Raw genomic sequence first — 55,462 nt, 5'->3', positions numbered from 1 at the left:
GGGCAGACGTCATCAAGGATTTGGCACGAGCCCACGATCTAACGGCGGGGATCTCGCAGAGGAGTCGTCGAGGTTGGCACCGGGTCGCACGAGCATGCGAAATCCGGTCGCTGACCTGGAGATCGCGGTCGTCGCTGACGTGATGGATAAGGCTCGGCCGAATATCTATCCGGCAGAGTTAAGCCAGAAAGTGGAAGGTGATTATAACGCCGGTCGCACAAAACTGATTTCCTCTCAGTCAATGGAGTAGAACGCCCATGTGCAGCGACGTACAACTCTCGTCCGGTCAAGACGGGAACGCGGAGGGTGCCGCCGCCACCGTATCGGCCAATCAGGCAACACTCGGCCGTCGCGGTGCCATGAAGAGCCTCTTGTTTGCCGGAGGCATCATGTCTGCGCCTGCCCCGCGTGCCGCCCGCGCGGCTGCGTGGCCGCCGCAGGCGATCCGCATCATTGTGCCGTTTCCCGCAGGACGTGTGACCGATGTTGTCGCGCGTGTGATTGCGGACAGCATGCGCGCGGCGCACGGCACCACGGTCATCGTTGATAATCGCCCAGGCGGGAACGCCACCATCGGTATGGAGGCGCTGAAGCGCTCCGCGCCGGACGGGGCCACGCTGCTGGTCGGAGGGCTGGGCAGCCACGGCCTGCCGCCCGCAGTCATTCCGAACTACCCCTATGACGTGAACACGGATTTTGCGGCACTCGCCATTATGGCGGAGTTTGTGAATGTCATGGTCGTTGGCCAGCAGGTGCCCGCGAGGTCCGTACGGGAGTTCATCGAGTATTCGAAGTCCAGGCGTGGCGAACTGAACTACGTCTACACGAGCAACGGAGCTTCCAACCAGATGACGGCGGAGCTGTTCAAGCTTCAGACCGACCTGGACATTGTCGGTGTGCCGCTCGGCCAGGCCGGCAATTCGTTGATCATGCTTCAGCGCGGCGACGTTCAGGTTGCCTTTGAGAATCTGCCCACGGTGAAGGGGGCGATCGTCGGCGGCTCCCTGCGCCCGCTCGCGGTCACCAGCCCATACCGTACGCCACAGCTGCCCGACGTACCCACCATCATGGAGGCAGGCGTGCCAGACTTCTCGGTCACCAGCTGGATCGGCATTTACGGCCCGCCTGGGATGGACGCCGCACTGATGGCGCTGGTGGAGGCGGAGCTGCGACGGATCGCTGGTACGGAAGAAGCGAAGCAGATGCTCCAGACGGCGGGATTCGAACCAGCCTTCAAACCTCGTGCGGAATTCGTGCCCTTCCAGCGTGGCGAGGTGGAGCGTTGGACCCGCGTGGCGCGCGACGCGAAAATTCAGGCCTGATTTGACGGGCTGTCGGAGGGGGAAACATGAGAGATGCCATGCGGACGGTGAAGGTGGAGAAGGCCGATGGCATCGCCTGGACTTTCCTGAATCGGCCCGAGAAGCGCAACGCGATGAGTCCGACGCTGCATTTCGAGATGGATGCTGTGCTTGCGGAGCTGGAGACCGACCCGGAGGTACGCTGCGTCGTGATCACCGGGGCGGGGCAGGCTTTCTCCGCTGGGCAGGATCTCAAGGAGTTCTTCCGGGAGCTGGACGGCAAACCGGCCGAGACCAAGCGTGCGACGGAGGCCGCTAACCGTTGGCGCTGGGACCGGCTCTACAACTATGACAAGCCGACCATTGCCATGGTGAACGGATTCTGTGTGGGCGGCGCCTTCATGCAGCTGATGGCCTGCGACTTCGCGGTCGCCGCGGAGGATGCAACCTTCAGCCTCTCCGAGATCAACTGGGGTATCATTCCCGGTGGCCTGGTCGCTCGCGTGATGACGGAGGCCCTGGGCTATCGTGACGCGCTCGACCTCTGTCTCACAGGGCGCTCCTTTGACGGAAAGGAGGCGGCGCGGCTGCGTCTGGTGAATGAGGCGGTGCCGCCGGACGCCCTGCGGGACCGCACCACAGCGCTGGCGCGCCTACTCATGTCCAAGGACCCGGAGGCGTATCGCGCTACCAAGATCGCGGTGCGGCGCGTGCGGTCCATGAGCTTCGAGCAGGCCTATGACTATCTGGGCGCCAAGATGGAGGAGCTGCGGCAGCGCACCGGCGGGCGTGCGCAACGCGACGGCATCGCTCAGTTCGTGGATGAGAAGGCTTACAAGCCCGTCCAGGGCAGTTTCACGCACGGCCAGTAAGGGCCGGCAAGCCGCAGGAATCGGATCTGAAGAATGGATTTTGAGCTTCCCGAGGATCTCCGGATGATGCGCGAGCAGATCCGGCGCTTCGTCGACAAGGAGATCATCCCGACGGAGCGCGAGGCCTATGATGGCCCGGAGATGCGCCCCGAGGTGCGTGCCCGCCTCGAGGCACGGATGAAGGAGATGGGCTATTGGCTGATCACCACGCCCGTCGAGTATGGCGGGCTAGGGCTCGGCCTGTTGGCTCGCGTTCTCCTGTGGGAGGAGATGGGGCGCACCATCGCTTTGCCGTCCCGCAAAACGCAGATCTTCGGCCCAGAGCCGAGCCCAATCCTCTTCCAGCTCAATGAGGAGCAGAAGAAGGACTACCTGCTTCCGGTTATCGCCGGTGAGAAGGACTGCTGCTTTGCATTGACGGAGCCGGATGCGGGGAGTGATCCGGCAGGCATCCGCGCCACCGCCGTGCGGGAGGGCGACAATTATGTCATCAACGGATACAAGCGCTTCATCACCAACGCGCAGCACTCAGATTTCGTGCAGCTCCTGGTCTCCACGGACCGGAGCAAGGGACCGCGCGGCATTTCGGCCTTTCTTGTGGATATGGACACGCCAGGCGTCAGCATCGTGCGCGCCCAGCCCACGATGATGGATGACGAGCCTTGCGAACTCGCATTCGACAACGTGCGGGTGCATGCGAGCAAGCTGATCGGCCGTGAGGGTGACGGATTCAAATTGGCTCAGGATTGGATCAACACCGGGCGGATCCGCCATGGCGCGAGGGCATTGGGCGTCATCCGCCGCTGTCTGGAGCTTGCGACTGACTACTCGAAGCAGCGTATCACCTTCGGCAAGCCGATCGCCGATCGGCAGGCTGTCCAGTGGATGATGGTGGACTCCCATCTGGACCTCGAGCAGCTCACCTTGCTCGTCTACCGTGCTGCCTGGCGCTACGACCGGGGCGAAGACGTGCGGCATGATGCCTTCGCGGTGAAGATGCTGGGCGACCGCCTCTCTTTCCAGGCGGCTGATCGCTGCCTGCAGATCCATGGCGGTATCGGCTTTACGAAGGAACTGCCGATCGAAAAGTTCTGGCGTGACCAGCGCAGCATGATGGTCACCGAAGGACCGGAAGAGGTGCTTCGCATGAGCTTGGCACGGCACGTTCTGGAGGCCTACGCCGGGTGAGCGAGGTGCTGTCGCAAGTGCTCGACCTGCCGGGGGGCGCCGTTGCCTGGCGAGAGGCTGGGCAAGGTCCCGCCTTGCTGCTGCTCCACGGAATCGGGGGGCATTCCGGCGCCTGGTCTCATCAGCTGGTCAGCCTTGCGCAGCGGTACCGCGTTCTGGCCTGGGACGCGCCGGGCTATGGCGGCTCGGAAGCCCTTGACGAGCCCGAGCCGAAGGTCGCCGACTACGTGAATCGCCTTGAGTCCTGGCTGGACGCGATTGATGTTCGTGAGTGGTTGGGGGTCGGCCATTCGCTGGGGGCCATCTTCCTGGCCGCCTTGGCAGCTCGGCGAGAGCCGCCGCACAGGGCTGTGCTGCTTCACCCCATGGCAGGTCTTGGCGGAATGGATGCTGCTGCACGTGAGTCGTTGCGCGCGGCCCGGATCGCTGAACTGACGGCGCTTGGGCCCAGGGTTTTCGCGGAACGACGCGCTGACGCCGTTCTTGGCCGTGGCACGCCGTCCGCCAGGGTGGAGCGCGCGATTACCGTCATGGCCGAGGCTCCCGTCGCCGGTTACCTCGCCGCCTGGGAGGCGCTCTGCGGAGCGGACATCTTTCCACTTCTCGACAGGCTCGGCTCGCCGACACTCGTCATCAGTGGCGAGGAGGATGCGGGCTCCCCGCCAGCGCTGGGCCAGCGCATGGCGGAGGCATTGCTGCGGGGCGAGAGCGTGGTCATGCCGGGCGTCGGGCATTATGCGCCGATTGAGGCGCCCGAGGCCCTGGACCCCATCCTGCTTGCCTGGCTGGGCGGACCAGCGGAACCGAACCTGAGGAAGAACTGATGGGCTCTCTTCTCCCGGGCATCCGTGTCATTGAGCTTACGACGATGATCACCGGATCACTCGCAGGTATGATGCTCGCCGATCTCGGCGCAGATGTAGTGAAGGTGGAGAACCCCGAGGGTGGCGACCCCTTCCGCAGCTTCCGTGGCGGCCTCTACAGCCCTCACTTCTGCGCCTACAATCGGAATAAGCGTAGCGTGGCGCTCGATCTTCGTGCACCGGATGGAAAGGCCGCCTTACAGGCGCTGATCGCGGCAAGCGACGTGCTGATAGTGAATTTCCGTCCCGGCGTGCTCGAGCGGCTCGGATTTACGGACGCTCGCCTGGCCGAGATTAATCCCCGCCTGATAGCGTGCCACATCAGCGGCTTCGGGGCGGGCGGCCCATACGCCCATCGTCCAGCTTATGACGCCGTGGCCCAGGCACTGAGTGGCATGTCTTCCCTTTTTCTGGATCCCGAAGAACCACGCATCGCAGGACCGACAGTTTCGGACAACGTGACCGGTCACTACGCCTGCTACGGGATTCTCGGCGCATTGCTTGCCCGTGAGCGGACAGGAGAGGGCCGGCGGGTCGATGTGAACATGCTGGAGTCCACCTTGGCATTCATGCCGGATCCCTTCGGCTATTATACGCAACTGGGCATCGTCTCAGACCCACAGCTCCGGGCACGGACTTCTCAATCCTACGCCTTTCGATGTGGGGACGGTCGGCTGGTCGCGATCCATCTGTCGTCGCAGGAGAAGTTCTGGAGGCAGTTCGTCGATCTCGTTGGGTTGCCGGAGCTTCTGGAGGATCCACTCTGCGCCACGCGATCCCTGAGGCTCGAGAACTACGAGCATATCCGGCGTCTCGCTGCGCCGGTCTTCGGCGGGCGGGAGTTAGGAGCTTGGCTGGACGCTTTGGCAGAAACGGACTTGCCTTATGCTCCCGTCTATGGCGTCGAGGAAGTCCTCGATGATCCCCAGGTCCGTCACCTCGGCAGCTTTGTTGATCTCTCGCATCCGGAGATGGGCCCTCTGAAGGCAATCCGACGGCCGGTGTTGTACGACGGCTCGCGAGACGACCAGCCGCAGGCCCCGCCGCCCATGCTGGGGGAACATACCAAGGAAGTTCTCTCGGAACTTGGCATGGCATTGGTGCCAGGGGTAGCCCCCTGAAGAGCAGCGGCGCTCGAGCAGATCAACGAGAGTCTTCCGCGTACATGCACGGGCAGAACGATGGTCTGCCGAAGCAGCTGAATTACGTTTCGGGAGCAGAACGAGACGTCGCCTGGTGCCCCTTCCGGTGGCGATCGCCGGTGTCACTGATGTGGACGCGGTAATCGTAATCCACCTGCATGGTGAGCATTAGGACGATGCCGCCAAGGCGAAGCTCAATGGATTGCTGCCTCGGTTCGGGCAGAATGACGAGGATGCCGAAGCGATCCGGAAGCGGGGTTCATGGACGTGCGCGTCATGACTGAGACATCGCACTTCAACAGCATCCAGCTTGCCAAGACAGGTGGGCAGCACGGCGCAGATGCCGTGCTCAAAGTGAACTCAGCTCGGGGCAAGCTCTGCGGCGTCGTCTTCAGCCACCGGTCGGAGAGAATTTTCTACGCGCGGGCGACACCATCTGGAACCAGCATATCGAACGAGCCACCACCAGGCACCGGCCGGACGGGATCGTTCTGAACGCAGACGCGACGACCTTCAACGGTCTTGACTCCATCATTATGGGCGAAGCGGACGTCCTGGCAGGCCAGTGTGCCGCACGCGAGCCACGGTGATCGCCAGCCACATGGCGATCCACTGCGTCCTGAGCAGCGCCGAGTTGAGGGCCTTGGCCGAGAAGGAAGGCTTAGCGTCCAGCCTGCCTGCCCCGGCCGACGGCGACGCCCTTGTCATATAGGATCTATCCCGCTTCCTGAACGAGACGTAGCCTTGAGGTCGTGGATGTAGCCTCGCAGGCTTGCCCGCGACCGCCGTATCGAAGGAGATGGTGTTGCTCGATCGTCTACTGGACATCGTCAAGGCCCGGTTCGGTTCCTCGCCAGCTCTGCGGACCGCTCCCGAGGGCATTGATGTCCTGGCCGCGATGGCGAACCGCCGGGTCATGCGTCGATACACCGACAAGCCCGTCGATCCGGCGCTGCTGGAGACGCTCTGTGCTGTCGCGCTTGCGGCGCCGTCAAAATCGGATCTGCAGCAGGCGGATATCATCATGATCTCGGACAGGGCCCAGCGTGACAGGCTGCATGACCTCATCCCGGACAATCCGTGGATCCGGGAGGCGCCCGCGTTTCTGGTTTTCTGTGCCAACAACAGACGGCATCGCCTGATGTTCGAATGGCGCCGGCAGCCCTTCTTGAACGACCATCTAGACTCCTTCTTCAACGCTTCGGTCGATACGGGCATCGTTCTGGCGACGTTCATCGCTGCAGCGGATCGGGCCGGTCTGGGGACCTGCCCAGTCAGCGCCATCCGCAACAGAGCAGCGGAGGTCTCCGACCTGTTGTGCCTGCCGGAACATGTCTTCCCGGTGGCAGGGCTAGGGGTGGGCTGGCCGTCCTTCGCGGGGGTTCTCAGCCCGCGCCTGGGGCTCGACATCACCATACACCGCGACCGGTACGATGAGAGCGGCCTGCAGGAGAAGATCGCCGACTATGACAGGCGGCGCGCAGCCGTACAGCCATACGCGGCGCAGCGATACATGAACCGCTTCGGGCAGGCGGCCGACTACGGATGGTCTGAAGACAAGGTACGACAATACTCCGTGCGCGAGCGCGCTGATTTCGGCGCTTTCATCCGCAAGAAGCGATTTAACCTGGACTAAGGCTTCTGAAGCCAGGCGGGAACGTGCTTAGCGCCGACCGACTTTCCGTCGGGGAAGGCTGGCGACGTGTTGACGGTCGAGTTCACTGTCGCCGGCATCGCCTGTATCGGCCTGAACGGTGGAAGCGCGTTCCGACGTAGCGAAGCCTTATCGTTCCAGATCGCCACAGATGATCAAGCGGAGGCGGATCGTCTTTGGAGCGCGATCGTCGGCAACGGTGGACAGGAAAGCGCCTGCGGCTTGTGCAAGGACCGTTGGGGAATCTCGTGGCAGATCACGCCGCGCGTTCTCACTTCCGCACTGGCAGCCGGTGGAGAAGGTGCGCGGCGCGCTTTTACGGCCATGATGACCATGCGCAAGATCGACGTCGCGGCGATAGAGGCCGCCCGGCGCGGATGACGATTCGTCAACTGGCCTTGTAATCGGACCTCGCTCAGGCTCGTGAGGTGCGATCGGCCGCGGGCGCTTCTCCGCCAGGGCCCACGGGGTGGCGCTCACGGCGAAGGCGGGAGAGTGCTGAGCTTGTTGGTCCGAGTGGGATCGGCCACACCAATCGATGACGTCCGCTCCCCCACCAACCAGCCGCATGTGATGACAGACATGGTTCTCTCCGGCCACGCGAACTGGCGGTGTTGGAGATTTCTGCGTGTGGCGCCCAGGACCACTTCCACGGAAGGCTGAATCCAACGCCGCTGCTGAGGCCCGCCCATTTGAGCGGGTGGTCGATTTCCGAGCCACTCCAGAAGGCAAAGGGAACACCGTAGGCGAGGGCGACCACCGCGGCGTGCATGGCGTTGGCCATCACGAACTCTGCCGAGGCGATCGCGTCGATGAAGCGCTCGCAAGCGTCCACGGTGTTCGGAATGGCGGGGCGTATCACGCAACGGTCCGGCGTCTGGTCCAAGGCCTCCGGAGTGGGGTCCTCGTAGTGGAAATGCGGGACCCAGAGGACCTTGCCCGCTGTCCGGGCGTCATGCCGCGGGCTGTAGAAGCCCGGCAGCAACAGGGCGGTATCGCCCAGCGGAGTGGCGGCGCGAGGCAGGCCCAGCGCATCTCGCGTCATCGTCCCGCGTATGCCGAGGAACAGCGCGCCTCGCTACAACTCCGGCGCCAGCGGCTCAGCGTCCTTCTTGCCGCAACCCCAGAAGATGGGGCGGCCCTACCAGTCATTCGGCTTGTGGCCATGGCGCTTCGCCTGCCTGAGGCGGTTGGGTGTGATGACGCTGCCCACGAGATGCAGCGAGCCCATGTCGAAGAGGCAGCGTTCCCCGAACAGGCGCTCTATGTACAGGACGGCCAGGGCATCGCCGAAATTCCCGATCTGCTCTTCCTGGCGCCAGAAGAAGAGGTTCGCGGCCATCGGTTCTCGGTCTCTCGGCTGGATTGCGGCGGGTGGACGTGAGGGCAGTCGGGACAGGTCGTCACACTGGGTCGGAAGCGTTGACGATGATGGCTTCCTCCAGCACGCTGCACAAGCACGGGGCCATGCTGGATCTGGATCTGCGGGCCGTCATGCGGGTCTCCGGGGAGCGGAGATGGCCTGCGTCGCGGCGGCAGGACGCAGGCAGGCAAACCCAGCCCTCGCAGGAATCGTCGCCCCATGACCACCCACCGCGCCGCCTATCTCTCCGCTCCGGTCAACGCGCTGCTGGAAGGGCTCTACGAAGGCACGGCGACGGTCGCGGACATCCTGGCGGAAGGCGATCTCGGCCTCGGCACCTTCGAGGACCTGGATGGCGAGATGGTGGTGCTCGACGGTCGCGCCTGGCAGGTGGATAACACCGGCACCGCGCGGGAGGTGGATGGCACCGCCCGCACCCCCTTCGCCTGTGTCGCTCCCTTCCGTGCCGAGACGGTGGACGAGGTCCCACCCGGAACGGAGATCGAGGAGGCGATCAACGGCCTCGTTCCCTCTCTCAACATGCTCTATGCCATCCGCATCGAGGGCTGCTTCGAAGGGCTGCGCGTGCGCAGCGTGCCCCGCCAGGAAGCCTACACGCCGCTGGTCGAGGTCGCGAAGCGGCAGGCCACCTTCGAGTTTCCCCAGACCGAGGGCACGCTCTGCGGATTCTGGACTCCTGCCTTCCTCGGCAACCTCGCCGTCCCCGGCTGCCACCTGCACTTCCTGGACGTTGCCCGGCAGCGTGGCGGCCACCTGCTCTCGGGCCGGATCGCCTCGGGCCGCATCGCCCTGATGCATCTGCCCCGCCTCAACATGGCCCTGCCGATGACTCTCGACTTCCTGACGGCCGGCCTCGGCCGGGACGCGGAGGCGGAGCTGAAGGTCATCGAGAAGGATCGGTAGGGTCGAGACACCTAGCCGCGCTCCGGCGTTACCGCAGGACGGCCTTCGTCAGAGGCCGCGGCGCAGGAGGAGGCATGGTGATCGGAGCGTATGTCGGAACCGCGGGGTGGAGCATCCCCCGGCAGTACGCCGGGGCTTTCGGCGGCGAGGGAACCCACCTTCAGCGCTATGCGTCCCGCCTGCCGGCCGCCGAGATCAACTCCTCCTTCTACCGCCCGCATCGGCCTGCCACCTATGAGCGCTGGGCGATGAGCGTGCCGGACGGCTTTCGCTTCTCGGTGAAGGTTCCGCGCATGATCACCCATGAGGGCCGGCTGAAGGACATGGGCGAGGCGCTCCTGCGCTTCCTCGACGAGGTGCGAGCATTGGGAGACCGGCTCGGCCCACTGCTTGTGCAGCTGCCGCCGAGCCTGCGACATGAGGAGGCGGTGGTGGACCGTTTCCTGGCGGATTTCCGCGAGGCCTTCGAGGGCGGGCTGGTCTGTGAGCCACGCCATGCGACCTGGTTTACCGACGAGGTGGACGCCCAGCTCATCCGCCATCAGGTGGCCAGGGTCGCGGCCGACCCTGCCCTGCTGCCGCGGGCTGCCGTGCCGGGGGGATGGCAAGGGCTCGCGTATCATCGCTTGCATGGCTGGCCGAAGATCTACCATTCCCCCTACTCTCTGGCGCAGGTCGGGGCCGTGGCCGGATCTCTCCGCGAGGCGCTGCAGGATGGCCGGGAAGCGTGGTGCATCTTCGACAACACGGCGCTCGGCGAGGCCACGCATGACGCGCTGGAACTGAAGACGCTGCTCGGCACCCCTGGATAGCGCCACCCCCTCTCCGAATGGCGTCCGGCCATGATGGCGCGAGCACCGCCTGTGCCGCGGGGCGCTGGTGTGGGGACCGCATTCGGCTCATACGGACAGCCGATGGAGAGAAGGTTCGCCTGATGGACAAGGATGAGCTGACGGCCTGGGCCCTGGCGAATGGTTGGCAGCTGATGGCCGGCGCCCCGTGCCTGACCAAGCCGTCATCGCCGAAGGAAGCCATCGTCCGGATGGTCTTCAAGGCAACGGTGGTGAACCTCGAGGTGAAGAAGCCCGCTGGCAAGTGGGAGAAGGTCTCCGGCGAGGGCTATGCCAGGATTCAGCCCGACCCTGATACGGGCATCCCCCATGGTCTCGGCTTCGAGAAGATCCCGAGCTTCTCGATGCTGATGCAGGAGAACAAGGACCGGCAGGTCTTTGCCCGCATGACGGGGGCGACCAAGCGCCCATAGGGGGCGATGGCTGGAAGCAGGAGCGCTTCCCGGTGCTTGCGCCGTCTCCTCGGGACGGCGCCTGAATTGTCCTGGCGGATGTGTTCCTGACTCGACATGCCGCTCAGGCCGATGTCCGTGACGCAGGCCCCCGCCCGCCCTGGCTCCTGGCTTGTTTCTCGCGGATTCTCAGCCCAGCTCCGCGCCGAGACGGCGTCCATAGTCAACGGTGACCTTTCCAACCGGGAGCCGTTCGCGTCCATAAGCCCGCAGCGCCTCGCCCAGGGGAAGGCGCCCGAGATGCGTGCGGAGCGCCATCGCGTCCCCTGCCGCCTTGGCCACGCCCATGGCGGTGTGGGGCCGCGCCACGAAGGCGGCGTCGCCCAGCAGCGCCAGGCGGCCGGACACCATGCGTGGAGCCTCATAGTCGAAGATCGCCTGTACGAACGGCCTCGGCTCCGCCTGCACGGCAGCGGCGAAGGGCGGCGGGAGGAGCGCCGCTGCATCGGCCCGGAGCCCGGCGGCGCGAGCTTCCGGAACTTGGCCGGGCGCGAGCGAGAACGGGTGTGCGTGGCCGGAGCTGTCGGTCAGAACCTCCCCCAGCTCCGCCGGAAGTACGCGACGGTACCACACCCAGTTGTAGCGTCGGTCCCCACGCGTCATCTCGCCGGCCGGCCCGGTGACGAGGTATCCGAGAATCTGCGAGCGCGGCATCATGTGGAAGGCGAAGCGGTCGAGCAGCATCTCCGCTGCTCCATCCGGCAAGGCTCTCTCGGGCACCATGCCGCGCCAGGCGACATAGCCGGCGTAGCGATTGGGCGAGGGCAGGCCCGTGACCGCCTCGCGCAGCACGGACCCGATGCCGTCGGCGCCGAGGACCAGATCGGCGGCCTCGCTGCTGCCATCGGCGAAGTGCAGCACCGCCTCGGTGCTGGTTTGCGTGGCACCCTGAACGGCGCGGCCGAGGCGGTAGTCGGAATCCGCCAGCCGGCCCCGGACAGCGCCGTACAGGCGGTCCCAGGACACCTGCATCTGCGGCGTGGCCTCGCGATGGGCAATGCCGCCGGCTGCGTCGAGGAAGATCCGGTCGCGAGCCACGACGCCCACCCCTGCCAGCTCCTCGGCGTTGATCTGCCGCAGCACCTCGGGCACCTCACGCTGCGGTACCAGCCCGGCGCCCCGGCCCTCCAGCCCGCCCGCCGAACGCTCGAACACGCGCACCTCGTGCCCGTCCAGCCGCAGCAGGATGGCGGCGAAGAGGCCGCCGAGCGAGCCTCCCGCCACGGCGATCCGCAGCTTCCTCATGCCATCTCTCCCTTGCCCCGGCGTGCGAGAAACTCGAGCAGCAGGGAGAGCGCGGCCAGGCCGGTGCCGAAGCCGCAGACCGCGCCCCAGCCGCCGAGGTCCCAGGCTGTCATGGCCCCGGCCGAGCCGGCCGAGCCGCCCAGGAACATGCCCGTCATGAAGACCGTGTTGATTCGGCTGCGCGCCTCGGGCTGCAGGGCGTAGATGACGTGCTGGTTGGAGACGAGCGCGCTCTGCACCCCGAAGTCGAGGATGATCACCCCCAGCGCCAGGCCGCCGAGGGCCGGCCAGACACCGAGCACGGCCCAGGCCACGAGGGTGAGCAGGGCACCGAGCCCGATCACCAGCTGCGGCCCGCGGTGGTCGGCCAGCCGGCCGGCCAGCGGTGCGGCGGCGATCCCAACGGCGCCGACCACGCCGAACAGCCCCGCCACATCGGCGCCGAGCGCGAAGGGTGGCTGCTCCAGCCGCAGCGCGAGCACGGTCCAGAAAGCGGAGAAGGAACCGAAGAGCGCGGCCTGCATCAGCGTCGCCCGGCGCAGGGCGGGTTGCCCATGCCAGAGCTGCAGCAAGGAGCGCAGCGCCTGCCCGTAGCCGATCGAGGCGGCCGCTGGCCGGCTTGGCAGGATGGCCGCCATGAGCCCCGCGGCGCCGAGGGCCAAGGGCACCGCCAGCCAGAACATCGCGCGCCACCCGCCATGGGCGGAGACAACGCCGCCGAGCGTCCGGCTGAGCAGGATGCCCGCCAGCACGCCGCCGGTGACGAGACCCACCGTGGCGCCACGCCGCGCCGGCGGTGCGAGATGGGCTGCAAGGGGCACGATCTGCTGCGCCACGGTGGCGGACATGCCGACAATGAGGGAAGCGACGACGAGGACCGGCGCACTGGGCGCCAGCGCCGCCAGGGCGAGCGCCGCGGCGAGCACGACGAACTGCCCCACGATCATCCGCTTCTGGTCGAGCATGTCGCCGAGCGGTAGGAGCAGGAACAGGCTTGCGGCGTAGCCGAGCTGCGTGGCCGTCGGGATCAGCGCGGTGGCACCCGAGCCGGCGAAGTCCTGCCCGATGATCCCGAGCATCGGCTGGTTGTAGTAGATGTTGGCCACTGCGATTCCCGCCGCGGCGGCCATGGCGAAGGTGAGGCCGGAGCCGGCCCGGCGGGAAGGGAGCTGGCCGGCGCCTTCCCCCCTTGCGCCAGCGTGCGGCATGGCCGTGGCGCCGCGCGCGGCGGACCCGGCGGGGTGGATGGAGAAGCGAGGCGGGTTCTGGATGGGAGCGTCCGGCACGGAGCTGATCCTCTCTGCGGTGCCCGCAATCTCGGATTGTAACGCCCGGCGCAGTAGATATCCGTTGTGTTCGGTCGGTATAACGTGGGGCGATATGATCAACCTCGCCAACCTCGCTGTGCTGGTAGAGGCGGTGCAGGCCGGAAGCCTGGCCGCCGCGGCGCGCCGCCTGCGCATCACGCCGATGCTCGCCTCCCGCCGGCTGGCCGAGCTGGAAGAGGAAGTCGGGGCGCGGCTGATGCATCGGACGACCCGCTCTCTCTCGCTGACCGCGGAGGGCGAGGCGTTCCTGCCCCACGCCCGCCTGCTGCTGGAGGAGGAGGCCATGGCCCGTGCCTCCGTCCGGCCGGATTCGGCCGGGCTGACAGGAACCTTGCGGGTGACGGCCTCGGTTCCTTTCGGCCGCAAGGTCGTGGCGCCGCTCGTGCCTGTCCTTTTGCGGGAGCATCCCGGGCTGCGGATCGACCTGCTGTTGAGCGACAGCATCATCGACATCGTCGCGCAGGGGCTCGACCTCGCCATCCGGATTGCGCCGCTGCGCGAGAACGCGCTCGTCGCACGCCGGCTGGCGGATAATCCACGCGGGCTCTACGCGGCGCCCGCCTATGTCGCGGAGCACGGCCTGCCGGAGGCGCCGGCCGACCTCGCGCGGCACCGCTGCCTGACGCTGACCGGGGCGAGCCACTGGAGTTTCCTGTCGGGCGGGAAGACGCTCCGGCAGCGGGTCTCCGGCCCTTTCACCTCCAGCTCGGTTGAGGCCTTGCACCAAGCCTGCCTCGGTGGTCTGGGCATTGCCATGCTGTCCGCCTGGGACGTTCGGGAGGAGGTGACGATCGGGCACCTCTTGCCCATCCCGATGGGTGCCTGGGAGCCGGAGGCGCTGGCGATATGGGCGGTCTACCCGACGGCCCGGCTGGTACCGCCGAAGGTGCGGCTGTTCATCGCGGCGCTCGAGGCCCGTCTACGGGGCGCTTGAGGCCGCGGCGGGACTTCCCCGGCAGCCCATAGCGGCAGAAGGATCCGGCCCCGCTCCGCCCCGGCTGGCACAGCCTTCGGCGGCTGACCCTTCCCGGGCTCGGATCTATCCTCGCGCCAACCGGCGTTCGAGGAATTCCAGCCGGTCCTGGCCCCAGAAGATCTCCGCCCCGACCACGTAGCTCGGCGCGCCGAACACGCCGCGCGCGAGCGCGGCCTGGGTGTCCTGGCCCCGCTGCTCCGCCCACCGGTCTTCCGAGCCCAGCGCCATGACGGCCGCAGCGTCGAGCCCCACCTCGCGGATCAAGGCCTCGATGACGGTCCGCTCACCGCTGTCCTGGTCCTCTTCCCAAAGGGCCTTGAGCAGGCGGTGCGCCAGGGCGAGGGCGGGCCCGTCTCCGAGCGTCTCACGCACGGCGATGACGCAGCTGGCGGCGAAACCTTCATTGGCGGGGTGGGCACGTGGCTTGAGGTGGATGGGGATGCCGAGGTGATCGCGCCACCGCTCCAGCTCCTGCATGCGGTAGGCTTGGCGCTGCGGCGAGCGCTTGGGCAGCGGCAGCCCGCCCGAAGCGGGGAAGATGGTGCCGAAATCCACGGGGTAGATGCGCAGCGTCGCCCCATGGCGCTCCACCATGGCTTCCAGCCGCGCGGCGCCCAGATGCGTCCAGGGCGAGTTCAGTGACGCGAAATAATCGACGTGCAAGCCCATCGCCGTTGCTTCCTGCTGCTGCATGCGCGTTGCGGGGCGCGGTCGAACCCCGGCCCGGTCGCCGGCCTGGAAGCCTACCTTGTTGCCGGCACCGCGCCCATACGCCGCTGCTCCGCAGCCCTGCCGGGAAAGCAGGGCTTGCAAAGGGTCAGGCCGGTAGGGCCGAACCGCGCGCCGCCATCTGCCCCCGCGTCAGGCGGGACATCAGCGGGCGCACGTCGCCTGCCATCTTCCAGGCGCCGCGGAACACCGCGATCGCGCCGGAACCCATCTCCTCCACCCGCATGGCGGCCCGCATGCTCTCCGGCGTCTCGGGCGTGGCCAGGTCCACCAGCAGATCGAGAGGGGCTTTGGCCGCCGGCTGCTTCGGCTGGCCCTGGGCGGCAGCCAGCCGGTTGAGGATCATCGGCCCGACGGTCCGGGCCGCCGCGCGCTCGGCGAGCGGCACCGGCCAGTTCGGGTGATGGCCCACGAAGAGGGCGACAGCCTCTTCCCAGGCCTGGACCTTCGATACCCCGCGCTCCACCAGGCTCCGGTAGCGCTGCTCCGCCGAGCGTGCGGCCAGCACGTCCAGGTCAGGGGCGGGGGCGTGGGTGTCATGGAGGTGGCTCATGGGGGGAGCTTAGACTGGGCAGGAACAAAAATAGGAATATGATTCGTTAAGACCTGGCGCCGGCCGCGTTCCATTCCGGCGGGCGTGGCAGGGCAGCCACGCGGCCACTCCGGCGATCGGAAAGGGCCGGGCGCCCCCCGCCGGCTTCCTGGGCGGGAACGGCGTGGAGGTGATCCCGGTTCTGGCGCCAGTACCGCGGAGCAGGCACATGCGGCGCAATACGGCTGCTTCCCGCTTGGGTTCCCCTGCCGACGAACGGAGCAGGCGATCGCAGTCCTGATTCGCGTCGGGCACGGATATGCACTACACATCCGCTCAGCCGCCATGTGCTCCTCCAAGCACGGGTGGTCAGGGCCGGCTCGTAGGCACCCGCCCGTGCCTCGCCGGCCCGTCTTTTCCTGAACGAGGCAGTGAACAGCCAGTTCACCTTCGCGTTCCGGGATGGGACAGCATGATCCCCGGGGCGTTCCGCGGCGTGATCCGTGCTACTGCGGCCCCATGGAGACCAAGCCCCCCATTCCACTCGCCATTCTCGTCGGCATCCAGACGCCCGAGGTCGATGACGTCGCGCACGAGGCCAGCCTTGAGGAACTGGGGCGTCTAGTGAAGACGCTGGGCTATCAGGTGGTGGGCACGGTGTCGCAGCGGCGCGAGGGCACCGGCGCAGGGTCGCTCCTCGGAAGCGGCAAGCTGGCGGAACTGGCGGCGCTCACGGGCGGCACCGGCGTGGTCGGCTCGATGGCGCCGACCCCGAGGTCCAAGGCACGGCAGCGCTTCGAGGATGCCGCCGAGCCGGCGCCCAAGGCAGAGGCAGGGGACGACGCGGCCCGCAGGCCGGAGTTCGTGATTGTCGACCACGAGCTGTCGCCCAGCCAGATCCGCAACCTGGAACGGGCTACTGGCGCGCAGGTGCTCGACCGTACCGGCGTTATCGTGGAGATCTTCCATCGGCACGCGAACACCCGGGAGGCGAAGCTCCAGGTGGAAATGGCGCGGCTGAAATATGTCGCGCCCCGCCTGCGGGAATCCTCGGGCGGCGGCGAGCGGCGGCAGGGGCCGGGTGCCGGCGAGAGCAATCTCGACCTAGACCGCCGCAAGATCCGCGATCGCCTCGCCGAGCTGAAGGAGCAGCTGGAGGCGGTGCAGCGCGACAGCGACAACCGCCGCTCCGCCCGGCGGGACCAGCTGCGGGTGGCCCTGGTCGGCTACACCAATGCGGGCAAGTCCTCCCTCATGCGGGCCCTCACTGGCAGCCAGGTGCTGGTAGAGGACAAGCTCTTCGCCACCCTCGACACCACCGTCCGCATCCTGCAGCCGGAAACCCGGCCGCGCGTGCTCGTCTCCGACACGGTCGGGTTCATCAAGCAGCTGCCGCATGACCTCGTCGCCTCCTTCCGCTCCACCCTGACGGAGGCGCTGGAGGCTTCGCTGCTGCTCTTCGTGGTCGATGCGTCGGACCCGACCTATGCGGCGCAGCTGGAGGTGACGCGGAGCGTGCTGCGCGAGATCGGAGCGGATGTGGTGCCGTCCCTCCTGGTGCTGAACAAGATGGACCGGGTGGATGCTGCCGGGCGCGCGGCCCTGCTCGAGAAGCATCCCGACGCCATCATGCTCTCGGCTCACGCACCGGAAGATGTGAGCGCGCTGCGGAACACCATCATCGCCTTCTTCGAGGCGGCGATGGTGGAGGATGTGCTGGTGCTACCCTATGCGAAGCAGGGGCTGATCGGCGAGGTTTACGAAAGCGCGCGGGTTCTGTCGGAAGAGTATGACGAGAATGGCCGGGTGCTGAAGGTCCGTGGCCTCCCCGGTGCCCTCGCGCGGCTGCAGCGGAGCCTTGCCGCGCCCGCCGAGGGCTCCGGACGTCACTCCCCGCCGTAGCCGCCGCGCCGGAGATAGGCATCGGGCACGCAGCGGCGGAGACGGGCCAGCGCCGCTTCCGCCTCCCGTCGGGTCGTGAAGCCGCCCACCACCGTGACGTAGAGGTCGGGCGCGAAGCCCTCGAACTTGGCGGAGTAGTCGCCCATGGGCTCCACCCCGCAGCGGCGGGCGGCCTCGGCGGCGCGGTCCGCCTCGGGGAAGGGCCGCGGCAGGCTTTCGGGCGCGGCGGAGCTGCCGAGCACGATCCACCACCGCCCTTTCAGGGTCTGCGCAGCCCCTGCCGGCATGGACAAGGCCAGGAGCAGCGCGAAGGCCGCGGGAAGGATGCGCATGCGGGTCACGGGAGGGCCGCGTGGCGTCGGAGCAGGGCTTCGAGCCCCGCCCGGTCGGGATGGGCTGCGACCAGAGCCTCCGGCAACCAGAAGGCGCTGATACGGTCGGCGAAGAGGAGGAGCATGCCGCCCTGCCGCATCGCGCCGGTCAGGCGGGACCAGGGGACGAAGAGGGTGCGGCTGACATTGCGCCAGAGCAGGCCAGCATCGCCGAGCAGCAGCTCGTGCGCGCCGAACAGCTCGCCGCCCACCGCGTGCAGCGCGCGAATCCCGCGGCGCTGCCGCGCAACGAGAATCATCGCGAGCGACAGCAAGGTTGCCAGGACCACGCCGAGGGCCGCCAGGAGGATGCCGGGGCCGTCGAGCGTCAGCATCCATCCCTGCCGCGCGCTCCTGACCCAGAGTTCGGCCGTGACGTCCCAGCGGGCGGCGAGGAGCCCGATGGCACCGCCCACCAGCCCGCCCCCGACGAGGCCCGCCAGGCGCCTGCGCCAGCTTGGGCGGGGCGCTAGGCCCCGGAGCAGGACCGCCTGGAGGCGCGCATAATCCTCCGGGCCCAGTGCCGGCACCTGCAGGACATACCGGACCGGGCCGGCGATCGCGTCCATCTTTCCCCTCCGCGCCCATCGCGTTCCGTTGCCGGCCCGCTCGCACGTTCCGTTCTTGTCCGGCCCTTCTTGTCCGGATGGAGGTGTTGGTCGATGCCGGGCGGGGCACCATTCGTTGCCCGGTAATGACATGGCGGTGAGCGCCGCGCGGACCGGCCGGTCCGGCTGCCTCTCGCCCGTGGAGGCCGTTGCCGCCAGACCCGTCTGAGCATGCGCGGGAGGGGCGGGCGTGATCGCCCTGTCCGTGAACTGGCATCCCGAGGATCAGGCTTGGCTTCTTGCCTCGCAGGACCGACGCGGTTCGATGCTTGGCATCGTCGGTTGGACCTTTCTGGTGGGGGTACGCTCCTCGCCCTCGCGGCCCCGCTTGCGGGCCGGCTTGCCGCCTGGGCCGTGGTGAACCCCCATGACCCTGCGCCACTGCTGCGGCCGCCCGGCTGGGACGACGCGGCAGCGGTCGGTCCGGTCCTCGGCGTCGCCCTTCTCAGCATGCTGCTCTCCCGCCGGACGCAGCGATTTGGTTTGCGGACCATGCTGGAGGCGCGTGCGGCTGAGGGGCGTGAGCCGCTTCTTGGGCCTGTGACGGTAACCCTCGATGCCGACCGCGCCACCTTCCGGGCGGCAGCCTGGGATGCGTCCTACGATGCCGCGCTGTTCACGGGGCTGGAGGAGGCGAGGGACTATCTCGTCCTCCGCTTCGGCCCGGCGCGGCCGGCCCTCCTCCCGCGCCGCGACCTGACCGTGGTCGAGCCGGCGGCCGTGCGGGACTGGGCGGCGGGGATGCTGGCCAGGAACCGGGGGGCGGCGTGAGCCGGTCGCGGAGCGGCCCTTCCTTCCAGCTCTGGTCGAGGATGCCCCCGTTCCGCGCAAGGCGCCGGATGACCGGATGGCGCATCACCCCTCCGCCCGGCGCTCGTTCAGGCGCCAAAGCCCCAGGGCGAAGGCGAGCATCAGCACGCCGCCGCCGAGCAGGCTGAGGGGCGCGGCACCGAAGCTTTCGAACCACTGGGTGTAGAAGTGGATGCCGCCGAAGATGCAGGCGAGGTTGAGGGTCCAGAGCCGGTTCGTCCGCCCGGCCCAGATCGCCGCCAGGAGCAACACGGCGGCCCAGGCGATGCTGAAGGTATCCGCCGGGATGGGGCGCCCGAGAGAGCGCCGGATCCAGTCCGCGTCGTCGCCCCAGAGCGACCCGACCCAGAAGCCGAGTTGGACCAGGAGCAGCGCCGTGCGCGCCGCGATGTTCGCCAGCCGCTCCCCCGCCGCACGCAGTTGCGGGGCGCCGGCATGGGCCGCGGCCGCCAGCGCCGAGAAGGCGAGGATCGTCGCCAGCGGCTGCTGCACGCTGAGCGCGTAGAAGGCGTGGTCGTAGGAGGTTCCGCTGCCGAGCGCGGCGGAGAGCAGCAGCACGGCGAGCGCGACCAGCAGGCCGCTGCGGGCCAGGATGGCGGAACCGGCGAAGAGCGTCGCGACCAGGAGATAGGCCGCCGGCAGGCCGAGCAGCGGCCGCCCCTTACCCGCGCCGCCCGGCGGCGCCCCGTTCAGGGTGGTCTGCCCGCTGCTGAGCAGGAGGAGGCTGGCCCCGAGAAGCAGCGCGCCGACGAGGATCAGGATCGTGGCCAGCACGTCCCATCGCCTCCGCTCCCGGAGCACCAGCCAGGCTCCGGCCGACATCAGGACGAGCCCCAGCGGGATGGCGGTCAGCACGCTCGGCAGCAGCGCCACGATCCCGGCGCTCACGCCGACCACGCCGAAGCCGATGAGCGCATTGACCAACAGGGAGCCCGTGCCGCGCCGCCCGAGCAGGGCGAGGCGGTCATGCTCCTCCCGCGTGATCCGGCCTTCCTGCAGCAGCCGCGACAGGTCGAGCGTGACCTTCACCATCATCCCCCGGTCGCATCTCCGGAGATCGTGTCCGATCGGGGGAGGCGGGGGAACCCTCCTGCTGGCGCCCTCGAATGGCCCGCTAAGCCTGCGGGCGGGATGGGAGAGGCGCATGCCGCGCCTGAAGCGGAGCTCGGCCCGGCGGGCCTTTCGGTTCAGCTCTTCCCCAGCCCCAGGAAGTGCCGCACCACGGGCGCCTCCGGCCCGGCATGGAAGCGCAGCGCCACCGTCTGCAGGTCGGCATCAGCGCGCGACACCCTCCGATGCTGCCGGAGATGCTCGGCCCAGGATTCCACCATGAACCACTCCACCAGCTTCTCCGGATCCGCCGCGTCCTCCGTGATCCCCCAGCCATAGGCGCCGTCGCGCCGGCGCTCGGCCGAGAAGCGATGCATCGCCCGGATGAACGGAGCGCGGTCGTCCTTCCGCACGCGGTATTCGATGAGGATGAGGACGGGCCCGCGGTCATGCGCCACCGGCTCGGCCACCAGCGGTTCCGGCCAGTGATGGGAGGCAACCAGATCGGCCTCGCCTACCGGCAGCTTCACCCGGTGCAGAGCCAGGGCCACGACGGCCAGGCCGGCCGCGCCGACCAGCAGGGTCAGCGGCACGCCCAACCCCTCCGCCAGGGCGCCCCAGCCGAGGCTGCCCAGCGCCATCGCGCCGTTGAAGACGGTGAGGTAGACCGCCAATGCCCGCCCGCGAACCCAGTTCGGAAGGATCGCCTGGGCCGTGCCGTTCAGGGTGGTGAGGGCGATGATCCAGGCGGCGCCCAGAAGCATGAGGACGGCCAGGGCTGCCCAGCGCGGTGGCGCCAGGGCGAGCATGGCCATCGCCCCGGCCGTCACGAGGGCGGCGGTGAGCATCAGCCCATCGGCGCTCAGCCCCGCACGCAGCCGCGGCAGGAGGAGCGCCCCGGCGATGGCGCCGATGCCGACGGCGCCCAGCAGGATGCCGTAGAAACCGGCATCCCCGCCCAGGAGGTTGCGCGCGACGAGTGGCAGCAGCGCCCAGACGGCGCTGGCGAAGGCGAAGAAGATGGCCGCCCGCAGCAGCACGACATGGAGTTCCCGGCTGGCGCGCGCATAGCGCAGCCCCGCCCGGAAGGCGCCGCCGAACTCCTCCGGCAGCGGCTCATCCACCTTCGCCGGCCGTTTCCACCAGAGCAGGGCGGCGATGACGAAGACATAGCTCGCCACATCCGCGCCATAGGTCAGGGCGGCGCCGAAGCTCGCCAGCAGAAGCCCGCCCGCCGCCGGCCCGATGGAGCGGGCGATGTTGATGCCGAGCGAGTTGAGCGCGACGGCCGCCTTCATCTCCCGCTGTGGCACCAGCTCGGGCACGATGGCCTGCCAGGTGGGGCCCATCAGCGCCGCGCCGATGCCGCCGAGGAAGGTCAGGGCGACCAGGGCCGTGACCGTCATCAGCCCGGCATAGGAGAGCGCCATCAGGGACAGGCTGACGGCCGCGAGCAGGACCTGGATGGCGATGAGGAAACGCCGCCGGTCCAGGATATCCGACAGCACGCCCGCCGGGATGGCCAGCAGGAAGACCGGCAGGGTGCCGGCCGCCTGGATCAGGGAGACGGCCGCCGGCCCGGCCGCGAGATCGGTCACCAGCCAGGAGCTGGCCACGTCGCGCATGAAGGTGCCGGTATTGCCCAGGACGGTCGCCGCCCAGACCACGGCGAAGGTGGTCTGGCGCAGCGGGGCGAAGGCGCCGGGTGGGGAGCCGCTCATGCCCGCTTCCCGTCCCACAAGGCGACGAGGAGGAAGGCCCCTGCCAAGCCCAGATGCTCGTAGAAGGCGTTGGCCGCCATGAAGCGGCCCTGCCCCACGGGCATCTCCCAGTAGCGCAGGGCGATGAAGGTGGCGGCCAGGGTGAAGGCCGCGAGGGCCAGTGCCCCGAGCCAGCGCAACCGCCCCGTGAGGATGAGGAGGCTGGCCAGCAGTTCCAATACAATGGTCAGCGCCGCCGTGACGGCCGGCAGCGGCAGGCCGAAATGGACGGCCTCCGCGACGGCGCCGGGAAAGTCGAGCAGCTTGTTCAGCCCGCCCTGGATGTAGGCGGCGCAAAGGCCGAGCAGGGCGATCCAGGTCAGGATGCGGGTGCCGGTGGGGTTCATCTCAGAAGGCCCAGCAGGAGCAGCCGAGCGCACCCCAGAAGCCCTGGTCCTGACCCGCCGGGGTAGCGGCCGCCCAGGCGCGGGCGTGGTCGTGGCCATGCACCCCGCAGGCGGCATCGCAGCAGCGCGCGCCGGCCAGGGCGAAGGCGCCCCTGGCGCCGGGCGCCTCTGCGCGCCGGTCCTGATAGCCGCCGAAGCGGCGGACGGGCGACCAATCCGGCATGGCGGGGGGCAGCGGGGGCGCCATGGAGGCGTAATCGCCCGTGCCGTGCACCACCCTGCCACCCACGAGCGTGAGCACGGAGGTGATGTCCTGGATCTCGTCACCCGGAACGGCGAAATAGTCGCGGTCCAGCACGGCGAGATCCGCCAGCTGCCCCTCCATGATGGCGCCCTTCTTGCCCTCCTCGTTAGAGAACCAGGTAACCTTCTCCGTCAGCATCCGCAGCGCCGTCTCACGGTCCAGCGTGTTGCGCTCGGGCGTGATGCGCAGCCCGCCGACGGTGCGGCCCGTGGTCATCCAGTACAAGGCGACCCACGGGTTGTACGACGCGACGCGCGTCGCATCCGTGCCCGCCGAGACCTTCACGCCCATTTCCAGCATCTTCGCGACCGGCGGCGTGGCCTCGGCGGCGCAGGCGCCATAGCGTTCCACGAAGTATTCGCCCTGATAGGCCATGCGGTGCTGCACGGCCACGCCGCCGCCCAGCCGGGCGATCCGCTCGAGAGACTTCTCGCTCACCGTCTCCGCATGGTCGAAGATCCAGTGAAGATCCCCGATCGGCATCTCGGCATTCACCTTCTCGAACACATCGAGAGCGCGGGAGATGGTCTGGTCGTAAGTGGCGTGCAGCCGCCAGGGCCAGCGGTTCTGCACCAGGATGCGCACCACCGCCTCCAGCTCCGGCTCCATCTCGGGCGGCATCTCCGGCCGCTCCACGCGGAAGTCCTCGAAATCGGCCGCAGAGAAGACCAGCATCTCGCCCGCGCCGTTCAGCCGGAAGTAGTCGTCGCCCTGCTGGTATTTCGCGCTCTGCGTCCAGCGGAGGAAGTCGTCCCTCTCCTGCTTGGGCCTCTGGGTGAAGAGGTTGTAGGCGATGCGGACCGTCAGCTCGCCATCCTCGGCCAGCTTCTGGATCACCTTGTAGTCGTCCGGGTAGTTCTGGTAGCCGCCGCCCGCATCGATGGCGCTGGTGACCCCCAGCCGGTTCAGGTCGCGCAGGAAGTGGCGCGTGGAATTCAGCTGGTAGTCGAAGGGCAGGGTCGGGCCCTTGGCCAGGGTGGCGTAGAGAACGGTGGCGTTGGGCCGGGCCAGGAGCAGGCCCGTCGGCGTGCCATCCGGCGCGCGCTGGATCTCGCCGCCGGGCGGGTTGGGCGTGTCCTTCGTGTAGCCCACCACCCGCAGCGCGGCGGCGTTCAGCAAGGCGCGGTCATAGAGGTGCAGGATGAAGACCGGCGTGTCCGGGGCCACCGCGTTGATCTCGTCCAGCGTCGGCAGGCGCTTCTCGACGAACTGATGCTCGGTGAAGCCGCCCACGATCCGCACCCATTGCGGCGGCGGCGTGATGGCCACCTGGCGCTTCAGCATGTCCATCGCATCGGCCAGGCTCCGCACGCCGTCCCAGCGCAGCTCCATGTTGAAGTTCAACCCGCCGCGGATGACGTGCAGGTGGTTGTCGAAGAGGCCGGGGATGAGGCGCCGGCCGCGCAGGTCGATCACCCGCGTCTCCGGCCCCGCCGTCGGCAGGATGGCGGAGGCATCGCCCACAGCCGAGAAGCGCCCGCCGGTGATCGCCACCGCCTCGGGGGCCGGGTTGCTCCGGTCGAGCGACGTGATCCGTCCGTTTTGGATGATCATGTCCGGCGCGGTGTTGGCGGCCATGGCGGAGCTCCGGCTCGAAAGGGTGAAGGCGAGGGCCGCCAGGCCCCCGGTGACGGTGCGACGCATGGGCTCGCGCATCGGGCGGCATCTCCTTCGCCACGGCCGGGCAGCCGGCCGCACGGATGTTGCGTGCATTCCTCACGCGGCAACGAGGGACTGGGCGGATGGTGTTTCAGAACGAGCCCACCGAGCAGGATGCCGGGGGCTGCCGGCGCCAGGATTGGTGGCGCCGGCCAGCGTGTGGTCAGGAAGCCTTGGACGCTGCCGGCGAGGAGACCGGCGCACGCAGGCACCACGCGAGGAATCAGCTGCGGATGAAGGCGAGCAGATCCGCGTTGATGCGGTCGGCATGGGTCGAGAGCATTCCGTGCGGGTAGCCCTGGTAGACCTTCAACGTGCCGTGCCTCAGCAGCCTGATGGCCTTCAGCGCCGCATCCGCGATCGGCACGATCTGATCGTCGTCACCATGCATCACGAGCGTCGGCACGGTGATCGCCTTCAAATCCTCCGTCTGGTCCGTTTCGGAGAAGGCTTTGATGCCGTCATAATGCGCCTTCGCACTGCCCATCATGCCCTGACGCCACCAGTTCTGGATCACGCCGGGATAGACCTGCGCGTCCGGGCGGTTGAAGCCGTAGAACGGGCCGGAGGCGACGTCGAGGAAGAGCTGCGCGCGGTTGTCGGCGACGCCCTTGCGGAACCCGTCGAACACCTCGATCGGGAGGCCCTCGGGGTTGGCGTCGGTCTTGAGCATCAGCGGCGGCACGGCGCTGACAAGCACCGCCTTCGCAACGCGCCCCGCGGGCTGTCCATGCTTCGCGACATAGCGGGCGACCTCACCGCCGCCGGTGGAGTGTCCGATATGGACGGCGTTCCGCAGGTCGAGATGTTCGGCCAACGCGAAGGCATCGGCCGCATAGTGGTCCATGTCATGGCCGTCGCTCACCTGGGCCGAGCGCCCGTGGCCGCGGCGGTCATGGGCGACGACGCGAAAGCCCCTTTGGACGAAGAAGAGCATCTGCGTGTCCCAGTCATCGCTGGAAAGAGGCCAGCCGTGATGGAACATGATCGGCTGGGCATCCTTGGGACCCCAGTCCTTGTAGAAAATCTCGATACCGTCGCTGGTGGTCACATAGGCCATGTTGCTCGGTCCCTCTGCCTTGGGCCTGGTGGTTGTTCCTGCCGCATGCGGCAGGCTGGACGTGCCGATCAGCGGCGCCGATGGCCTGCCTTCGGGCACCGTCCGAATCCGATGCTAACCGGGAGGCGCCTGTTCGTCCGAGGCCATCTTGCTAACCTTCAGTGCCCCTCCGAGGCACCGAACATCGACTTCGCATAGATGATGCCGAGGCCGTAGGCGCCGCCGTACTTCTTCGCGATACCCGTGGTCATTTCATAGGTCTCGGTACGCGCCCAGTCGCGCTGCAGTTCCAGCAGGTATTGCAGGGAGGTGACCGGCCGGGCACCCGCCTGGACCATGCGCTCCATCGCGCGCTCATGGGCTTCCTGAGACACGTCGCCGCAGGCGTCCGCGATGACATAGACCTCGAAGCCCTGGTCGATCGCCGACAGGGCGGGACCGACGATGCAAACCGAGGTCCAGAGTCCGGCCAGCACGATGCGGGGCTTGCTGATGCGGTTCACCTCCGCGATCACCGCCTTGTCCTCCCAGGTGTTCATGGAGGTGCGGTCAAGCAGCGTTCCGCCCGGGAAAGCGCGCGTGATCTCCTCGAACATCGGACCGGAGAAGGACTTCTCCGCCACTGTGGTCAGGATTGTGCTGACCCCGAAGCCAGCGGCAGCCTCGGACACCAGCGCGGCATTGTTGCGCAGCGTGACCGCATCGATCGACTTTGTCGCGAAGGCCATCTGCGACTGGAAATCTATCATGATCAGCATGTGGTTGGTGGGATCGAGCAGGCTCTGTCCCGCGACGGCTGCGGCGGTCGGCATGGCGCATATCTCCATTCGGCTGGCCGCAAGCCTAGGGAATGGAAGGAGATCGGGACCATCAGACCTTCGGGTCGGTTCCCCAAGACCAAGGGAGGGTGGAACCGCGCCGGGCGCGTGTCATAAGCCGAGGATCGCCTCCAGGCATGCATGCAGCTCCTCGGGCTGCACGGGCTTGGCGAGATATGCCCGTACTCCTGCATCGAGCGCGCTTCGTGATGAGGTCGGGTCGGGATAGGCCGTGATCAGGATGGTCGGCAGGTTCCGTCCCGCGGCGCGTAGGCAGAGATGAAGCTGCAGGCCGCTCATGCCGGGGAGGCGAACATCGGCGATCAGGCAGCCGACCTGGTCCAGATCGCCGAATTCGAGAAAGCTGGCCGCGTCCGGAAAGCCCACCGCCACGAAGTCCATCGCGCCGAGGAGGCTGCTGAGCGCGGCGCGGGCGGACGGATCGTCCTCGACGATAGCCAACATCGCTGCGCCGCCTGCCAGTTCCACCCGGGCAAAGGCTCAACGAGAGCCTTTGGTGGCGTCAATTATGCGATGGCATCCGCTGATCGACCCGTCTGGCCTTCCGTCGCGAGTCTATCGGCGGCGCGCACCAGCTCGGCGAGCGAATACACCTCCAGCTTCTGCATGATCTGCGCCCGGTGTGCCTTCACCGTGACCTCACTGAGCTGCAGCTTCGCCGCGATCTGCTTGTTGAGCATGCCGCTGGCGACGAGGGGCATGAGCTCTCGCTCGCGTGGGGTCATGGCCGCGTAGCGCGCGCGTAGCTCGGCCACTTCCGCCGCTTGCCTGCGGTGATGCCGGTCCAGCTCGACGCCCTTCTGCACGGCATCGAGCAGATCCTGGTCGCGATAGGGTTTGAGCAGGAACTCGATGGCCCCGGCCTTCATCGCCGCGACCGACATGGGCACGTCGCCATGGCCCGTGACGAAGACAGTCGGAATCCGCAACCCGCGCCGTATGAGGTCACGCTGGAACTCGAGGCCGCTGTTGCCGCGCAGGCGCACATCGAGCACGAGGCATCCCGGAAGGTCCGGTCGGTCGGCGCTCAGGAAGGCCTGGGGCGAGTCGAAGGCCTGGGTTGCATAGCCTTCGGAAGCCAGGAGATTCTCAAGGGAAGCGCGGATCGATGCATCGTCATCGACGATGAAGACGATGGATTGCTCTGCCATGACCAGCCTCTCAGTCGCGGCTATTCATCTCCGCCGCGGGCAGTGACACGTGAAATATAGCGCCTCGCGGGACATTTGCCGAAGTCCAGAGCCGTCCTCCATGCGCCTCGACCACCGCGCGGCAGAACATCAGCCCCATGCCCATCCCGCCGGGCTTGCTGGAGAAGAACGGTTCGAAGACCCGCTCTTCCATTCCGGGTTCGAGCCCTGTGCCCGTATCCCGCACCGTGATCTCTACTTCTCCATCAGCCAGTCTCCGGGTCTCTATGGAGAGCTCACGCTGACGGTCGCTAATGGTTTTCATCGCATCTATGGCGTTTTCAACAAGGTTCCGAATGACTTGCCTGAGCTGGACCGAGTTGCCGATGACGGCGGGCGTTTGGGGATCCAACAGGACGCTTATGGAGACGCCGGCAAGATTCGCCTCTTCTGCCGCAGATCGCGTGACGTCGGTGATGACCTTCGGGAGGTCCACCAGCGCCCGTTCTTGTGCACCCTTCATGAACATGGTGCGGATGCCCAGGACGATCTTATTGGCCCGATGCCCTTCGGACACGATGGCCCGCAAGCTTGCATCCACCTTATCGATCCGTGGCTCCGCTCGGGTCAGCCAGCGCAATCCGGCGTCCGCATTGGTGATGATGCTTGCCAGGGGCTGGTTGATCTCATGGGCAATCGAAGCGGACAGGGCTTCCATAGCCGTCAGCCGGTTCTGGCGGGCGCGCTGCTCAGCGGCAACCGAGCGGGCCAGCCGGGCATAGACCGCCGTTGTATCCGCGAGCAGGACCAGCAGAACGGTGCCCGCTGCTGCAAGGCCATATACCCGCCCACCCCACCAGCCGACACTGAGCCGCACGCCGCTGCTGATATAGGAGAGCAAGGTCAGCTCGATCACGAGCGAGAAGACAACGAGACAAACCCAAATATCAAGCGCTGCTCGGCGCCGCCGGATGAGGATGGCCATGCTCGTCACGTAGATGGCCATGGCGGCTGCCGGCACGATCGACCAAAGGGCTGTTACATTTCGCGCATCCCGCATGAAAGTGGGCAACGACATTTGCTGTCGCGCAATCAGCCACATCACCGCGGCGGCGGCCGCAAAGATGCAGATGACGGTCCATGTCGCCGTCACTCCGGGTGATCTTCCTGCGGAGGCACCAAACGGAGCAAGCGCATAGCTGAAAATGAAAAGCGCAAAGGTAATGCGACGCAAGGCGGCGATCGTTGCCGTCGCCTGTACATCGGCCTCAATTCCCAGGGAAGAAAAAAGGCCGGGGAAGGTCAGTATCCACCCCGGAATCATAAGCGCCGCCGTCAGATAGCCGGAAGCCAAAACGAGCAAAGCGGGGCCTCTTTGCACGCTGTACAGCGAAAAAAGAAGGGCCGCTGTGATGACCTCCAGGACGAACACCGCAGCGGCGTAGGCCGGCAGGATGACCTCACTGCCGGTGATCGTAACACGCGCGAAGGGAATCGTCGCGACCAGAGCGGCTATCAGGGCTGCTGCCACCGCAGCCGCGACGTAGGGGCGTGGTGGAGTTAGGCCGGCGATCGGCTCGCTTCGACGGAGCAAAGTTGACCTTCCCCGGCATGCTTTCGGGTATCCAAAGAATGCCTACCTTTTTTGCCTCCGGGGAAGCGAGTCCTGGGCCTAGGGCGGCCCTGTATGACGAAGGACGTCATCCCCGACGGCCGACTCGGCGTAGGTGCTTCCGGAAGAACGGTTACCAACCCAGCTCGCGTAGGGGGTGCGGCACGGTCGCGCAACGAGACGGAGCCGACCTCCCGGTACAGCGCGACGGCTAAGCAGATGACGCCGTTCGCGGCCTGCTCACCCGGCCCGTTGGAAGCGGCGAACATTTTGGTGCCGCATCGAGGCGGTCGGCATCGTTCCCAAAGGGGCCGCCCTCGGCCGCCTCGTCGACGCTTTATGGAGCAGTGCGACGAGCGGGCGACCCGGCGGGCCCGCTGCATGAACCTGGAAGCCATCCGCAGCGTTGGCGATGTCGCCGTCCGGGTCCCGGCCGTGCCGGCCTGACCAGGCGGACCGGCGCGGCGGGATGATCGCTCCTATGCCGCGCGCTCAGGATCGGACTCTTTCGAGGGCTCGGAGGAGGGCAGCAAGCTCCGGATGCTGTCAGCCACCTTGTGAACAGTATCGGACCAGCGCGACGACTCCTTCTCCTCCTTGCGGTCGCCCTGCGGGTGGTGCTTTCCGTCCACCTCGATCGGACGCGCGAAAAAGCCTGCCTTCGACATGCGGAACTCCACGCTCGTTTTCGCCATAACGCGGAATGGAGGGTCGGAGTTGAACCGGACGATATGGCCGTGAGGAGTCGCGACGAAGTGATCTGATGGATGTCGTCTTGACGACGCGCGGCATCGACAAAATGTGCTTGCAGTGCGGTGGTTCTTGGAGACAGCCGGAGTTCGCTTTTGACCAGCTGCGACATTCGACCTGAACGGCGCCGAGCCCTGAGCCGAGTGGACCGTGCGCGGCGGAGCGCCCTATGCCGGCCGATGCTGCCGCTGCCCGGCGCTCCGAAAGATGGCGCAATGCACGCAGCGCCTCCCGGCGTGAGCATCCTGGCTGCCTTGGTGGACCGGATCGAGGACCAGGTGGAGAGGCAGCGCAGCGTACTTGCCGAATTACAGGGTCTCGGCCCGTCAGATACGCGCTCCGCCGCGCTGGAGGAGGCGGAGCAATGGCTTGAAAGCCTGGAGGAGGTGCTGGGAGCCGCGCAGAGGAACCTCGGCCGCCGGTAAGCGCTGCCGCGGTCGAAGAGCCGAGGATCGCCAGGCATCATCGGGGCAGGGGTGCCCGGCCGATCGGCGGGGCGCGGGAACGCGCTTCCGCTCATCCCGAAATCAGGCGCTCAGGCGGCGCTTGCCTCATCGCGATGCCGGAGCCGCCGGATGATGCCGATGATCGGCGCCATGGTCAGTGCGAGCAGGATGCCGCCGCCGACCAGCAAGGTGATCGTCCGGTTCCAGAGCTTTTCCAGCGCCATGTCGGTCGTTGCCGGCTCCGGATGCGCCGGGTCGGCCACCACCGTCACCGAGTAGCTGCCGGAATGCACGTCGGTGAAGATGTAGTTCACGTCGCGCGACACCGGCCCTGACTTCGTCTGGAGCGAGAGGGTGGCGTCACAGATGGTCAGCACGAGCTTCGAGCTGCAGGACCCCTCCGTGACCCGGCCGCCCGCCACGGGCTCTGCCGTGCCGCGGATTCGCCAGTCACTGACGAGGCCGGGCACCGTGTAGATGCCGATGGCGATAAGCATCGCCCCGAACATGACCGTGCCCAACAGGCCCCATAGCCTATGCCGCCAGTGGTCGCCCTGCGGCGGCAGGGTGAGCGGGCGGGGAGATTCGGCCTGGGGTTGCATGGCCGAATTTCTAGCGGGGCGGGTGCGGGGGAGAAGTCACGCGCCGGTTACATTTTCGGCATCGGATGCGGATGCCGCCCGGGCTTCCGCCGCCAGGATACGGCGCGCGGCGTCGGCCTGTCGGTAGCGCCCGATGAGGTCGGCGAAGCCCTGCACCTTGAGGTGGCGCGGCGGGGACGCCGCGAAGGAGAGGATCCGGCGCTTCGGATCCAGCTTCACGCGACGCCCCCGCGGCAGGCGCGCCGGGAAGGGCGCTTCCGGCGGGAGGAGGATGCGGGTGACCAGCCGGCCGCCATCCAGCGTGATGTCGAGATCCGCCACATGTTCCCAGAGGATCGGCCGGTCGAGCCCGCTGATGTGGATGGATTCCTGGCGGAGGATGGCAAAGGGCTTGTCGCCGCGCCGCAGGAGCGGCACGCCGAAGCCGATGAAGAGGAGGCCAAGGCCGCCACCGGCGCCGGCCGCGATCATTTTACCTGAGGCGTCGGTGCCGGGCACGTCCACAGCCAGCACGGTCAGGGCGCCGGCCACCAGCAATCCGCCGAAGACGAACAGGAAGATGGCGCCCCCGCGGGTGTTCTCATGCAGCGCCACCGGCTCCTCTGCCACCTCGGAGGCGGCGGCCTCCAACGCCTGATGCGCCTCCCGCGCGTTGTCGCGCGCGGCGCGCAGGAAGTCGGCGCTGGCGGCCCGGCAGAGCGAGTCCGGCTCGGCGAAATACTTGGCGAGGCGCGAGATCGCCTCCGGGGGTGGCGCGGCTGCGGCTTCGGCCAGCAGCTCGGGCCCCGGCTCCCGGCCGAGGGCGGCAAGGCGCTGGCGCGTGGGCGGGTGGGTATCGGTCGGGTGGGGCTGCGTCTCCTCCAGATGTCCTGTCGGATCCACCAGGCCACGTTCTTCGGCGTGGTGCAGGGCGGCGGCGACCAGGTCGGCCGGCGCGGCGTCGGGGGCGCGAAAGGCGCGCTCCAGGGTTTCGTCCACGCGTGGGTAGGCAGCGGCCGTGCGGAGCAGGGCGCGCGCGGCCGCATCGGCCGAGGTGACCTTCGCGCCGGCGGCGTCGGCGGCGAATTCGCGCAGGCGGCTCCAGTGCCGCACGGCATGGTGGAACTGGTCCATGACGAAGACGCCCAGCTTCAGTGCCGGGCGGGTCAGCGGCGAGATGGAGCCGTCGCCGCCCATGCCGGCGAGGGCGACGGCATCCAGCGAGCGGCCCACGCCGGCATAGATGGGCAGGAAGCGGAGGCTGTATTCGGTGTCGCCGCCCGAGAAATGCGCCAGCTCATGACCGATGATGGTGGCCACCTCGTCCTCCCGCAGCAGGGGCAGGAAGGGAAGGGGGAGATAGAGTGTGCGCCCCGCCAGCGTGCCGCCGCCGGGCTCCAGGACCTTCGCGCCGGAGCTGACGAAGAAGCCGCCGGTGAGGCCGACCACGACATTGTCCGGCAGCAGGGCGCCGAGCCGCGTGGCCAGTTCATCGAGCATGCGCCACAGGCCCGGCGCCTCCTCCCGCGTCACGGGGCGGCCCATGATGGAGAGCGGGTCCGGCGTGAAGAGGCCCACCGTGCGCCGCAGCTGCACCACGGCTTTCCCCGCGGTCCAGAGGCTGGCGCCGATCGCGATGGCGGCGATGCCCAGCAGCTTGGCCCCGCCGCTCGAGAGATTGCCGGCCTCGAGGATGGCCGAGGCCTCGAAGGCCACGGCCGCGACGACACCGATCGCGACCAGCACCACCTGCGTTCCCATCATCGGCGGCAGCACGCGCCGGACGAGGGAGAAGCCGCGGACCAGCGCGTCCCGCGATCTGCGCCCCGCCCGTACCAGCAGCGTCGCGGCCAGGAGGGCGAGGACCGACAGGCCGGCGGCGACCCCGGCGCATGCGGCCACGACGGGCGGCAGGTACCGGCGGGCGCGGGACAGGGCGAGCGCGCTCTCCGCGTCATCGAGGGCGTCACGCGCCTCGGAAAGGGCGAGAGGGCCGACATAGGTGTGGCCGTTGCGGCGGAACCGGGCGCCGAAATCCGGGCGGCCATCGGGCTGGGCTGGGCGAGCCTCCAGAAGCGCGACCGCCTTGGCCGCCTGCCCCCGCTGCAACTCCATCGCCTCCTCGTCGGACGCGCCGCGTTGCTGTTCCCACAGGCCGAGGCCCAGGAGGGCAAGGGGCAGCAGCACGGTGGTCGCCAGGAGGCCCAGTGTGGCGCGGCCGCGCCGGGGTGTCTCGGGAATGGACGGATCCTCCGCTTCTCGCGCCCTGCGTAGAGCGGCAGGGTAGGATAGACCCCCGCATGGGCGAAAACCGGGCTGGCCGCTTGACCAACTGGACGTGATCGGGACGATCTCCGGGCATGCACCCGATGTCGCTCCCTTCGGCCGCCCTCGCCGCCTGGATCTCCGCCTGGCCGGCTTTGGCGGCCGAGGCGCCGCCCGATGTGCAGGCCTTCACCGCCCGGCGCGACCGCTGCGACCATTTCCGGGGCGAGGATTCCGACGACCCCGCCCGCGCGGGGGCGATCGCACGGGCCCTGGAGGCGAATTGCCGCGGCACGGATGCCGAGCTGGAGCGGCTCAAGCGGCGCCACGCGGGCAACCCTGCGATCCGCAGGCGGCTCGATGCCTATGAGGCGAAGGTGGAGTGACCGCCGGCACAGGGCCGACGGGCTGATCGACAGGATGGCAGCGTACGACGCTGGCACGGGCCGCTCGCGAGATTCGTGGGAATCGCCGCTGCGGGACAGCGCGAATTGTTCCCGCGGTCGGATTTCCGGTACCGTTTCAGAGAATTGAGAGGATTTGAATGCATGGCCGGTCTCGCCCCCCCGACGCAGATCATCTCCGCCGTCACGGCCACCCGTCCGATGGTCGAGGCGCTGTTCGATGAGCTGCGAGGGGCGACGCTGGACCATCCCGGAGTGACGCGGGCGCCCTATGGCGAGGGCGAGGCCTTCGCCCATGCCATGCTGGCGAGGAAAGCCCGCGCGCTCGGCTACGAGGTGAGCCATGACCTGGCCCTCAACACCTATGTCACGCTTCCCGGACGGGATCGCTCCGCGCCCGTGCTGATGACGGGCTCTCATCTGGATTCCGTCCCGCATGGCGGGAACTACGATGGCGCGGCGGGCGTCGTCGCGGGGCTGGCCGCCTTGCAGGCCCTGCGGGCGCTGTGCCCGCAGCCGGAGCGGGACGTCACCGTCATGGCGATCCGTGCGGAGGAAAGCGTCTGGTTCCAGGTTTCCTATGTCGGCAGCCGTGGCGCATTCGGCATTCTGCCGCCGGCTGCGCTGGACAGCGCCACGCGGATCGACAGCGGGCGCAGCCTCGCCTCCCATATGGCGGACCAGGGCGCGGACGTGGCTGCCCTGCGCGAGGGACGGCGGCACCTGGACCCCGCCCGTATCGCGAGCTTCGTCGAACTGCATATCGAGCAGGCGCCAAGCCTGTTGGAGGCTGGGCGGCCGATCGCGGTGGGCACGGGCATTCCCGGGAACTTCCGCTACCCCGACATCACCATTTCAGGGGAGCAGGCCCATGTCGGCCTGCCCCGGCGCTTCCGGCGCGATGCCGCGCTGGCCGGCGCCGATTTCGCCACCGGCATGGATCGCATCTGGGAGGAGCACGAGGCCGCGGGCATCCCTATGGCGACGACGATCGGCCGCTTCCACACGGATGCGGCGTTGCATGGCATGACCAGCGTGCCCGGCCGGTTCCTGATGAGCTTGGATGTCCGCGCCTATGACGAGGCGGTGCTGGCGGCATTGGAACGGCGCGTTCTGACCATGGTCGCCGAAATTGAGTCCCGGCGAGGGGTCCGTTTCGACCTTGGCGCGCGCGCCTCCGCCCCCGTCGGGCCCGTGGCGCCCCTCGTTCGCGAATGCCTCGAGCGCCAGGCCATCGCCCATGGCCTGGACTGGCAGCCTCTCGGTAGCCCCGCCTCGCATGACGCCGCGACCTTCGCCGCGATGGGGGTGCCGATGGGCATGGTCTTTGTGCGCAACGCCAATGGAAGCCACAATCCGGACGAGGCCATGGACATCGACGACCTGATGGCGGGCATCACCATTCTCGCCGGATGGATGCTGGAGTCTGCCACCGCATCGACGGCGGGGTGACCGCCCGGGATGGCTTTGGTTCGGCCCGCCCCCGGGTGGCCTTCGCGGCGGAAGGGGGCGCGCCTTGCCTCCGCTCGTCGCCGTCACCGAGCGCCAGAGGGATGGATCGTCCGGGTGTTGGCCCGGGCCCGGGGACGGCTCGACAGGTCAGCCGTGCCCGGCCGACGCCGGGGTGAGGCACGGCGAAAAGCTCCGCTGCCGGCGATCTTGGCCGGGCAGGAGGAACCCTGCCCGTTGAGAGACGTTCTCACAGCTGGAGGCCGGAACAGCCGAGGATACCATGCCGCCTCGCCGACCCATGCTGCCGGTCGCGGGCCGCCAGGCAGACCCGTTCGACCTCTGGCTCAGCCGCAGCCTCCATGAACGCTGGGACTCCGCCCTGGACGAGGAGCTCCCGCGGGACCTCCTCCGGCTCGCCTGCGACAGCCGTGCCCAGTGGGACGAGCTGAAGGAGCGCTGGAAGAAGGGGCACGGCCCCGGGCCATGGTCCGTCGGCTGAAGCCGTTCGGATCCCCTCACACGACTGGCAACATTCGTGGAATGACGGCGGCGGCCGCCTGGTCCTAAGCTCGGTGTCAAAGGCCAGGGAGGCAAGCATGACGTCGCATGTCCAGGACTACCCGACGACCGAGAGCGACTACCTGCCGCATGTCATCAACCGCTGCGTCGAGAAGGCGAATCGCGATGGCGTGCCCTACCGCTTCCAGCTGAACGGCGCCGAAGTGATCGTCCGCCCCGGAAAGACCGCGGAAGAGGTGAACGAGGAGGTGCAGCGCCAGTGGCAGGCGAGCCGGGCGCTGTCGGCCGCGGCCCCGGGCTAGGCACGCTCGCCGGTGCCGTAGCAGGCCTCATCACGTCCTCCCTGGGCATGGGGATTACCGGCACCCGGGGTTGATCCCCGGCCGCTTGGCCGAGGCAGCCAGGCGCCGGGCCGTGGCTTCACCTGCCACGGCCATGGTGCCGGCGGCCGGCCTCGGCGACCCGCTCCGCCCCCTTCCTCGATGATGATGAGTTCACCGGAAGTGCGGCTGCCTGGCTTGGCCAGCGGCCGCCTCTGCCTGCCTCCCTCCCCGCGAAGTGGCCAGGGCGTGACGACGCCGGGCGGCCCTGTTCCCCACGGATGAAGGTTTTGGGGCAGGGCGGGCCGGAGATCCCTTGCACGGGGATACGGACCTCGTTTAGGATCGTGCACGATGCAGGATACACGGGTGGTCACCCGGGTCGGCTTGGCTGAACAGGTCCGTGCCCGGCTCCAGGAACGAATCATGGATCAGGACCTGGCGCCCGGCGCCCGGCTGAACATCGACGCCCTGGCGCGGGAGATGGCGGTGAGCACCACCCCGCTGCGGGAGGCGCTGGCCGGGCTCTGCGCGCGCGGCCTCGTCCGCAACGAGGCCTATCTCGGTTTCACCGTGGCCCCCATGCCCGACCAGGCCTTCCTGCGGGACCTGTACGAGACACGGCTGCGGCTGGAGCCCTGGCTGGCCGCGCAGGCGGCGCCGCGCATCACGCCGCAGGCCATCACGCGCCTGCGGGACTGCCTGGCCGATATGGGAGCCCATGTGCGCCGTGGTCCCTGGCAGACGCACCGCACCCATGCCGCGGCGGACGAGGCCTTCCACGGCATTATCGCGGAGGCATCGGGCAACGAGCCGGCCCGGCAGGCCCTCACCGCCCTCAACGCCCAGGTCCACGCCTCGCGCCTCTACATGAAGGCCCAGCAAGGCGCGGAGGAGACGGCGCGGGAGCACGAGGCCATCGTCGCCGCCCTGTGGGGGCATGACGCCGCGGCCGCCGAGGCCGCCATGGCCCATCACCTCACGGCATCGCGGGAGCGCTTGGCCCCATGACGGACTGGACCGGCGGCGCGGCCCGGATCGCGCGCATCACCTTGCACCCCGTGCTGCACGTCATGGGGGAGGCGGGCGCCTATGGCATGGCGCGCGGCCTGGTGGCGGCCCGCGGCGCCACCATCGTCGAGGTGGAGACGAATACCGGGATCAGCGGCTTCGGCGAGGCCTGGGGCCCGCCAGGCTTCACAGCCGCCTATCTCGATTTCGTCCTGGCGGACTGGCGCGGCGCGCGCCTCGTGGACCATGGCGCGCTGTTCCACCGCCTGCTGGCGCGCAACTATCACTTCGGCGTCCAGAACGGGCTGATGGCGCTGCTCTCCGGCATCGACATGGCCGTGCATGACGCGCTCGGGAAGGAGCACGGATTGCCCGTGCATGCGCTCATCGGCGGGCGGGCACGGGACAGCGTGCCGGTCTACGGGTCCGGCGGCTACTTCACCGCCGATCCCGCGCTCGGCCTGCAGGCGCAGCTGCCGCGCTTCCGCGACTTCCCGGCCTGCAAGATCAAGATCGGGCGCGGCGTGGCCGACGATGTCGCACGCGTGCGGCTTGCCCGCGAGACGCTGGGGCCGGAGATGCGGATCGCCGTGGATGCCAACGGCAATTACGGGCTCGACCAGGTGCTCGCGAGCATGCGCGCCATCGCGCCCTTCGGCATCGAATGGTACGAGGAGCCGCTCTCCCCGGCGGATGAGGAGGGCTACCGGGCGCTGATGGCGCGTCGCGAGATTCCGGTCGCGACCGGCGAGGCGCTCTACACCGCCTTCGCCTTCGACCACTTGCTGGCGCCCCGGGTGATCGACATGGCGCAGCCTGACCTCGCGCTGTGCGGCGGCCTCTCGCAGGGGCGGCTCATCGGCCAGCTCTGCACGCTTCGCCATGCGCGGCTCTCGCCGCATGTCTGGGGCACGGGCCTCGGGCTCGCCGCGGCCGTCCATCTCGTCGCGGCCCAGCCGCCCTATCCGGCGGTGACGGAAAGCGAGGTGGACCCGCCCTGGGTGGAATACGACGTCGCCGACAACCCGTTGCGCGACGAGCTGCTGCGGGAGCCGCTCCGCCCCGTCGGCGGCATGATCGCGGTGCCGGACGCGCCCGGGCTGGGCGTGGAGCCCGACCGGGCCGCGCTCGAGCGGTTCCGGCCAAGGTGAGCGGGCCGGGATGAGCGCCGCCACCGCCGCACCCCTGCTGAGGGCAGAGGGCCTCTCCGTCGCCTTCCAGGGCGCGCGGGGCTGGATGACGGCGGTGGAGGACATCTCCTTCGCGCTCTCCCCGGGCGAAACCCTCGCGCTGGTGGGCGAAAGCGGCAGCGGCAAGTCGGTCACGGCCATGGCCGTGGCACGGCTCCATGCCGGCGCGGCGGGCACGCGTGCGACGGGCCATCTGCGGTGGCGCGGCGCCGGGGGCGACGAGGCCGACCTCCTCGCCCTTCGGGGAGAGGCGCTGCGCCGCGTGCGCGGGCGGGAGATCGCGGTGGTCTTCCAGGATCCGGGCAGCGCGCTGGATCCGCTGTTCACCATCGGCGACCAGATCGCGGAGACCTTGCGCCACCTGCGTGGCCTCGGCCGGCGCGAGGCGGCGGAACAGGCGGTGGCGCTCCTCGACCTCGTCGGCATCCCTGATCCGCCGCGGCGCGCGGGGGAGTATCCGCACCAGCTCTCCGGCGGGATGCGCCAGCGGGCCGTGATCGCCCTGGCGCTGGCGGGCGAGCCGCGCCTGCTGATCGCCGACGAGCCCACCACGGCGCTGGATGTGACGATCCAGGCGCAGATCGTGGACCTGCTGCGCGACCTCCAGTCGCGGGAGGGGATGGCGATGATCTTCGTCAGCCACGATCTCGGCCTGGTCGCCGGCCTCGCGCACCGGATCTGCGTGCTCTATGCCGGGCAGGTGGTGGAGGAGGGTCCGGCGGCCGAGGTGCTTGCCGCGCCGCGCCACCCCTATACGCGCGCCCTGCTGGACTGCATTCCCTCGCTGGAGGGAGAGCCGCCGCGCGGCATTCCCGGGTTGATGCCCAATCCGCTCGCCCCGCCGCCCTATTGTCGCTTCGCCGAACGCTGCGCCATGGCCGTGCCCGCCTGCCGCGAGGGGCCGGTGCCGCTACTGGACGCGGCACCGGGCCGGCGCAGCCGCTGCATCCGCTGGGAGGAGGTGGCGTGAGCCCGCCCCTCGCCGAGGGCCGGGGCCTGGTGATGGAGTTCGGCGGGCCAGGCCTGCTGACCCCCGGCCGCCGCCCCGTGCGCGCCGTGGCGGGGGTGGACATCGCCATCCGGCGTGGCGAGGCGCTGGGGCTGGTCGGGGAGAGCGGCAGCGGGAAATCCACCATCGGCCGCATGCTGCTGCGCCTCGTCCGGCCGACGGCCGGGCAGGTGGTCTTCGACGGGCAGGACATCACGGGGGCCGACCGCGCCGCCCTGCGCCCGCTCCGGCGGCGGATGCAGATGGTGTTCCAGGACCCCTTCGGCAGCCTCAACCCGCGCATGGGGATCGGCCCGGCCGTGGCCGAGGGGATCGCCCTTCACCGCCTGGCCTCCGGATCCGCCGCGCGGGACCGCGCGGCATCCCTGCTGGAACGGGTCGGCCTCTCTCCCGGCCTCTACGACCGGCGCCCCGCCGCCCTTTCGGGCGGGCAGCGCCAGCGCGTCGCCATCGCGCGGGCCCTGGCGGTGGACCCGGATTTCGTCGTGGCGGACGAACCGGTCTCGGCGCTCGACGTGTCCGTGGGCGCCGAGATCCTCAACCTGCTGCGGGAACTGCGGCGGGAAAGGCAACTCGCCCTTCTCTTCGTGTCCCACGACCTCGGCGCGGTGCGCACGCTCTGCGACCGCGTGGCCGTGCTCTATCTCGGGCGGGTGATGGAGGAGGGGCCGGCCGCCGCCGTGCTGCGGGCGCCGAGCCATCCCTACACCCGGGCTCTGCTCTCCGCCTCCCCAGGGCGCCCGGGCGAGGCGCGTGGCCCACGCATCCTGCTGCGTGGCGAGATACCCAGCCCGGCGGCCCCGCCCTCCGGCTGTGTCTTCCGCACGCGCTGCCCCTATGCCCTGCCCGCCTGCGCGGAAACCGTGCCGGCGCTGCGCCCGCTCGACGCGACGCGACGCGCCGCCTGCATCCGGGACGACATCCTGGGGATGGAGGCGGCGGCGTGAGTGCGGGACGAATCCTCGTGGTGGGCGGGAGCGGCTTCGTGGGCAGCCGTCTGCTGCGCCTGGCCCGCTCCCGCGGCCTCGCCGTCGCCTCCTTCGGGCCGGGCGAAGCCGAAGGCGAGGATGGGGTGAGGCGCTTCGCGGGCCTGGCGGAGGCGCCGGGAGCGCTGCTCGCTGCCATGGAAGCCTTCGCGCCCGATGCCGTGGTCTGGGCTGCCGGCCACAACCCCTCGGGCGAAGGGCTTGCGCGCACGGCCCTCGCGGATCCGGCGCGGGCCGTGGGCGTGAATGCCGGCGGCTTCGCGGCCGTGCTGGGTGCCTGTGCCGAACTGGGCGTGCGGCGCGTGGTGCAATGCGGCTCCACCGTCGTCTACGGGCCGCCCGGGCTGTACGGGCCGGCCAGGGTGGATGAGGCGGCCGCGCCCGCGCCCCGCACCGCCTACGGGCTTTCGAAGCACATGGCCGAGCTGGCGGCGGATTGGGGGGCGGACGCGCTCGGCCTCTCCGTCACCACGCTGCGCCTGCCGCTCGTGCTGGGGCCGGGGCGCTGGTATGTCGGGGCGGCCTCGCTCTATGCGCGCCTGCTCCGCGCGGCCGCCCTGGGCGCCGACCTCGATACGGTGGTGCCGGCCGCGCCCTTCGATGCGCTGCATGGCGATGATGCCGCCGAGGCGTTGCTGCTTCTCGCCGGGATGCCGGATGCGCCGCGCCGCCTGAACATGGCCGGGCTGACCCTGACCTATACCGACCTGGCCGAAGCCCTGGCCACGCTGCGCCCGGGCCTGCGGCTCCTGGCCCGGCCGGAACCCCTGCCGCCCGACCTGCCCCTGGTCGATGACGCGCGGCTGCGCGCGCTGGGATGGGCGCCCCGGCGCGGGCTCGAGGCGATCCTGTCGGAAACGCTGCGCGAGATGATGGAGGAAACCGCATGACCCATGAGGAGCGGCTGGCCGCGCTGGGCCTTGCCCTGCCGCCCTTGCCGAAGCCCGCCTTCGACTATGTGCCGGCGGTGGTGGAGCGAGGGCTCGTCTGGGTCAGCGGGCAGCTGCCGCGCGATGCGGAGGGGAACCTGCCCGTGCTGGGCCGGCTGGGGGATGATGTTGACGTGGAGGCCGGGCGGCGCGCCGCGGCGCTCTGCGCCCTGCAGGGCCTTGCGGCCCTCCGCTCCGTCGCGGGTTCGCTCGATGCTGTGGCCAGGGTCGTGAAGGTCACGGGCTTCGTCGCCTCCGCCCCCGGCTTCGCCGAGCAGCCGCGCGTGATCGATGCCGCCTCCAACCTCATGGGGCAGGTCTTCGGCGAGGCGGGGCGCCACGCTCGCAGCGCCGTCGGGGTCGCCATGCTGCCGCGCAACGTGCCGGTCGAGATCGAATTCGTCTTCGCCCTCCGGGATGAGGGCTGAGGCAGGGGGAGAACGCCTACCGCCGTCCACGGACCAAACGTTCAGAGAGAGAGAGGGATCACCCGCGATGCCAGAACCGCGTATCGACCGCCGCTCCGCCCTGCTGGCCGGGGCTGGCCTGATGGGGGCGGGGCTGCTGCGCCCCGGCTCCGGCCTGCCCGGCTTTGGCCTGACCGGCTCCGGGGGTGCCGCCAGGGCCCAGGGAGCCCCACCCGCGGAGGCCGGCATCTACGGACCGGATGATCCGCAGGCGCGGCGGGGCGGTGTGCTCACCGTCGCCATCGCGAACGAGCCGCCGAATCTCGATCCCTTTCACCAGGCCGGCGATGCGCGCACCGCCATCACGGTGCTGATGTATCAGGGCCTGATGTACGAGGACGCCTCCGGCGTGGCGAAGCCGCTGCTGGCGGAATCGATGGCCGTCTCGGAGGATGGTCTCGCCTATACCTTCGCGCTTCGCCGCGGGGTGCGCTTCCATAACGGCCAGCCGATGACCGCGGCCGATGTGAAATACAGCTACGACTACGTGCGCGACCCGGCGAATGGCAGCCCAGGGGCCGCGGATTTCGGCGCCATCCGGGCCATCGAGACGCCGGACGACCACACCGTGGTCATCCGCCTGTCGGAGCCCAACGCCTCGCTTCCGATGACCCTGACCAACCGCTTCGGCTGCGTCATCCCGCGCGACACCTTCGCCAACTCCCAGGCGCGCTCGCGCCTCTCGCAGCAATCGGTCGGCACCGGGCCTTTCATGCTGCAGGAGTTCCGGCCGCAGAGCCATATCCGCATGGCGCGCTTCCCGAACTACTGGAGGCAGGGGCAGCCCTATCTTGATGGCGTGCTGTTCAGCGTGCAGCCGAACGCCGCGAGCGTTCTGGTGGCGCTGCGCAGCCGGCGGGTGGACCTCGCCCTGCTCGCCCGCCCGCAGGATGCGGAGCAGCTGCAGGGGCAGCCCGGCCTGTCCATCACCTCGGCCCTCTCCCTCCGCCAGTGCTCGCTGGACCTCGACTGCAACCATGCGCAGCTCAAGGATGTGCGGGTGCGCCAGGCGATCGCGCTGTCCATCGACAAAAAGGCGGTGATGCAGGCCGCGATTAGCGGCAAGGGCCAGGTGCTCGGCACCATCCCCGCCGCCATGCAGGAGAGCTGGGGCGCGCCGTTGGACAGCCTTCCGTATCAGAAGACCGACCCCGCCCGCGCCAAGGCGCTTCTGGCCGAGGCCGGGCTGGGAGACGGCTTCGCGCTGGACCTCGTCAGCATCATCGGCTTCGAATGGATGGATCCGGCGGCGGTCACCATCGCGCAGCAGCTCTCGGCTGTCGGCATCCGGCTGAACATCCAGCGGGTGGAGCTGGGCGTCTGGCTCAATGCCTTCCGCACCCGCAACATGCGCTTCACCTTCAACGACTGGGGCACCCAGCCGGATCCGCACAGCCTGTACTATCGTCACTTCCACAGTGCCCCACGCGGCGCCGATTTCCGGAACTGGAATAATGCCGAGGCGGATCGCCTGATGGATGCGGGCATGGCGAGCGCCGACCCGGCCGCCCGGAAGCAGGCCTATCTCGGCCTCCAGCGCGTGATGGACGAGACGGTGCCGACGATCATGCTCTACTCGCCGGATCTGGTGACGGTCTCGCAGCAGCGGGTCCGGAACTACGTCCAGCACCCGACGGGATGGTGGTTCGGCCTGGCGAAGGCCTGGATCGCGACCTGACGGGGCCATGATCGAAGCTCTCCTCCGCCGGATCGGCGCCGCGCTCATCACGGCCGTGCTCGCGACGGGCGTGGTGTTCCTGCTCATCCGCGCCGTGCCCGGCGACGCGATCGGCGAGATGCTCGGGCAGAGCGCGGGAGACCCGGCGGCGGAGGCGGCGCTGCGCGCCTTCTTCGGGCTCGACCAGCCGATCTGGTCGCAATACCTGCGTTGGGCGGGGGATGTGCTGCGGGGGGACCTCGGCACCTCCATGCGCCAGGGATTGCCGGTCTGGGGCATCGTCATGGATGCCTTCCTCGTCACCCTCCAGATCGGCCTCGTGACCCTCCTCCTCGCCGCCCTCGTCGGCGTCCCGCTGGGGCTGGCGGCGGGTGCGCGCCCCGGCGGGATGATGGACATGGTGGTGGAGAGCTTCACCCTGCTGAGCCTTTCATCGCCCGTCTTCTGGACGGGAATGGTGCTCCTCATCATGGCCGATGCCTGGATCGGCTGGGCGCCGCCCCTTGTCTACACGCCCCCGGAGATGTCGCTCGCGGATAATCTGGAGAGCATCCTGCTGCCGGTGCTCGCGCTGGGCTTCCTGCAGGCCGGCGCCTATGCGCAGTTCACCCGGCAGCAGACGGCAGCGCTGCTCCGGCAGGACTTCGTCCGCGCGGCCACGGCGCGCGGCCTGCCGGCGCGCGTGATCTTCGGCCGCCACGTGCTTCGAAACATCGCCATTCCGCTTCTTACCTATGCCGGGCTGATCCTCGTGCAGATCCTCGGCGGGGTGGTGGTGGTCGAGACGCTCTTCGCCATTCCTGGCCTGGGCCGTACCCTGCTCGCAGCCATCCAGGGGCGCGATTATCCGGTGCTGCAGGGCGCCCTGTTGTTCACCGTCGTCGTGGCGCTGCTGGTCAACCTGCTGGTCGACCTCGCCTATGCGTTGATCGACCCGCGGGTGCGGGGGGCATGATGCGGCGAGGGCGCATCGAATGGCTGCTCGGCGGCGGGCTGGTCCTCATCTTCCTGGCGATCAGCATCGCGCCGGGCCTCTTCGCCGGCTCGCCCGATGCGGTGGCGGTCACGCGCCGCCTGGAGGCGCCTTCGGCCGAGTTCTGGTTCGGCACGGACGAAACCGGCCGGGATGTCTACGCACGCGTGGTGCACGGGGCGGGCAGCACGCTGGGTATCGTCGCAAGCGCGATCATCCTGGCCAGCCTGCTAGGTGGCAGCCTGGGCGCGCTGGCAGGCTTCGCCGGGCGGTTGCCGGACCTTATCCTGTCGCGCGCCGCCGATGCGCTTCTCGCCTTCCCGCCCATCATCCTGGGTGTGGTGCTGGCCAGCACGCTCGGCACCGGGGCAGGGAATCTCGTCCTGGCGTTGGCGATCATCTACGCGCCGGTCTTCTTCCGCGTGGCGCGCGCGGCTGCCCTGGTGGAGGGGGGGCGCGCTTATGTCGAGGCGGCGCGCACGCTGGGCCATGGCGAATGGGCGGTGCTGACGCGGCATGTCGCCCGCAACGTGGCACCCGCCGTGGTGCTCCAATGCGTCATTCTCTTCCCCCTCGCGCTCCAGATCCAGGCGGCGCTCGGCTTTCTCGGCCTGGGCGTGCCCCCGCCGAGCCCGGATTGGGGAGCCAGCCTGCAGGAAAGCCGCAACTACCTCACTGTGGCGCCCTGGCTGGCCATCTATCCCGGCTTGGCCCTGCTGCTGGCCGCGCTCGCCACCTCGCTGCTCGGCCGGGCGCTGCAGGCAGGCGGGCGTTGACCTCTCCATTCAGGATTGCGCTGGGAACGTTACGAGCACCGGCCCCGGCATCCGATGCGCCGGCGGTGCATCTGGTGCGCTGTAAACCCAGTCTTCTCGATGCCAGTTTGGCGGTCGCGTGAGCTCCAGTGCGTTCGAAAGGTCGCTTTCATGCCTGATGCCCCCATCCTGAAGCGCGTGACTGGCCGAACGAAAGTCATGTTCATCTTGGGCGACCCTGTGGCGCACATCGTCGGGACGGCCGTACTGAACGAGGACTTTTTCCGGAACGGCGTGGACGCCAATGTCTCGCCGCTTCACGTCGCACCCCAAGACCTTGCCCTGGTGCTTCAGGCCATCAGGAGCATGCAGAATGTCGCGGGCTTCGGTGTGACGATTCCCCATAAAGTTCCCGTGTTGCAGTACCTCGACGGAACCACGCCGCGAGCTGGCAGCATTGGCGCGGTGAACTTCGTGCGCCGCGAAGCGAACGGAAGCCTGATCGGTGACAATGTCGACGGCGTTGGATTCGTGACGGGCCTGCGGCGGAACGGCATCGAGGTGGCAGGCCGGCGCGTGCTCCAGATCGGAGCCGGCGGAGCGGGGCGGGCCATCGCCTTTGCGCTGGCCGAGGCCGGCATCTCCCATCTCGCCATCTGCAACCGGACACAGGCGAAGAGCCTGGAGCTGGCTCGGGCGGTGGCCGCACGGCATCCCCGCTGCTTTGCCGCGCCTGCAGGACCGGAGGCCGCGGGTTACGACTTGGTGGTGAACACGACCTCGGTCGGCATGCATGAGGGGGATGAGCTGCCCGCGGACCTGTCCGGTCTCAGGCCAGGGGCCGTCGTTGCGGATGTGATCATGGCCCCGAAAACGACGGCGCTCCTGATGGCCGCGGCTGCGAAGGGCTGCCAGATCATCCGTGGCAAGGAGATGCTGCTGGATCAGCCGCGCCTCGTTCGGGAGTTTCTGTCGCTCTGAGGAGCGCAGGCCAGTCGCCTTGCGCCTCTTAGGCCGGAGGCCCTGCCGAGGATGGCTGGGGAGGAATGCGGCAGCGGCCGGTCTCCTCACCGAGACCGGCCGCGATCTGTTACTTGCTGGCGGAGAGACCGGCCGCTTGGAGGGTGGTCGCCCACTGCGCCGTTTCCTCGCGCAGCATCCGTCCAAACTCCTCCGGCGTGGAGGAGACGGCGACGGAGCCGAAGGAGGCCATGCGCTGCCGCACCGTCGCGTCCGCCGCCATCCGGGCGCAGAGCGCGGAGAGACGGCTGACGATATCCGGCGAGGTCGTGGCGGGAGCGAAGAGCCCGTTCCAGGATTCCGTGGCGAAGCCGGGCACGCCGGCCTCGGCGACGGTCGGTACCTCCGGCAGCTCCGCGCTGCGCCCCGGGGTGGTAACGCCGATGGGTATGATGGAGCCCGCCTTCACCTGAGGCAGCGCGTCCGACATGTTCGCGAAGACGAGATCCACCTCACCGGACAGCAGCGCTGCCACCGCGGGCGCACCGCCGCGATAGGGTACATGCGTCAGCTTTGCGCCGCTGCGGCTCTCGAAGAGCAGCGCTGAGACATGCATGAGACCACCGATCCCGCTGGACCCGTAGGTCAGGCTCTCCGGCTTTTCCTTGGCTCGGGCCACCACCGCCTGCACGCTGGTCAGGCCCAGATTCTTGCGGCCGACGAGGATGAGCGGATTCGTATTCAGCAGGCTGACCGGCGCCAGGTCCTTCAGCGGGTCGTAGGGCATCCGCTCGATCGCGGGTGAAATGGTGATCGAGCCGATGCTGCCGACAAGGAAGGTGTAGCCGTCCGGCGCCGATTTAGCGACGACGTCGCTGCCGATGATGCCGCCGGCCCCACCACGGTTCTCGACCACGATGGAACGGCCCAGCGCCTCCCCGAGATACTGCGCCGCAATCCGGCCGACCGAATCCGTGTTACCGCCGGGCGCGAAGGGCACGACGAAGCGGATCGGGCGGTCCGGCCAACTGGCGACGTTGCCCTGCGCGCGGACGATGGCCGGCAGCGCGAGGCCACCGGCAGCGAATATGATGGTACGTCTCTTCATCACGACTACTCCGCTTTCTGAATGCCGTGTGACGGGCCCGTCTTCGCGGGCCTTGCGGCTCCCGTAAGTGGTGCCGGGCTGTGCCCCACAGGCGCCTGGTTAGTCGTCCAGCCGGCGCGCCACCTCGTCCGGCTGCTTGCCGAAATGCGCCTCATCGAAGGACACATCGGCGAAGCTGATGCGCCGGAAGCGCTCGCGCTCCTCGAAGGGAACGGTTGCGTCGATACCGAGCTTGGCCCGGATCCCGCCCTTGCTGGCCCGAACATACTCGTGCCCGCGCGCGCCAGGGATCACCAGCAGGTCCTTCGACGCCTCGAAGCGCGTGGCCACCGCGTACTCCACGTCCAGCGGGTCGCGGATGTCGATGTCGTCGTCAACGACGATCACCTGGTCCAGGTCCTTCAGCGCTCCGAAGGCCGCGAGGATTGCGTTGCGCTGCAGCCCCTCGTGCTGCGGGGAGGATTTGCGCACCTGCACCACGGCGTGGAAGCGATGCATGCCACCTGCGGTCATCTCGGCATCGGTCACCACGGGCACGGCGGGTTGCACCGCCTTCAGCAGGCTCGCCTCCAGCACGTATTTCCGCAGCATCACGGTTTCGCGGCCATAGCCGTTGATGGCGTGGTAGATGGGCTTGCGGCGGTGGGTCACGCAGTCGATCACCATCACCGGTGCCTGGTCTGCCGGTGCGGGAAAGCCGACGAACTCGCCGAACGGGCCTTCCAGGACGGTCTCGTTCGTCAGAATGCGGCCCTCCAGCGCGATCTCGGACTCAGCGGGAACCAGAAGGTCCACCGAGACAGCCTGCGTCACGGGCAAGGCGCGTCCGGCCAGCCCGCCGGCGACCGCCAGCTCGTCCGCATCCTCCGGCATCTGCGAGCCCATGGTGGCGGCGGTGTAGTGAAGGGAGATGTCTGCGCCGAGAACGACGACGACCTCCAGGTCGCGCCCGTCCTCCTTCGCCCGCTCGAAGGCGAAGCGCAGGTGGCGGCCATAATCCAGCTTGATCGCGACCCGGTCCGGCCCCGCGATCATCAGGCGGTGGTAGGAGGCGTTGTAGACCCCCGTGCGCGGGTCCCGCACGATCACGATGCCGGCGGTGAAATAGCGACCGGCGTCGCCCGGCGCATGCGTCAGGGCAGGGAACATCATGCCGAGATCAATGCCCTCGCGGTGCACGACCTCCTGCACCGGTGCATGCCCGATGTTCTGTGGTGGAAGAGGATTGCCGAGCGCGCGGCCGACGAAACCACGGATCGAGCGGAAGTCAGCGCCGAAAGCCGCCTCGACGTTCTCCTTGCTCGAGAGAAGATTGCCGAGGACCGGCATGTCGTGACCGGTGGGCTGCGTGAAGAGGATGGCGGGGCCGCCATCGCGCCGCTTCATGATGCCCGCGATCTCCAGCATCGGGTCGGCTGGGGCATCATAGGTGTGGAGCCGGCCGGCCGCCGCCATGCGGCGCAGCGCAGAGCGGAAGCGGGTGTCGAGCACATCCGCGTTAGAAAGGGTCGGGTTCATGATGCGTCTCTCTCCTGCTCGTCTCGCGCTCAGCCTCGCCGGGCCTTGGGCGTTCCCTCCCACCGCCGGATGGCGCCCGCCTCGATCCCGAACAGGTCGAGCATCCGGCCGAGGGAATGGTCCACCATCTCGTCCAGCGAGGCTGGGCGGGCGTAGAAGGCCGGCACGGGTGGATAGAGGATGGCTCCCGCCTCGGTGGCGGCCGCCATGTTGCGAATATGGCCCAGATGCAGCGGCGTCTCGCGAAGCATGAGAACGAGCCGGCGGCGTTCCTTCAGCACCACGTCGGCGGAGCGGGAGAGGAGGTTGCTCGTTACGCCGGTGGCAATCTCGGCGAGCGTCTTCACCGAGCACGGCGCAACCACCATGCCAAGCGTGTGGAAGGAGCCGCTGGAACAGGCGGCGCCCAGATCGGCGTGGCTGTGGACTGTGTCCGCCATCGCCTCGACCTCGCTGACCTTGAAGGAGGTCTCGTGCGCGATCGTCACGCGCGCGGTGGGCGAGATGATGAGGTGCGACTGGATATCCGTTCCGCGCAGAAGCTGAAGCAGGCGGATGCCGTAGATGGCCCCTGAGGCGCCACTGATGCCGATGATGAGGCGCAGCGGGCGCCTCGGCGACGCCGATTCCAGCGATGACGCCTCGTTCATCCCGCCTCCCATCGCACGGCGCAGGCCGCAGTGCTAACAGATAACTAACTTAGCTATTTAAATGCCGCAAGGCAGGCGCCTCGACGACCGGGCCCCGTACCCCGGTAAGAGGTGCGCTCAGGGGTGCCGCAGGGCGCCCTCAGGGCGCTCCGGGGGTGAAGCAACGGCATTCCCGAATGGTCTTGAAGACGGGCGGACCGTCTTTCATATCGCCCTTCCGGCTCAAACTGACCTGGAGGATGCGCGTGAGTGAGGCGGTGGAGCGCCACGAGTTTGGCGCGGAGGTGGGGCGGCTGCTGGATTTGGTGGTCCACGCCCTGTACTCGGACCGGGAGATCTTCCTGCGCGAGCTGGTCGCGAACGCGGCCGACGCGGTGGACCGCCGCCGTTTCGAGGCATTGACCGGTGGCGCGCCCGGCGTCCCCGAGGGGGCGGCGGTCCGGATCGTTCCGGACAAGGAAGCCCGTACCCTTACCATCTCGGACCCCGGAATCGGGATGAGCAAGGCCGAGCTGACCGAGAATCTCGGAACCATCGCCCGTTCCGGCACCCGGGCCTTCACCCAATCCCTCGCGGAGACCGGGCCGGGCGACCGGCCGAGCCTCATCGGCCAGTTCGGCGTGGGCTTCTACGCCGCCTTCATGGTGGCCGAGCGGGTCGAGGTCACCTCCCGCCGCGCGGGTGCCGAGGAGGGCTGGACCTGGGCCTCCGAAGGCCGGGGCGACTACACCCTGGCCCCCGCCACCCGCGCCGAGGCCGGCACGGACATCGTCCTGCACATGAAGCCCGATGCCGAGGAGTTCCTGGAGCCGCTGCGCCTCCGGACGATCATCCGCAAATGGGCGGACCACATCACCGTTCCCATCACCGTCACGCAGGATGGCAAGGACGAGCCCGCCAATGAGGGCACCGCCCTGTGGCGCAAGCCGAAGGCCGAGGTGAGCGAGGAGAGCTACACCGAGTTCTACCGGCATCTCGGGCATGTCTTCGACAAGCCCTGGGCCACGCTGCACTGGCGGGCCGAGGGGACCGTGGACTTCTCCGCCCTTCTCTTCATCCCCGGGATGAAGCCGTTTCAGGTGGTCGAGGGCGAGCGAGAGAGCCGGGTGCGGCTCCATGTCCGCCGGATGTTCATCACCGACCAGGCGGAGCTCCTCCCGCCCTGGCTACGCTTCGTCCAGGGCGTGGTGGACACGGAAGACCTGCCCCTGAATGTCTCGCGCGAGATGCTGCAGGCCACGCCGGTGCTCGCCCGGATCCGGCGGGCGGTGACGAACCGGGTCCTCTCGGAACTGAAGGGGCGGGCCAAGAACGACGCGGGCTATGTCGGCTTCTGGGAGAATTTCGGCCCGATCCTCAAGGAGGGGCTCTGGGAGGATGCGGAGCACCGCAAGGACCTGGCCGGCCTGCTGCGTTTCCGCTCCTCCGCCGTGGAGGGCTGGACCTCGCTGGCCGACTATGTCGCCCGCATGAAGGAGGGGCAGGAGGCCATCTACGTGCTGGCCGGTGACTCGCCCGAGGCGCTGGCCAGGTCGCCGCAGCTGGAAGGCTTCCGCGCGCGTGGGGTCGAGGTGCTGCTCCTCTCCGACCAGATCGACGCCTTCTGGCCTGAGCGGCTGGACCGCTTCGAGGAGAAGCCGATCCGGAGCATCACCCAGGGTTCGGCCGACCTGTCGAAGCTCGCCCCCGTGGAGGAAGCGGCCGGCGGGGAGCCGGCGGATGTCTCCAGGCTGATCCCGCTCCTGAAGGACGCGCTGGGAGAGGAGGTGTCGGAGGTGCGCGCGACCGACCGCCTGGTCGAGAGCGCGGTCGTCCTCGCGGCCCCCGAGCATGGGCCGGACCTGCACATGCAGCGCCTGCTGCAGCGGGCCGGGCGGGGCTTCGGGGCGGAGCAGCCGGTGCTGGAGATCAATCCCCGCCATCCGCTCATCCGGAACCTGGCGGCCCGGGCGGAAGGCGATGCGGAGATGAAGGAGGCGGCCGGGCTGCTGCTCGACCTGGCGCGCGTTCAGGACGGAGCCAGCCCGCGCGATCCGGCGGCCTTCGCCCGGAGGATCACCGAGGCGCTGGCGGCCAGCATGCGCTGAGGGGCCGCGTCGGCCGCGGGCAGGGGGCGCCTTGGGGTCTCCCCGCCTTGCCCCGCGGCTCCCGCCCTTCCTGCTCCTGGGGGCTGCACCGCGCCCGACGATGCGGTCGCCGCCGCCCGATATGGGCGGTCGGGGCTGTGGGTTTCCCGGGCAGGGGCACTGAAACTGCCGCGGAGAGTGGCCGTTGCGCTCCCGACCGTGCTGGTGACCGTCACGCAAGCCCAGCAGCCAAGAGCATGAGGAGTGCGCCGATGCCCGATAAAGCGAAGTCGAAGCCGTCCGAGGGGAAGGCGTCAGGAGAGGTCGAGGGGACCAAGATCGCCAAGCCGGCCAAGGGCAACAAGCCGAATGCGCTGCAGCAGCCCCTGCAGCCCTCGGCGGAGCTGGGTGCCGTGGTGGGCGAGGAGAAGCTCGCCCGCGGCGAGGCGGTCAGCAAGGTCTGGGCCTATATCAAGGCCAACAAGCTGCAGAACCCGAAGGACGGGCGGGAAATCCTGGCCGACGACAAGCTGCGGAAGGTGTTCGGCAAGGACAAGGTGACGATGTTCGAGATGAACAAGCATCTGGCCCAGCACCTGAAATAGAACGGCTCGGGCACGCGGTCCGAGCCTGCGATCGGGAGCGCGACGGCCAGGTTCGGCCCGCGCGCCCACGCGACCAAGCCGGCTTCCAGGCTCTTCCGGCCCGCCTGCCTCTCATGCCGGGCCGAGGACAGGCCCCGTACCGCCTGCGGAGCGGCGCCCCGCCGGGCGGAGACCATGGGCCGCCATGGCTGTCTGCCCGGAGGAGGCATTTCCCGCGCGGGAGTGCGTCAGCCGCCCCTCCGTCCCGCCAGCACCCGGTCTACCATCTGCGGCGCGAGGCCGAGATAGTTTGCAGGGTCGCAACGGCGCTCCACCCCTTCTCGCCCACCCAACGCGTCCACGACCTCTGGCACCTCCATCAGGGCCTCGGCGAGCGTTCGGCCAGAGGTGATCGCGGCACGGCAGGCGTCGTAAACCACGTCATGCGCGTGCTGGCGGCCGAGCCGGGGGGCGGCCGCCATCATCACCGCCTCCGCCACGATCAGCCCGCCGGTCATGTCGAGATTCGCGCGCATCCGCGCCGCATCGACCGTCAGACCCGACAGCATGAACTTGGCCTGGTGGAGGCAGCCCGCCGTCAGGATGAAGCTCTCCGGCACCGCCAGCCATTCCAGGTGCCATGGCCCGGTCGCGCGCTCGAAGTCATGCACCATCCCGTCCAGCATCAGCGCGACCTGCTGGCGCACCGCCTTGGCCGTCGCCAGCATGATCTCCGACGAGATGGGGTTGCGCTTCTGTGGCATGGTGGAGGACGCGCCGCGGCCCTTGACGAAGGGTTCCATCACCTCGCCGCCGAACTCGCTCGACATCATCAGCATCACATCGGTCGCGATCTTGGCCATGCTGCCGGTGACAAGGCCGAGCAGGCTGACGGCCTCGGCGATGCCGTCGCGCGCCACATGCCAGGTCACGGGGGGCTGGTTCAGGCCCAGCTCGGCACAGAAGGCCTCCTGCACCTGGAACCCGTCCTCCCCCAGCGAGGCCAGGGTGCCGGCCGCGCCGGCGAACTGGCCGAGCAACACGCGGGGGCGGAGCTGCGCCAGCCGCTCCGCATGCCGGTCGAGGCCTGACAGCCACACGGCGCATTTGTAGCCGAAGGTCACCGGCAACGCCTGCTGCAGATGGGTGCGCCCGGCCATCGGTGTGTCGCGGTAGCGGGCCGCCAGTTCCGCGAGGATGCCGCGGAGCGCCTCGACATCGGCCGCCACGAGGTCGAGCGCGGCGCGGATCTGGAGCACGTTCCCCGTGTCCATGATGTCCTGCGTCGTCGCGCCCCAATGGACGTAGCGCCCGGCCTCTCCCGCGGCCTCGCTCAGCTGGTGCACCAGGGGCAGGATGGGGTAGCCGACATTCTCCGTTTCCTGGCGAAGCCGTTCCCAATCGAGCTGAAGACTCTGGGCGGCGCCGGCGATCGCCTCCGCGGCGGCGGCCGGAATGACGCCGCAGCGGGCCTCCGCGCGCGCCAGGGCGACCTCGGCTTCGAGGTAGCGGCCGACCAGCGCCTCATCGGAAAAGACGGCGCGCATCGCGGGCGTGCCGAACATGTCGCGGAACAAGGCGGAATCGAGAGCGGTACTCGGCATGCAAGTCTCCTCAGGAGCCCGGCGGGACGGGCGTCCGGGCCTTCAAACTTCATCGGCAGGGAACTGGGGAGCCTATTCCGGGCTCACCCCGGCCTCGGCCATCACGCCGCGCCACCGCTCCACCTCGGAGACGAGGAAGGCGCGGGCACCGGCCAGATCGGTCGCCGGCATGGGCACGTTGCCCAGCTCCGCCAGCTTCGCGACGAAGGCGGGATTCGCGAGCGCCTTCCGCGTTTCGTCATGCAGCCGCTCCACGATCGGCTGCGGGGTGCCGGCGGGCGCGAACAGCATGTTCCAGGTGGACATGCGGAAGTTGGCCAGTTCCGGGATGCCGCTCTCCCGCACCGTCGGGAGGTCCGGCAGGAAGGGAACGCGCTCGGCCGAGGTCACGGCCAGGGGCCGCACCATGCCGCCGCGGATGCTTCCCAGCGCGGTGGTCGAGGTATCGTTCACCAGGGCAACGGTGCCGGCCAGCAGATCCGTCATGGCGGGCGCGACGCCGCGGTAGACGATGTGGTTCATGCGCGTCTTCGTCAGGGAGAGGATCTGCACGGTCGAGACATGGGCCGCGGACCCGTTGCCCGCCGAACCGTAGTCGTAGTGGTCCGGCTTCTCCCGCAATGCCGCTATGAGGTCCTTGAGAGTCCGGAAGGGCGAGTTCGCGCCGACCAGGAGGATGACCGGCCCCTCCATCAGGGTGGAGACGGGAACGAAGTCGCCCAGCGTGTCATAGGGCAGGCGGCGGTAGAGCGACGGGTTGATGGAGTGGGAAAGGTTGTTGAACAGCAGCGTGTAGCCATCCCTGGGCGCCTTCGCGACCACATCGGCGCCGATGGTGGAACCCGCGCCGGTGCGGTTCTCCACCAGCACGCGGCCGTTGAGCTGCCCGCTCAATTGCTCGGCGAAGACCCGGCCAAGCGTGTCGGTCGGGCCACCCGCGGCGAAGGGCAGGATCAGCCGGATGGGCTTGTCCGGGTAGCCCGCACCCTGCGCCTGGGCCCTTGAGGAGAGCAGGGCTGGCATGGCGCCCGAGAACAGGGCCGCGGAGAGGAGCGAGCGACGGAGTGGCATGGCGGAGGTTTCCAGAAAAGTTCGTATGATTTAATTGGTACGGACCTTAACAGGCGCCGTGCCGCGCTTGTCAACCCTGTCCTGGGCCCTAGCCTCGCCATCCATGTCCCTCGCGAACGCCCATCCATCCCCGCGCTACGTCACCCTCGCCCGGGAGATCGCCGACGAGATCGCGCGGGGTGTGCATCCGGAGGGCGCCCGGCTACGGACCGAGATCGAGCTTTCGGCGGAACGGGGCGTGAGCCGGGCGACGGTGCGCGCGGCCCTGCGCCGGCTGGAGGAGCTCGGCCTCGTCTCACGCCGCCGTCGGTCCGGCACGCATGTGACCGCCGGAGCGCCACGGCGGCAGCGAAGCTATGCGCAGTCGCTGGCGGGGATCGATGACCTTCTGCAATACGCCGCAGAGACCGAGCGACGGATCATCGGGGTGGAGCCGATCGTGGCGGATGACAGCCTTGCGGCGCGGCTTTCCGTGCGTCCGGGCAGTCGGTGGCTCCACGTCTCAGGTCTCAGGGTGCCCCCGGGTGGAAGCGGCCTGCCATTGTGCTGGACCGACAGCTATGCCGATGCGGAGGCCGCGCCTCGTGACCTGGAGCGGCGCCTGCAGGACGGATCCTTCCGCGGGCTGATCGCGACGCTCCTGGCCGAGCGGGTGGGGCGGCCGATCGAGGAGGTCACCCAGGAGATTCGCGCCGCCGGTATTCCGGAGGGTGCGGTGGCGCAGGCCCTTCAGGCAGAGCCGGGTGGGCATGCGCTGGAAATCACGCGCCGCTACATCGACCCCTCCGGCGCCCCGCTCGCGGTGACGATCAGCCTGCATCCGGCGGAGCGCTTCTCCTACACCACCCGGCTCCGTCGGATGCGCGCAGCGGAAACGCCTTCCACCGAGGGCTGAGGCCGCACGGGGCGCCACCACACCGCCTCTCGCATCGGAATGCGTGAACCGAAGCGACCGTCACGCCGCGCGGATCTCGGCGAGGAAGCGGTCCACCCGTCCGCGGAGCTGCTCGGATTGCTGGGCGAGCTCGGCGGAGGCGGCACGGAGCTGGTCCGCCGCCGCCCCGGTGCGCTCGGCGCCCTCGGTCACCCCCGCCGTGTGGCGCGAGACCTCCTGCGTGCCGGACGCCGCCTCGGAGACGGCCCGCCCGATCTCGCGCGTCGCCGCCGTCTGCTCCTCGGCGGCCGCCGCCACCTGGGCGGTGATGCTGTTCATCTCCTCGATCGTGCGCACGATCCCCCCGATCGCCTGCACCGCCCGCGCCGTCTCGCCCTGCATGGCCGAGATCTGGGCGCC

Annotated in this window: 57 protein-coding genes and 1 pseudogene; 32 read left to right on the top strand and 26 right to left on the bottom strand. The window is 68.9% G+C overall.

Going from position 1 to position 55,462, the window contains the following annotated elements; translation table 11 throughout:
* The first annotated feature begins 257 nt into the window (after window positions 1-257).
* The 8 genes and pseudogenes from BUB97_RS18365 to BUB97_RS18335 form a co-directional block, all read left to right on the top strand.
* Window positions 258-1,322, top strand: coding sequence for a Bug family tripartite tricarboxylate transporter substrate binding protein (locus tag BUB97_RS18365; RefSeq protein WP_086062327.1), 1,065 nt, complete (start codon window positions 258-260; stop codon window positions 1,320-1,322).
* 38 nt (window positions 1,323-1,360) lie between these two features.
* The gene (locus tag BUB97_RS18360) at window positions 1,361-2,173 is read left to right on the top strand and encodes a p-hydroxycinnamoyl CoA hydratase/lyase (protein ID WP_217659708.1); all 813 of its coding nucleotides are present in this window, start codon (window positions 1,361-1,363) and stop codon (window positions 2,171-2,173) included.
* Between the two features lie 33 nt (window positions 2,174-2,206).
* A complete protein-coding gene (locus BUB97_RS18355; RefSeq protein WP_073137422.1) occupies window positions 2,207-3,361 on the top strand; it encodes an acyl-CoA dehydrogenase family protein in 1,155 nt (384 codons plus the stop codon).
* The gene (locus tag BUB97_RS18350; RefSeq protein WP_073137420.1) at window positions 3,358-4,185 is read left to right on the top strand and encodes an alpha/beta fold hydrolase; all 828 of its coding nucleotides are present in this window, start codon (window positions 3,358-3,360) and stop codon (window positions 4,183-4,185) included. The genes BUB97_RS18355 and BUB97_RS18350 overlap by 4 nt, the downstream gene beginning before the upstream one ends.
* Entirely contained in the window at window positions 4,185-5,345 is a 1,161-nt protein-coding gene (locus BUB97_RS18345; protein ID WP_073137418.1) for a CaiB/BaiF CoA transferase family protein, read from the top strand. The genes BUB97_RS18350 and BUB97_RS18345 overlap by 1 nt, the downstream gene beginning before the upstream one ends.
* 282 nt (window positions 5,346-5,627) lie before the next feature.
* Window positions 5,628-5,861 (top strand): hypothetical protein, encoded by a 234-nt coding sequence (locus BUB97_RS25905; protein WP_139281385.1) that lies wholly within the window; start codon window positions 5,628-5,630, stop codon window positions 5,859-5,861.
* Window positions 5,862-6,165: 304 nt separating this feature from the next.
* Window positions 6,166-7,002, top strand: coding sequence for a nitroreductase family protein (locus BUB97_RS18340; RefSeq protein WP_073137470.1), 837 nt, complete (start codon window positions 6,166-6,168; stop codon window positions 7,000-7,002).
* A gap of 45 nt (window positions 7,003-7,047) precedes the next feature.
* A pseudogene (locus tag BUB97_RS18335) lies at window positions 7,048-7,401 on the top strand (VOC family protein); the annotation flags it as partial.
* A gap of 34 nt (window positions 7,402-7,435) precedes the next feature.
* On the opposite strand, the gene BUB97_RS27490 reads toward BUB97_RS18335, so the two are convergent.
* Both BUB97_RS27490 and BUB97_RS18325 read right to left on the bottom strand, forming a co-directional pair.
* Window positions 7,436-8,077: a polysaccharide pyruvyl transferase family protein gene (locus tag BUB97_RS27490; protein WP_408906142.1), complete on the bottom strand. Its 642-nt coding sequence runs from the start codon at window positions 8,075-8,077 to the stop codon at window positions 7,436-7,438.
* Window positions 8,078-8,161: 84 nt separating this feature from the next.
* A complete protein-coding gene (locus BUB97_RS18325; protein WP_073137414.1) occupies window positions 8,162-8,362 on the bottom strand; it encodes a hypothetical protein in 201 nt (66 codons plus the stop codon).
* Between the two features lie 240 nt (window positions 8,363-8,602).
* Here BUB97_RS18325 and budA point away from each other — a divergent pair, with 240 nt between their 5' ends.
* The 3 genes from budA (at window position 8,603) to BUB97_RS18310 (ending at window position 10,571) form a co-directional block, all read left to right on the top strand.
* Window positions 8,603-9,307, top strand: a complete 705-nt coding sequence (gene budA, locus BUB97_RS18320) for an acetolactate decarboxylase (RefSeq protein WP_073137412.1) — start codon at window positions 8,603-8,605, stop codon at window positions 9,305-9,307.
* 74 nt (window positions 9,308-9,381) lie between these two features.
* A complete protein-coding gene (locus BUB97_RS18315; RefSeq protein ID WP_073137410.1) occupies window positions 9,382-10,119 on the top strand; it encodes a DUF72 domain-containing protein in 738 nt (245 codons plus the stop codon).
* A 122-nt stretch (window positions 10,120-10,241) separates the two neighbouring features.
* On the top strand, window positions 10,242-10,571 hold the full coding sequence (locus BUB97_RS18310; protein WP_073137409.1) for a hypothetical protein: 330 nt from the start codon (window positions 10,242-10,244) through the stop codon (window positions 10,569-10,571).
* A 168-nt stretch (window positions 10,572-10,739) separates the two neighbouring features.
* Here BUB97_RS18310 and BUB97_RS18305 read toward each other — a convergent pair whose 3' ends face one another.
* Window positions 10,740-11,855: an FAD binding domain-containing protein gene (locus BUB97_RS18305; protein ID WP_073137407.1), complete on the bottom strand. Its 1,116-nt coding sequence runs from the start codon at window positions 11,853-11,855 to the stop codon at window positions 10,740-10,742.
* Complete coding sequence (locus BUB97_RS18300) at window positions 11,852-13,141, bottom strand: MFS transporter (RefSeq protein WP_245818358.1); 1,290 nt, start codon at window positions 13,139-13,141, stop codon at window positions 11,852-11,854. Before BUB97_RS18300 ends, BUB97_RS18305 begins: the two co-directional genes overlap by 4 nt.
* Before the next feature lie 94 nt (window positions 13,142-13,235).
* Between BUB97_RS18300 and BUB97_RS18295 the strand changes: the two genes are divergently transcribed.
* Window positions 13,236-14,117 carry a LysR family transcriptional regulator gene (locus tag BUB97_RS18295; RefSeq protein ID WP_086062325.1) on the top strand — a complete coding sequence of 294 codons (882 nt, stop codon included), beginning with the start codon at window positions 13,236-13,238 and terminating at the stop codon, window positions 14,115-14,117.
* Window positions 14,118-14,222: 105 nt separating this feature from the next.
* Here BUB97_RS18295 and BUB97_RS18290 read toward each other — a convergent pair whose 3' ends face one another.
* Together BUB97_RS18290 and BUB97_RS18285 are read right to left on the bottom strand one after the other, a co-directional pair.
* Window positions 14,223-14,852 carry a 2-hydroxychromene-2-carboxylate isomerase gene (locus tag BUB97_RS18290; RefSeq protein WP_086062324.1) on the bottom strand — a complete coding sequence of 210 codons (630 nt, stop codon included), beginning with the start codon at window positions 14,850-14,852 and terminating at the stop codon, window positions 14,223-14,225.
* Window positions 14,853-14,976: 124 nt separating this feature from the next.
* Window positions 14,977-15,441, bottom strand: coding sequence for a hypothetical protein (locus BUB97_RS18285; protein ID WP_073137403.1), 465 nt, complete (start codon window positions 15,439-15,441; stop codon window positions 14,977-14,979).
* A gap of 498 nt (window positions 15,442-15,939) precedes the next feature.
* Here BUB97_RS18285 and hflX point away from each other — a divergent pair, with 498 nt between their 5' ends.
* A complete protein-coding gene (gene hflX, locus BUB97_RS18280) occupies window positions 15,940-17,322 on the top strand; it encodes a GTPase HflX (RefSeq protein WP_073137401.1) in 1,383 nt (460 codons plus the stop codon).
* Here hflX and BUB97_RS18275 read toward each other — a convergent pair.
* Window positions 17,307-17,654 (bottom strand): SPOR domain-containing protein, encoded by a 348-nt coding sequence (locus BUB97_RS18275; RefSeq protein ID WP_073137466.1) that lies wholly within the window; start codon window positions 17,652-17,654, stop codon window positions 17,307-17,309. The two genes, hflX and BUB97_RS18275, sit on opposite strands and share 16 nt — an antisense overlap.
* Before the next feature lie 5 nt (window positions 17,655-17,659).
* Entirely contained in the window at window positions 17,660-18,262 is a 603-nt protein-coding gene (locus BUB97_RS18270; RefSeq protein ID WP_073137400.1) for a hypothetical protein, read from the bottom strand.
* Window positions 18,263-18,583: 321 nt separating this feature from the next.
* On the opposite strand from BUB97_RS18270, the gene BUB97_RS18265 reads away from it, so the two are divergent.
* A complete protein-coding gene (locus BUB97_RS18265; RefSeq protein WP_073137398.1) occupies window positions 18,584-19,072 on the top strand; it encodes a hypothetical protein in 489 nt (162 codons plus the stop codon).
* Between the two features lie 84 nt (window positions 19,073-19,156).
* On the opposite strand, the gene BUB97_RS18260 is transcribed toward BUB97_RS18265, so the two are convergent.
* From BUB97_RS18260 to BUB97_RS18215, 10 genes are all read right to left on the bottom strand, one after another.
* Window positions 19,157-20,146, bottom strand: coding sequence for a hypothetical protein (locus tag BUB97_RS18260; RefSeq protein WP_086062322.1), 990 nt, complete (start codon window positions 20,144-20,146; stop codon window positions 19,157-19,159).
* Window positions 20,147-20,298: 152 nt separating this feature from the next.
* The gene (locus BUB97_RS18255; protein WP_073137396.1) at window positions 20,299-21,882 is read right to left on the bottom strand and encodes an MFS transporter; all 1,584 of its coding nucleotides are present in this window, start codon (window positions 21,880-21,882) and stop codon (window positions 20,299-20,301) included.
* A complete protein-coding gene (locus tag BUB97_RS18250; protein WP_073137393.1) occupies window positions 21,879-22,268 on the bottom strand; it encodes a DoxX family protein in 390 nt (129 codons plus the stop codon). Before BUB97_RS18250 ends, BUB97_RS18255 begins: the two co-directional genes overlap by 4 nt.
* A gap of 1 nt (window position 22,269) precedes the next feature.
* A complete protein-coding gene (locus BUB97_RS18245) occupies window positions 22,270-24,228 on the bottom strand; it encodes an amidohydrolase (RefSeq protein WP_217659707.1) in 1,959 nt (652 codons plus the stop codon).
* 226 nt (window positions 24,229-24,454) lie between these two features.
* The gene (locus BUB97_RS18240) at window positions 24,455-25,291 is read right to left on the bottom strand and encodes an alpha/beta fold hydrolase (RefSeq protein ID WP_073137391.1); all 837 of its coding nucleotides are present in this window, start codon (window positions 25,289-25,291) and stop codon (window positions 24,455-24,457) included.
* A gap of 158 nt (window positions 25,292-25,449) precedes the next feature.
* On the bottom strand, window positions 25,450-26,103 hold the full coding sequence (locus BUB97_RS18235; protein ID WP_073137389.1) for a hydrolase: 654 nt from the start codon (window positions 26,101-26,103) through the stop codon (window positions 25,450-25,452).
* A 117-nt stretch (window positions 26,104-26,220) separates the two neighbouring features.
* Window positions 26,221-26,598 carry a response regulator transcription factor gene (locus BUB97_RS18230; RefSeq protein WP_217659706.1) on the bottom strand — a complete coding sequence of 126 codons (378 nt, stop codon included), beginning with the start codon at window positions 26,596-26,598 and terminating at the stop codon, window positions 26,221-26,223.
* A 38-nt stretch (window positions 26,599-26,636) separates the two neighbouring features.
* Window positions 26,637-27,281, bottom strand: coding sequence for a response regulator transcription factor (locus tag BUB97_RS18225; protein ID WP_073137385.1), 645 nt, complete (start codon window positions 27,279-27,281; stop codon window positions 26,637-26,639).
* Between the two features lie 10 nt (window positions 27,282-27,291).
* Window positions 27,292-28,854 (bottom strand): ATP-binding protein, encoded by a 1,563-nt coding sequence (locus BUB97_RS18220; RefSeq protein ID WP_073137383.1) that lies wholly within the window; start codon window positions 28,852-28,854, stop codon window positions 27,292-27,294.
* A 497-nt stretch (window positions 28,855-29,351) separates the two neighbouring features.
* The gene (locus BUB97_RS18215) at window positions 29,352-29,540 is read right to left on the bottom strand and encodes a hypothetical protein (protein WP_073137380.1); all 189 of its coding nucleotides are present in this window, start codon (window positions 29,538-29,540) and stop codon (window positions 29,352-29,354) included.
* A gap of 297 nt (window positions 29,541-29,837) precedes the next feature.
* Between BUB97_RS18215 and BUB97_RS18210 the strand changes: the two genes are divergently transcribed.
* Entirely contained in the window at window positions 29,838-30,047 is a 210-nt protein-coding gene (locus BUB97_RS18210) for a hypothetical protein (RefSeq protein WP_073137377.1), read from the top strand.
* Between the two features lie 110 nt (window positions 30,048-30,157).
* Here the strand turns inward: BUB97_RS18210 and BUB97_RS18205 are convergent, their stop codons facing one another.
* Both BUB97_RS18205 and BUB97_RS18200 read right to left on the bottom strand, forming a co-directional pair.
* Window positions 30,158-30,670 carry a hypothetical protein gene (locus tag BUB97_RS18205; RefSeq protein WP_073137375.1) on the bottom strand — a complete coding sequence of 171 codons (513 nt, stop codon included), beginning with the start codon at window positions 30,668-30,670 and terminating at the stop codon, window positions 30,158-30,160.
* Between the two features lie 36 nt (window positions 30,671-30,706).
* On the bottom strand, window positions 30,707-32,836 hold the full coding sequence (locus BUB97_RS18200) for a M48 family metallopeptidase (protein WP_073137373.1): 2,130 nt from the start codon (window positions 32,834-32,836) through the stop codon (window positions 30,707-30,709).
* Window positions 32,837-33,018: 182 nt separating this feature from the next.
* Here BUB97_RS18200 and BUB97_RS18195 point away from each other — a divergent pair, with 182 nt between their 5' ends.
* From BUB97_RS18195 to BUB97_RS18130, 14 genes are all read left to right on the top strand, one after another.
* Entirely contained in the window at window positions 33,019-33,300 is a 282-nt protein-coding gene (locus BUB97_RS18195) for a hypothetical protein (RefSeq protein WP_139281384.1), read from the top strand.
* A gap of 162 nt (window positions 33,301-33,462) precedes the next feature.
* A complete protein-coding gene (locus BUB97_RS18190; protein ID WP_217659705.1) occupies window positions 33,463-34,770 on the top strand; it encodes a hydantoinase/carbamoylase family amidase in 1,308 nt (435 codons plus the stop codon).
* 280 nt (window positions 34,771-35,050) lie between these two features.
* Window positions 35,051-35,269, top strand: coding sequence for a hypothetical protein (locus BUB97_RS18185; RefSeq protein ID WP_139281383.1), 219 nt, complete (start codon window positions 35,051-35,053; stop codon window positions 35,267-35,269).
* 97 nt (window positions 35,270-35,366) lie between these two features.
* Window positions 35,367-35,591: a hypothetical protein gene (locus tag BUB97_RS18180; protein WP_073137367.1), complete on the top strand. Its 225-nt coding sequence runs from the start codon at window positions 35,367-35,369 to the stop codon at window positions 35,589-35,591.
* 372 nt (window positions 35,592-35,963) lie between these two features.
* Window positions 35,964-36,620, top strand: coding sequence for a GntR family transcriptional regulator (locus tag BUB97_RS18175; RefSeq protein WP_073137365.1), 657 nt, complete (start codon window positions 35,964-35,966; stop codon window positions 36,618-36,620).
* Entirely contained in the window at window positions 36,617-37,771 is a 1,155-nt protein-coding gene (locus BUB97_RS18170; protein WP_073137363.1) for a mandelate racemase/muconate lactonizing enzyme family protein, read from the top strand. Before BUB97_RS18175 ends, BUB97_RS18170 begins: the two co-directional genes overlap by 4 nt.
* 10 nt (window positions 37,772-37,781) lie before the next feature.
* A complete protein-coding gene (locus tag BUB97_RS18165; protein WP_073137361.1) occupies window positions 37,782-38,780 on the top strand; it encodes an ABC transporter ATP-binding protein in 999 nt (332 codons plus the stop codon).
* On the top strand, window positions 38,777-39,766 hold the full coding sequence (locus tag BUB97_RS18160) for an ABC transporter ATP-binding protein (RefSeq protein ID WP_073137359.1): 990 nt from the start codon (window positions 38,777-38,779) through the stop codon (window positions 39,764-39,766). Before BUB97_RS18165 ends, BUB97_RS18160 begins: the two co-directional genes overlap by 4 nt.
* A complete protein-coding gene (locus BUB97_RS18155) occupies window positions 39,763-40,695 on the top strand; it encodes an NAD-dependent epimerase/dehydratase family protein (RefSeq protein WP_073137357.1) in 933 nt (310 codons plus the stop codon). Before BUB97_RS18160 ends, BUB97_RS18155 begins: the two co-directional genes overlap by 4 nt.
* A complete protein-coding gene (locus BUB97_RS18150; protein WP_073137355.1) occupies window positions 40,692-41,162 on the top strand; it encodes a RidA family protein in 471 nt (156 codons plus the stop codon). Before BUB97_RS18155 ends, BUB97_RS18150 begins: the two co-directional genes overlap by 4 nt.
* A gap of 67 nt (window positions 41,163-41,229) precedes the next feature.
* The gene (locus BUB97_RS18145) at window positions 41,230-42,879 is read left to right on the top strand and encodes an ABC transporter substrate-binding protein (protein ID WP_245818357.1); all 1,650 of its coding nucleotides are present in this window, start codon (window positions 41,230-41,232) and stop codon (window positions 42,877-42,879) included.
* A gap of 7 nt (window positions 42,880-42,886) precedes the next feature.
* On the top strand, window positions 42,887-43,834 hold the full coding sequence (locus tag BUB97_RS18140) for an ABC transporter permease (RefSeq protein ID WP_073137353.1): 948 nt from the start codon (window positions 42,887-42,889) through the stop codon (window positions 43,832-43,834).
* Window positions 43,831-44,628 carry an ABC transporter permease gene (locus BUB97_RS18135; RefSeq protein WP_073137351.1) on the top strand — a complete coding sequence of 266 codons (798 nt, stop codon included), beginning with the start codon at window positions 43,831-43,833 and terminating at the stop codon, window positions 44,626-44,628. Before BUB97_RS18140 ends, BUB97_RS18135 begins: the two co-directional genes overlap by 4 nt.
* 150 nt (window positions 44,629-44,778) lie before the next feature.
* Complete coding sequence (locus BUB97_RS18130; RefSeq protein WP_073137349.1) at window positions 44,779-45,588, top strand: shikimate dehydrogenase family protein; 810 nt, start codon at window positions 44,779-44,781, stop codon at window positions 45,586-45,588.
* 109 nt (window positions 45,589-45,697) lie between these two features.
* Here the strand turns inward: BUB97_RS18130 and BUB97_RS18125 are convergent, their stop codons facing one another.
* From BUB97_RS18125 to BUB97_RS18115, 3 genes are all read right to left on the bottom strand, one after another.
* The gene (locus BUB97_RS18125; protein WP_073137347.1) at window positions 45,698-46,675 is read right to left on the bottom strand and encodes a Bug family tripartite tricarboxylate transporter substrate binding protein; all 978 of its coding nucleotides are present in this window, start codon (window positions 46,673-46,675) and stop codon (window positions 45,698-45,700) included.
* Window positions 46,676-46,774: 99 nt separating this feature from the next.
* Complete coding sequence (locus BUB97_RS18120; RefSeq protein ID WP_073137345.1) at window positions 46,775-48,193, bottom strand: UbiD family decarboxylase; 1,419 nt, start codon at window positions 48,191-48,193, stop codon at window positions 46,775-46,777.
* Between the two features lie 29 nt (window positions 48,194-48,222).
* A complete protein-coding gene (locus BUB97_RS18115) occupies window positions 48,223-48,843 on the bottom strand; it encodes a UbiX family flavin prenyltransferase (RefSeq protein WP_073137343.1) in 621 nt (206 codons plus the stop codon).
* Window positions 48,844-49,082: 239 nt separating this feature from the next.
* On the opposite strand from BUB97_RS18115, the gene htpG reads away from it, so the two are divergent.
* Window positions 49,083-50,930, top strand: a complete 1,848-nt coding sequence (htpG, locus tag BUB97_RS18110; RefSeq protein WP_217659704.1) for a molecular chaperone HtpG — start codon at window positions 49,083-49,085, stop codon at window positions 50,928-50,930.
* 251 nt (window positions 50,931-51,181) lie between these two features.
* Complete coding sequence (locus BUB97_RS18105) at window positions 51,182-51,514, top strand: SWIB/MDM2 domain-containing protein (protein ID WP_073137341.1); 333 nt, start codon at window positions 51,182-51,184, stop codon at window positions 51,512-51,514.
* A 227-nt stretch (window positions 51,515-51,741) separates the two neighbouring features.
* On the opposite strand, the gene pcaB is transcribed toward BUB97_RS18105, so the two are convergent.
* Window positions 51,742-53,097, bottom strand: a complete 1,356-nt coding sequence (pcaB, locus tag BUB97_RS18100; protein ID WP_073137339.1) for a 3-carboxy-cis,cis-muconate cycloisomerase — start codon at window positions 53,095-53,097, stop codon at window positions 51,742-51,744.
* A 72-nt stretch (window positions 53,098-53,169) separates the two neighbouring features.
* Complete coding sequence (locus BUB97_RS18095; protein WP_073137337.1) at window positions 53,170-54,168, bottom strand: Bug family tripartite tricarboxylate transporter substrate binding protein; 999 nt, start codon at window positions 54,166-54,168, stop codon at window positions 53,170-53,172.
* 103 nt (window positions 54,169-54,271) lie between these two features.
* Between BUB97_RS18095 and BUB97_RS18090 the strand changes: the two genes are divergently transcribed.
* Window positions 54,272-55,063 carry a GntR family transcriptional regulator gene (locus BUB97_RS18090; protein WP_073137335.1) on the top strand — a complete coding sequence of 264 codons (792 nt, stop codon included), beginning with the start codon at window positions 54,272-54,274 and terminating at the stop codon, window positions 55,061-55,063.
* A gap of 60 nt (window positions 55,064-55,123) precedes the next feature.
* On the opposite strand, the gene BUB97_RS26315 is transcribed toward BUB97_RS18090, so the two are convergent.
* On the bottom strand, window positions 55,124-55,462 hold a 339-nt coding region (locus tag BUB97_RS26315), incomplete at its 5' end, for a hypothetical protein (protein WP_456306340.1).

Source organism: Muricoccus roseus (assembly GCF_900141905.1).
Lineage (GTDB): Bacteria > Pseudomonadota > Alphaproteobacteria > Acetobacterales > Acetobacteraceae > Roseomonas > Roseomonas rosea.
The sequence above is the reverse complement of the archived record's forward strand: the minus strand, read 5'-3'. Positions and strand labels throughout refer to the sequence as shown.

Coding starts and splice junctions, on each gene's coding strand:
- BUB97_RS18215 (WP_073137380.1), bottom strand. CDS start 29,540: ATGTCGAAGGCAGGCTTTTTCGCGCGTCCGATCGAGGTGGACGGAAAG.
- BUB97_RS18120 (WP_073137345.1), bottom strand. CDS start 48,193: ATGAACCCGACCCTTTCTAACGCGGATGTGCTCGACACCCGCTTCCGC.
- BUB97_RS18175 (WP_073137365.1), top strand. CDS start 35,964: ATGCAGGATACACGGGTGGTCACCCGGGTCGGCTTGGCTGAACAGGTC.
- BUB97_RS18135 (WP_073137351.1), top strand. CDS start 43,831: ATGATGCGGCGAGGGCGCATCGAATGGCTGCTCGGCGGCGGGCTGGTC.
- BUB97_RS18090 (WP_073137335.1), top strand. CDS start 54,272: ATGTCCCTCGCGAACGCCCATCCATCCCCGCGCTACGTCACCCTCGCC.
- BUB97_RS18340 (WP_073137470.1), top strand. CDS start 6,166: ATGGTGTTGCTCGATCGTCTACTGGACATCGTCAAGGCCCGGTTCGGT.
- BUB97_RS18355 (WP_073137422.1), top strand. CDS start 2,207: ATGGATTTTGAGCTTCCCGAGGATCTCCGGATGATGCGCGAGCAGATC.
- BUB97_RS18190 (WP_217659705.1), top strand. CDS start 33,463: ATGGCCGGTCTCGCCCCCCCGACGCAGATCATCTCCGCCGTCACGGCC.
- BUB97_RS18285 (WP_073137403.1), bottom strand. CDS start 15,441: ATGAGCCACCTCCATGACACCCACGCCCCCGCCCCTGACCTGGACGTG.
- BUB97_RS18095 (WP_073137337.1), bottom strand. CDS start 54,168: ATGCCACTCCGTCGCTCGCTCCTCTCCGCGGCCCTGTTCTCGGGCGCC.
- BUB97_RS18145 (WP_245818357.1), top strand. CDS start 41,230: ATGCCAGAACCGCGTATCGACCGCCGCTCCGCCCTGCTGGCCGGGGCT.
- budA (WP_073137412.1), top strand. CDS start 8,603: ATGACCACCCACCGCGCCGCCTATCTCTCCGCTCCGGTCAACGCGCTG.
- BUB97_RS18235 (WP_073137389.1), bottom strand. CDS start 26,103: ATGCCGACCGCCGCAGCCGTCGCGGGACAGAGCCTGCTCGATCCCACC.
- BUB97_RS18365 (WP_086062327.1), top strand. CDS start 258: ATGTGCAGCGACGTACAACTCTCGTCCGGTCAAGACGGGAACGCGGAG.
- BUB97_RS18150 (WP_073137355.1), top strand. CDS start 40,692: ATGACCCATGAGGAGCGGCTGGCCGCGCTGGGCCTTGCCCTGCCGCCC.
- BUB97_RS18130 (WP_073137349.1), top strand. CDS start 44,779: ATGCCTGATGCCCCCATCCTGAAGCGCGTGACTGGCCGAACGAAAGTC.
- BUB97_RS18180 (WP_073137367.1), top strand. CDS start 35,367: ATGACGTCGCATGTCCAGGACTACCCGACGACCGAGAGCGACTACCTG.
- BUB97_RS18305 (WP_073137407.1), bottom strand. CDS start 11,855: ATGAGGAAGCTGCGGATCGCCGTGGCGGGAGGCTCGCTCGGCGGCCTC.
- BUB97_RS18290 (WP_086062324.1), bottom strand. CDS start 14,852: ATGCAGCAGCAGGAAGCAACGGCGATGGGCTTGCACGTCGATTATTTC.
- BUB97_RS18260 (WP_086062322.1), bottom strand. CDS start 20,146: ATGATGGTGAAGGTCACGCTCGACCTGTCGCGGCTGCTGCAGGAAGGC.
- BUB97_RS18210 (WP_073137377.1), top strand. CDS start 29,838: ATGCACGCAGCGCCTCCCGGCGTGAGCATCCTGGCTGCCTTGGTGGAC.
- BUB97_RS18325 (WP_073137414.1), bottom strand. CDS start 8,362: ATGGCCGCGAACCTCTTCTTCTGGCGCCAGGAAGAGCAGATCGGGAAT.
- hflX (WP_073137401.1), top strand. CDS start 15,940: ATGGAGACCAAGCCCCCCATTCCACTCGCCATTCTCGTCGGCATCCAG.
- BUB97_RS18185 (WP_139281383.1), top strand. CDS start 35,051: ATGCCGCCTCGCCGACCCATGCTGCCGGTCGCGGGCCGCCAGGCAGAC.
- pcaB (WP_073137339.1), bottom strand. CDS start 53,097: ATGCCGAGTACCGCTCTCGATTCCGCCTTGTTCCGCGACATGTTCGGC.
- BUB97_RS18225 (WP_073137385.1), bottom strand. CDS start 27,281: ATGGCAGAGCAATCCATCGTCTTCATCGTCGATGACGATGCATCGATC.
- BUB97_RS18360 (WP_217659708.1), top strand. CDS start 1,361: ATGCGGACGGTGAAGGTGGAGAAGGCCGATGGCATCGCCTGGACTTTC.
- BUB97_RS18140 (WP_073137353.1), top strand. CDS start 42,887: ATGATCGAAGCTCTCCTCCGCCGGATCGGCGCCGCGCTCATCACGGCC.
- BUB97_RS18310 (WP_073137409.1), top strand. CDS start 10,242: ATGGACAAGGATGAGCTGACGGCCTGGGCCCTGGCGAATGGTTGGCAG.
- BUB97_RS18315 (WP_073137410.1), top strand. CDS start 9,382: ATGGTGATCGGAGCGTATGTCGGAACCGCGGGGTGGAGCATCCCCCGG.
- BUB97_RS18195 (WP_139281384.1), top strand. CDS start 33,019: ATGTCGCTCCCTTCGGCCGCCCTCGCCGCCTGGATCTCCGCCTGGCCG.
- BUB97_RS18345 (WP_073137418.1), top strand. CDS start 4,185: ATGGGCTCTCTTCTCCCGGGCATCCGTGTCATTGAGCTTACGACGATG.
- BUB97_RS18295 (WP_086062325.1), top strand. CDS start 13,236: ATGATCAACCTCGCCAACCTCGCTGTGCTGGTAGAGGCGGTGCAGGCC.
- htpG (WP_217659704.1), top strand. CDS start 49,083: ATGCGCGTGAGTGAGGCGGTGGAGCGCCACGAGTTTGGCGCGGAGGTG.
- BUB97_RS18205 (WP_073137375.1), bottom strand. CDS start 30,670: ATGCAACCCCAGGCCGAATCTCCCCGCCCGCTCACCCTGCCGCCGCAG.
- BUB97_RS18250 (WP_073137393.1), bottom strand. CDS start 22,268: ATGAACCCCACCGGCACCCGCATCCTGACCTGGATCGCCCTGCTCGGC.
- BUB97_RS18275 (WP_073137466.1), bottom strand. CDS start 17,654: ATGCGCATCCTTCCCGCGGCCTTCGCGCTGCTCCTGGCCTTGTCCATG.
- BUB97_RS18240 (WP_073137391.1), bottom strand. CDS start 25,291: ATGGCCTATGTGACCACCAGCGACGGTATCGAGATTTTCTACAAGGAC.
- BUB97_RS25905 (WP_139281385.1), top strand. CDS start 5,628: ATGGACGTGCGCGTCATGACTGAGACATCGCACTTCAACAGCATCCAG.
- BUB97_RS18125 (WP_073137347.1), bottom strand. CDS start 46,675: ATGAAGAGACGTACCATCATATTCGCTGCCGGTGGCCTCGCGCTGCCG.
- BUB97_RS18115 (WP_073137343.1), bottom strand. CDS start 48,843: ATGAACGAGGCGTCATCGCTGGAATCGGCGTCGCCGAGGCGCCCGCTG.
- BUB97_RS18270 (WP_073137400.1), bottom strand. CDS start 18,262: ATGGACGCGATCGCCGGCCCGGTCCGGTATGTCCTGCAGGTGCCGGCA.
- BUB97_RS18245 (WP_217659707.1), bottom strand. CDS start 24,228: ATGCGCGAGCCCATGCGTCGCACCGTCACCGGGGGCCTGGCGGCCCTC.
- BUB97_RS18255 (WP_073137396.1), bottom strand. CDS start 21,882: ATGAGCGGCTCCCCACCCGGCGCCTTCGCCCCGCTGCGCCAGACCACC.
- BUB97_RS18105 (WP_073137341.1), top strand. CDS start 51,182: ATGCCCGATAAAGCGAAGTCGAAGCCGTCCGAGGGGAAGGCGTCAGGA.
- BUB97_RS18165 (WP_073137361.1), top strand. CDS start 37,782: ATGAGCGCCGCCACCGCCGCACCCCTGCTGAGGGCAGAGGGCCTCTCC.
- BUB97_RS18170 (WP_073137363.1), top strand. CDS start 36,617: ATGACGGACTGGACCGGCGGCGCGGCCCGGATCGCGCGCATCACCTTG.